46 protein-coding genes, 1 tRNA gene and 1 pseudogene (2 of these 48 only partly in view) are annotated in these 57,671 nt (G+C 42.1%); 27 read left to right on the forward strand and 21 right to left on the reverse strand.

The window, feature by feature from the left end; genetic code table 11:
* From DMZ48_RS02970 to DMZ48_RS02980, 3 genes are all read right to left on the reverse strand, one after another.
* Positions 1 to 4,347, reverse strand: partial view of a S8 family serine peptidase gene (locus DMZ48_RS02970; protein WP_143953599.1) — the 5' portion only. Its footprint begins 3,243 nt before the window's first position; the window shows 4,347 of its 7,590 coding nt (coding positions 1–4,347); it begins with the start codon at positions 4,345 to 4,347; its stop codon lies off the left edge, out of view.
* A gap of 3 nt (positions 4,348 to 4,350) precedes the next feature.
* Positions 4,351 to 5,412 carry a type IX secretion system outer membrane channel protein PorV gene (porV, locus tag DMZ48_RS02975; RefSeq protein WP_143953600.1) on the reverse strand — a complete coding sequence of 354 codons (1,062 nt, stop codon included), beginning with the start codon at positions 5,410 to 5,412 and terminating at the stop codon, positions 4,351 to 4,353.
* A 174-nt stretch (positions 5,413 to 5,586) separates the two neighbouring features.
* Positions 5,587 to 7,176 (reverse strand): tetratricopeptide repeat protein, encoded by a 1,590-nt coding sequence (locus DMZ48_RS02980; RefSeq protein ID WP_143953601.1) that lies wholly within the window; start codon positions 7,174 to 7,176, stop codon positions 5,587 to 5,589.
* A gap of 492 nt (positions 7,177 to 7,668) precedes the next feature.
* On the opposite strand from DMZ48_RS02980, the gene DMZ48_RS02985 reads away from it, so the two are divergent.
* Complete coding sequence (locus tag DMZ48_RS02985) at positions 7,669 to 8,463, forward strand: HipA family kinase (RefSeq protein WP_143953602.1); 795 nt, start codon at positions 7,669 to 7,671, stop codon at positions 8,461 to 8,463.
* The gene (locus DMZ48_RS02990) at positions 8,441 to 8,824 is read left to right on the forward strand and encodes a DUF3037 domain-containing protein (protein WP_143953603.1); all 384 of its coding nucleotides are present in this window, start codon (positions 8,441 to 8,443) and stop codon (positions 8,822 to 8,824) included. Before DMZ48_RS02985 ends, DMZ48_RS02990 begins: the two co-directional genes overlap by 23 nt.
* A gap of 18 nt (positions 8,825 to 8,842) precedes the next feature.
* On the opposite strand, the gene DMZ48_RS02995 is transcribed toward DMZ48_RS02990, so the two are convergent.
* From DMZ48_RS02995 to DMZ48_RS03005, 3 genes are all read right to left on the reverse strand, one after another.
* Positions 8,843 to 9,460, reverse strand: a complete 618-nt coding sequence (locus DMZ48_RS02995; RefSeq protein WP_143953604.1) for a hypothetical protein — start codon at positions 9,458 to 9,460, stop codon at positions 8,843 to 8,845.
* A 31-nt stretch (positions 9,461 to 9,491) separates the two neighbouring features.
* Entirely contained in the window at positions 9,492 to 9,689 is a 198-nt protein-coding gene (locus DMZ48_RS03000; RefSeq protein ID WP_143953605.1) for a hypothetical protein, read from the reverse strand.
* Positions 9,690 to 9,773: 84 nt separating this feature from the next.
* Positions 9,774 to 10,091 carry a hypothetical protein gene (locus DMZ48_RS03005; RefSeq protein WP_143953606.1) on the reverse strand — a complete coding sequence of 106 codons (318 nt, stop codon included), beginning with the start codon at positions 10,089 to 10,091 and terminating at the stop codon, positions 9,774 to 9,776.
* Positions 10,092 to 10,270: 179 nt separating this feature from the next.
* Here DMZ48_RS03005 and DMZ48_RS03010 point away from each other — a divergent pair, with 179 nt between their 5' ends.
* Both DMZ48_RS03010 and DMZ48_RS03015 read left to right on the forward strand, forming a co-directional pair.
* Positions 10,271 to 12,046, forward strand: coding sequence for a tetratricopeptide repeat-containing sensor histidine kinase (locus DMZ48_RS03010; protein WP_143953607.1), 1,776 nt, complete (start codon positions 10,271 to 10,273; stop codon positions 12,044 to 12,046).
* 1 nt (position 12,047) lies between these two features.
* Positions 12,048 to 12,797: a LytR/AlgR family response regulator transcription factor gene (locus DMZ48_RS03015; protein ID WP_143953608.1), complete on the forward strand. Its 750-nt coding sequence runs from the start codon at positions 12,048 to 12,050 to the stop codon at positions 12,795 to 12,797.
* Between the two features lie 71 nt (positions 12,798 to 12,868).
* Here DMZ48_RS03015 and DMZ48_RS03020 read toward each other — a convergent pair whose 3' ends face one another.
* Positions 12,869 to 13,216 (reverse strand): hypothetical protein, encoded by a 348-nt coding sequence (locus DMZ48_RS03020; protein ID WP_143953609.1) that lies wholly within the window; start codon positions 13,214 to 13,216, stop codon positions 12,869 to 12,871.
* A 209-nt stretch (positions 13,217 to 13,425) separates the two neighbouring features.
* Here DMZ48_RS03020 and DMZ48_RS03025 point away from each other — a divergent pair, with 209 nt between their 5' ends.
* Entirely contained in the window at positions 13,426 to 14,232 is an 807-nt protein-coding gene (locus tag DMZ48_RS03025) for a hypothetical protein (protein ID WP_143953610.1), read from the forward strand.
* A 174-nt stretch (positions 14,233 to 14,406) separates the two neighbouring features.
* Here DMZ48_RS03025 and DMZ48_RS03030 read toward each other — a convergent pair whose 3' ends face one another.
* Both DMZ48_RS03030 and DMZ48_RS03035 read right to left on the reverse strand, forming a co-directional pair.
* The gene (locus tag DMZ48_RS03030; RefSeq protein WP_143953611.1) at positions 14,407 to 15,786 is read right to left on the reverse strand and encodes a DUF418 domain-containing protein; all 1,380 of its coding nucleotides are present in this window, start codon (positions 15,784 to 15,786) and stop codon (positions 14,407 to 14,409) included.
* A 233-nt stretch (positions 15,787 to 16,019) separates the two neighbouring features.
* Positions 16,020 to 17,597: an amidohydrolase family protein gene (locus DMZ48_RS03035; protein ID WP_143953612.1), complete on the reverse strand. Its 1,578-nt coding sequence runs from the start codon at positions 17,595 to 17,597 to the stop codon at positions 16,020 to 16,022.
* 535 nt (positions 17,598 to 18,132) lie between these two features.
* On the opposite strand from DMZ48_RS03035, the gene DMZ48_RS03040 reads away from it, so the two are divergent.
* Positions 18,133 to 20,220, forward strand: coding sequence for a M3 family metallopeptidase (locus DMZ48_RS03040; RefSeq protein WP_143953613.1), 2,088 nt, complete (start codon positions 18,133 to 18,135; stop codon positions 20,218 to 20,220).
* Between the two features lie 403 nt (positions 20,221 to 20,623).
* On the opposite strand, the gene DMZ48_RS03045 is transcribed toward DMZ48_RS03040, so the two are convergent.
* Both DMZ48_RS03045 and DMZ48_RS03050 read right to left on the reverse strand, forming a co-directional pair.
* Complete coding sequence (locus tag DMZ48_RS03045) at positions 20,624 to 22,081, reverse strand: M24 family metallopeptidase (protein ID WP_143953614.1); 1,458 nt, start codon at positions 22,079 to 22,081, stop codon at positions 20,624 to 20,626.
* Positions 22,082 to 22,098: 17 nt separating this feature from the next.
* Positions 22,099 to 22,632: a DUF6705 family protein gene (locus tag DMZ48_RS03050; RefSeq protein WP_143953615.1), complete on the reverse strand. Its 534-nt coding sequence runs from the start codon at positions 22,630 to 22,632 to the stop codon at positions 22,099 to 22,101.
* A 402-nt stretch (positions 22,633 to 23,034) separates the two neighbouring features.
* Between DMZ48_RS03050 and rseP the strand changes: the two genes are divergently transcribed.
* The 10 genes from rseP to DMZ48_RS03100 all read left to right on the forward strand — a co-directional run bounded on the left by rseP (position 23,035) and on the right by DMZ48_RS03100 (position 31,662).
* Complete coding sequence (gene rseP / locus DMZ48_RS03055) at positions 23,035 to 24,357, forward strand: RIP metalloprotease RseP (RefSeq protein WP_143953616.1); 1,323 nt, start codon at positions 23,035 to 23,037, stop codon at positions 24,355 to 24,357.
* A 130-nt stretch (positions 24,358 to 24,487) separates the two neighbouring features.
* Positions 24,488 to 24,561, forward strand: a tRNA-Asn gene (locus DMZ48_RS03060).
* 246 nt (positions 24,562 to 24,807) lie between these two features.
* The gene (locus DMZ48_RS03065; RefSeq protein WP_143953617.1) at positions 24,808 to 25,482 is read left to right on the forward strand and encodes an SCO family protein; all 675 of its coding nucleotides are present in this window, start codon (positions 24,808 to 24,810) and stop codon (positions 25,480 to 25,482) included.
* Between the two features lie 188 nt (positions 25,483 to 25,670).
* Positions 25,671 to 25,910 carry a FeoA family protein gene (locus DMZ48_RS03070; RefSeq protein WP_143953618.1) on the forward strand — a complete coding sequence of 80 codons (240 nt, stop codon included), beginning with the start codon at positions 25,671 to 25,673 and terminating at the stop codon, positions 25,908 to 25,910.
* Entirely contained in the window at positions 25,907 to 28,006 is a 2,100-nt protein-coding gene (feoB, locus tag DMZ48_RS03075; RefSeq protein ID WP_143953619.1) for a ferrous iron transport protein B, read from the forward strand. The genes DMZ48_RS03070 and feoB overlap by 4 nt, the downstream gene beginning before the upstream one ends.
* A 166-nt stretch (positions 28,007 to 28,172) precedes the next feature.
* On the forward strand, positions 28,173 to 28,757 hold the full coding sequence (locus DMZ48_RS03080) for a DUF6155 family protein (protein WP_338420292.1): 585 nt from the start codon (positions 28,173 to 28,175) through the stop codon (positions 28,755 to 28,757).
* A 44-nt stretch (positions 28,758 to 28,801) separates the two neighbouring features.
* Complete coding sequence (locus DMZ48_RS03085) at positions 28,802 to 29,251, forward strand: YybH family protein (RefSeq protein ID WP_143953621.1); 450 nt, start codon at positions 28,802 to 28,804, stop codon at positions 29,249 to 29,251.
* Positions 29,252 to 29,353: 102 nt separating this feature from the next.
* Complete coding sequence (locus tag DMZ48_RS03090; RefSeq protein ID WP_162558655.1) at positions 29,354 to 30,394, forward strand: c-type cytochrome; 1,041 nt, start codon at positions 29,354 to 29,356, stop codon at positions 30,392 to 30,394.
* A gap of 150 nt (positions 30,395 to 30,544) precedes the next feature.
* On the forward strand, positions 30,545 to 31,234 hold the full coding sequence (locus DMZ48_RS03095) for a Tat (twin-arginine translocation) pathway signal sequence containing protein (RefSeq protein WP_242009091.1): 690 nt from the start codon (positions 30,545 to 30,547) through the stop codon (positions 31,232 to 31,234).
* 11 nt (positions 31,235 to 31,245) lie between these two features.
* Positions 31,246 to 31,662: a DsrE family protein gene (locus DMZ48_RS03100; RefSeq protein ID WP_143953623.1), complete on the forward strand. Its 417-nt coding sequence runs from the start codon at positions 31,246 to 31,248 to the stop codon at positions 31,660 to 31,662.
* Positions 31,663 to 31,797: 135 nt separating this feature from the next.
* Here DMZ48_RS03100 and DMZ48_RS03105 read toward each other — a convergent pair whose 3' ends face one another.
* Both DMZ48_RS03105 and DMZ48_RS03110 read right to left on the reverse strand, forming a co-directional pair.
* Positions 31,798 to 32,622, reverse strand: a complete 825-nt coding sequence (locus DMZ48_RS03105) for a ZIP family metal transporter (protein WP_143953624.1) — start codon at positions 32,620 to 32,622, stop codon at positions 31,798 to 31,800.
* A 1-nt stretch (position 32,623) separates the two neighbouring features.
* Positions 32,624 to 33,275, reverse strand: a pseudogene (locus tag DMZ48_RS03110) (metal-dependent transcriptional regulator).
* A gap of 100 nt (positions 33,276 to 33,375) precedes the next feature.
* Between DMZ48_RS03110 and DMZ48_RS03115 the strand changes: the two are divergent.
* Complete coding sequence (locus DMZ48_RS03115; RefSeq protein ID WP_242009100.1) at positions 33,376 to 35,622, forward strand: TonB-dependent receptor; 2,247 nt, start codon at positions 33,376 to 33,378, stop codon at positions 35,620 to 35,622.
* Here DMZ48_RS03115 and DMZ48_RS03120 read toward each other — a convergent pair.
* Positions 35,619 to 36,593, reverse strand: a complete 975-nt coding sequence (locus tag DMZ48_RS03120) for a polyprenyl synthetase family protein (protein ID WP_143953626.1) — start codon at positions 36,591 to 36,593, stop codon at positions 35,619 to 35,621. The genes DMZ48_RS03115 and DMZ48_RS03120 overlap by 4 nt on opposite strands.
* A gap of 126 nt (positions 36,594 to 36,719) precedes the next feature.
* Between DMZ48_RS03120 and DMZ48_RS03125 the strand changes: the two genes are divergently transcribed.
* From DMZ48_RS03125 to DMZ48_RS03140, 4 genes are read left to right on the forward strand one after another with little or no spacing between them, the layout of a single operon-like run.
* A complete protein-coding gene (locus DMZ48_RS03125; protein ID WP_143953627.1) occupies positions 36,720 to 37,334 on the forward strand; it encodes a TetR/AcrR family transcriptional regulator in 615 nt (204 codons plus the stop codon).
* Entirely contained in the window at positions 37,331 to 38,689 is a 1,359-nt protein-coding gene (locus DMZ48_RS03130; protein ID WP_143953628.1) for a TolC family protein, read from the forward strand. Before DMZ48_RS03125 ends, DMZ48_RS03130 begins: the two co-directional genes overlap by 4 nt.
* Before the next feature lie 30 nt (positions 38,690 to 38,719).
* Positions 38,720 to 39,886, forward strand: coding sequence for an efflux RND transporter periplasmic adaptor subunit (locus tag DMZ48_RS03135; protein WP_143953629.1), 1,167 nt, complete (start codon positions 38,720 to 38,722; stop codon positions 39,884 to 39,886).
* A gap of 6 nt (positions 39,887 to 39,892) precedes the next feature.
* Positions 39,893 to 43,426: an efflux RND transporter permease subunit gene (locus DMZ48_RS03140; protein WP_143953630.1), complete on the forward strand. Its 3,534-nt coding sequence runs from the start codon at positions 39,893 to 39,895 to the stop codon at positions 43,424 to 43,426.
* Between the two features lie 30 nt (positions 43,427 to 43,456).
* Here the strand turns inward: DMZ48_RS03140 and DMZ48_RS03145 are convergent, their stop codons facing one another.
* Positions 43,457 to 44,548 carry a PA0069 family radical SAM protein gene (locus DMZ48_RS03145; RefSeq protein WP_143953631.1) on the reverse strand — a complete coding sequence of 364 codons (1,092 nt, stop codon included), beginning with the start codon at positions 44,546 to 44,548 and terminating at the stop codon, positions 43,457 to 43,459.
* 107 nt (positions 44,549 to 44,655) lie between these two features.
* Between DMZ48_RS03145 and DMZ48_RS03150 the strand changes: the two genes are divergently transcribed.
* Positions 44,656 to 46,071 (forward strand): Gfo/Idh/MocA family protein, encoded by a 1,416-nt coding sequence (locus DMZ48_RS03150; RefSeq protein WP_143953632.1) that lies wholly within the window; start codon positions 44,656 to 44,658, stop codon positions 46,069 to 46,071.
* Between the two features lie 1,282 nt (positions 46,072 to 47,353).
* Here the strand turns inward: DMZ48_RS03150 and DMZ48_RS18500 are convergent.
* The 5 genes from DMZ48_RS18500 to purN all read right to left on the reverse strand — a co-directional run bounded on the left by DMZ48_RS18500 (position 47,354) and on the right by purN (position 52,333).
* Positions 47,354 to 47,491, reverse strand: a complete 138-nt coding sequence (locus DMZ48_RS18500) for a hypothetical protein (protein ID WP_162558656.1) — start codon at positions 47,489 to 47,491, stop codon at positions 47,354 to 47,356.
* A gap of 737 nt (positions 47,492 to 48,228) precedes the next feature.
* Positions 48,229 to 50,127, reverse strand: a complete 1,899-nt coding sequence (locus tag DMZ48_RS03155; RefSeq protein WP_143953633.1) for an amidophosphoribosyltransferase — start codon at positions 50,125 to 50,127, stop codon at positions 48,229 to 48,231.
* A gap of 28 nt (positions 50,128 to 50,155) precedes the next feature.
* Positions 50,156 to 51,082 (reverse strand): PfkB family carbohydrate kinase, encoded by a 927-nt coding sequence (locus DMZ48_RS03160; RefSeq protein WP_143953634.1) that lies wholly within the window; start codon positions 51,080 to 51,082, stop codon positions 50,156 to 50,158.
* A 227-nt stretch (positions 51,083 to 51,309) separates the two neighbouring features.
* Positions 51,310 to 51,777 (reverse strand): ribonuclease HI, encoded by a 468-nt coding sequence (gene rnhA, locus DMZ48_RS03165; RefSeq protein WP_143953635.1) that lies wholly within the window; start codon positions 51,775 to 51,777, stop codon positions 51,310 to 51,312.
* Positions 51,767 to 52,333 (reverse strand): phosphoribosylglycinamide formyltransferase, encoded by a 567-nt coding sequence (gene purN / locus DMZ48_RS03170; protein WP_143953636.1) that lies wholly within the window; start codon positions 52,331 to 52,333, stop codon positions 51,767 to 51,769. The genes rnhA and purN overlap by 11 nt, the downstream gene beginning before the upstream one ends.
* Positions 52,334 to 52,512: 179 nt before the next feature.
* On the opposite strand from purN, the gene DMZ48_RS03175 reads away from it, so the two are divergent.
* The 5 genes from DMZ48_RS03175 to pyk all read left to right on the forward strand — a co-directional run bounded on the left by DMZ48_RS03175 (position 52,513) and on the right by pyk (position 56,860).
* Positions 52,513 to 52,746, forward strand: a complete 234-nt coding sequence (locus tag DMZ48_RS03175) for an acyl carrier protein (protein WP_143953637.1) — start codon at positions 52,513 to 52,515, stop codon at positions 52,744 to 52,746.
* A 101-nt stretch (positions 52,747 to 52,847) separates the two neighbouring features.
* A complete protein-coding gene (fabF, locus tag DMZ48_RS03180; protein ID WP_143953638.1) occupies positions 52,848 to 54,098 on the forward strand; it encodes a beta-ketoacyl-ACP synthase II in 1,251 nt (416 codons plus the stop codon).
* 15 nt (positions 54,099 to 54,113) lie between these two features.
* Entirely contained in the window at positions 54,114 to 54,854 is a 741-nt protein-coding gene (gene rnc / locus DMZ48_RS03185; protein WP_143953639.1) for a ribonuclease III, read from the forward strand.
* A gap of 103 nt (positions 54,855 to 54,957) precedes the next feature.
* Entirely contained in the window at positions 54,958 to 55,443 is a 486-nt protein-coding gene (locus DMZ48_RS03190) for an IPExxxVDY family protein (protein WP_143953640.1), read from the forward strand.
* Positions 55,433 to 56,860, forward strand: a complete 1,428-nt coding sequence (gene pyk / locus DMZ48_RS03195; RefSeq protein ID WP_143953641.1) for a pyruvate kinase — start codon at positions 55,433 to 55,435, stop codon at positions 56,858 to 56,860. Before DMZ48_RS03190 ends, pyk begins: the two co-directional genes overlap by 11 nt.
* Positions 56,861 to 56,945: 85 nt before the next feature.
* Here pyk and DMZ48_RS03200 read toward each other — a convergent pair whose 3' ends face one another.
* Positions 56,946 to 57,671: the 3' portion of a 3-keto-disaccharide hydrolase gene (locus DMZ48_RS03200; RefSeq protein ID WP_242009092.1), read on the reverse strand. The gene runs 105 nt beyond the window's last position; 726 of the gene's 831 nt are visible here — the last part of the coding sequence; the start codon falls outside the window, past its right edge — the gene reads right to left on this strand; the stop codon is at positions 56,946 to 56,948.

The following is a 57,671-nucleotide window of genomic DNA, read 5'->3' on the forward strand; positions in this document are numbered from 1 at the left end:
GCTAACATCGCTAAGATCGATCTGTTTTGAACCATTATTCTTAAGACCTACGATTCCTTTTACAGTTGCCATTTGGAATACTTCACCCAGGTCTACTGCTTTTTCACTTAAAACCAGTTCAGAAACTCCACCTCCTACAACATCGATATTAATCTCTATGGGCAGTGAGCTGTTGAATGGATCATTGGAAAGTACGGAAAGGTATTCCTTGTGGGTACCTTCAATTAACTTTTCACCATCCAGGCTGATCATGATATCTTTTGATTCTCCTGGCTGGATCATTCCTTTGGCATCCACTACTTCTTTGATCAGTCCAAGACCCGGACTGTGAATATGTACGATCTGTTTAGCAGCCATTGGAAGATACACCTTATCATAGTTCGAATTTACAAGTACGCCGTCATTCTTCGCTTCATTTTCAATGGCGCTGTAAATAGAATTCAATTGATATGCATACATTCCATCGAACTTATCATAGATGAATTTGATATCTCCATTGCTATAGATCTCGATCTGGAAGGTCATACTTACACTTTGGTTGTCATTGGCATGGCGAACTCCGGTGTACTGAACGATCAGTTTACCCAATTCTCTTTTGAAATGAACACTTCCACCCAGTGAAAATGCAAATTCCTTGATCATGGCTGCGATATAACCATCCGGCATATGACTTCCATGGTAGGTGGAAGTTGAATTAAAGCTGCCATCCTCTCCTAAGGTCAGTAATCCTCTTTTGGTAATATTGATAGCGTTAACGGATTTCCCATAAAACGGGAAATCAAAACCAAGATCCACATTATAGAATTCGTTCAATGTAGAGGATTTGAAGAATTCGGTAATATCAGTACCATCGGCGGTGATATCCTGGAATACATAGGTATCATAAGGCATTGATTCCATGGTATACGGGAAACGCTGCACATTGGCTGGCAAGTTTTCTATATGACTAACGTCATTCGTATACGCAGGGAAACCATATTGTAATGGGTATTGCCCGTTATTGGTGATAGTAACACTGGCTTCTGCATTATCTCCAACCATTATGTTTTCAAAGTTTACCACGGTTGGGGCAACTGCGATCTCCGCAGCTTCAGTACCTACACCAAATACATTAAATTTATGAACATCTCCGTTATAGCTGGTCATGGTGATCACCGCATTTTTATTTCCGGTTCCGTCAGGGGTGAAGGTCAGGGAAATCGCAGATTCCGATTTAGCTGCCACGTTCAGGGAGTAAACGGAAGTGTTCACTGTGAATTGAGGATCTGAAGAGACGATCGTTTTGGTACGGAATCTTCCGTAACCAGTATTATAGATCGTCATTTCCTTAGTCGAGGTTAATCCGTTGAATACGCTTCCGAAATCCAGAATACTATTAGTGGTGATCTCTGGTTTATGTCCGGAAACGGTTACCGTAGCCGGAACCCTGTATAACGGTGTATCCGCATCATTCGAACTGATTACGATATTTGATTTATAGGTTCCGTTGATGAGTTCACTTCCGTCAACTGCGATGTCAACGTCTGTTTCACCCAATCCGTAGATACTTCCTTCTGAAGGAGAAAGTGTCATATACTCGTGCATCGGACTCACCTTACTGGCTACTTTAACATTCCATGCAAAGTTTTCATTTTCTACAGCACCGGCAAGTGGCACCCAGGTCTTACCCAGGTCAAAGCTCATCATACAATAATCTGATCCTTCCGGACTGTTCTCATAAGACATCCCCAGTGGATATAAGTTTCCGGCAGGGGTGTGGAATACTACCCAGAAAGATTCACCTTTTTTGAAGAACAGGTGTTCCAGTAAGTTAACCGAATAGTTTCTGGTGTCATTCTCAGAATAGGCATTGAATCTATTATCGGTATAGATCAGGTTCTCTTTGGTGATCTTTTCACCCTTGTAGATCTCAAGAACGGCAGGACCGTCTTCCTGATCCAGATTCATAAACGCATTAACATAAGTAAGATTAAATCCTTCCGGATCATCCACTACAAATTTGGTTGCAGAGGAATTGGTCATGGTGGTATCCACCTCACCGATGACATAGGTCGTTCCTACGTAATAATGACTTTTTTCGGAAGCTTCCCATGCATTGGGTGCTGCACCAGAAGTGGCGAATTTTTCAGCCAGTTCAATATTTTGCTTTTCAACTTTTAGCTGAGATACAGATTTGATGGTTCCAGCAGCAGGAAGTGCTATACTGGTGGCAGAAGCAGAAGCAGACACTTCTCTGGTCTCTGTTTTCCAATTAAGAATACCGGTATCCTGGTTGATGATCTTTAGTGATTCCATAGCTTCAGTGGAAGTTGCCACATCCATTGAAACAGAAATACTGTTCTTATCGGCGGTGATGTCCGGACCACTGTTAGTTGTTGCTTCCACAATATTCGACACTGCGGATTCATTTCCCCATCGGTCAACAGCAATAATCGTGAAGAAATAGGTCGTTTCAAATTCCAGTCCCTCAATGGTGATTTCTTCGTGCTCTCCGGCAGCCATGAAACCATTCTTAAAGGACATAGATTGTGGAGCAGACAGATCTGCATTCACTGACCATGATAATTTGTATTCATAAGGAGTATCATCCCCGCTATCCGCCGGAACACTAAAACTAAGGGTTGCAAAATCCTGTGATGCACCCAACAGTGCCAGGTCGTTAATGGTGTTCGGAGCGGTATTATCATTGGGTTTTAATGCAAGATAGGCATCCATAAAACCAACTCCCATCTTACCTTCATAAGTTGGATTGTGTATATCGATATTTCTTACTCCGGAAAGGATTCTTCTTTTCAGGTCTTCATTGGTAAAAGTAGAAGAACCGTATTTGGAAACGATCAATGCTGCTACACCAGATGCATGTGGAGTTGCCATAGAGGTACCCTGCATATATCCATAACGGTTACCCGGCATAGTACTCAATACCTGATTTTTTGATCCTTCTGCGGCATTACCTCCGGTTGTACTAAGATCAACCCAGGTACCATAATTCGAATAAACCGCTTTTTTATATGCAGCTCCCGTGGAGGCAATGGTGATAGGTGCCTCATAATATCCTGGATAATGCATACTGTCATTACCGTTGTTTCCGGCTGCGAAGAATACCACCCCACCTTTCATCGGGCTTCCGGGATAATTACCTGCTTCTGCGATAAAGTAATCGATCGCGTCAAGTACTGATTGCTCATAATAACCTGCTGATTGATATCCCCAGGAGTTTTGGGAGATCACCGCACCGTTATCTGCACCGTATACGATAGCAGCTGCAAAATTACCTGATCCGTTATTACTGAAAACCTGGGCAGATAACAAGCGTGCTCCGTCACCGTTTCCGGTACCACCGGCAACTCCGGCAACTCCTTTTCCATTATTATTGGCGGCTGCAACAGTTCCGGCAACGTGAGTACCGTGATCATGTGCGGTGATTTCTCCTTTTTGTTCTGCGAAATTATAGCCATGGATGTCATCGATATATCCGTTGAAATCATCATCCACTCCGGGTTCACCGTTCAATTCCGCATCATTTACCCATAGTGAAGGGATAAGATCTTCGTGTTTGGTATCGATACCACCGTCTACAATTGCCACGACAACGTTTGGTGTACCTGCAGTAATATCCCATGCCGGAAAAACGTTGATATCTGAACCTGCTACCGAGTTTGGCAGTGTTCCGTCATTTTTCAGGTGCCACTGATCGGCAAGATACGGGTCATTCGTAGTCATCGGAAGTGCACTTGCAGCAGGCAATTTAGCTTCTTCAACTCCGTCATAGTCTAATATCTTGGTTCGTATGGGTTCCGACATATCGATGTATTCGTTATTGTGATATTCACGCGCAACAGCCTGAACATCGGCTTCACTGGTTACGTCGATCTCATACCAAAGATGGAGTCCGTATTGCATATGTTTAGCTTCATTCCTTCCGGCATGTGGGAATACACGATGCATTTCCGTAGCGGAGAATTTAGCATTCACCAGGTCTAAGCTGGTAAGGCTGGTCTTCAACTGACCTCCCTTTTTCGATTTTTTTAAGCCGTTGGCTACTAATTCGACGGAATTCGGTTTAACCTTAACCCGAATCTTGCCGGGAACGAATTCCTGAGCCATTATATTTAAAGAACCGGCCAACCACAGAAGTAGGGTCAGGACGCCCAGTTTTTTAAATAGCTGAGTAATTTTCGTCATAAATTTATTTGTTTTTGTATTTCTGGTTTCATTATTCAATTCGGTAGTTTCTGGTGGTGTTTCATTTTGCTGAAGTGATTTTAGCATCGACTTCAGTGCCTTACGCTGAGAAGCGTTCTTCTCCAGCCAATTATCAACATTGTCCTTTCTCACCTTTCCCATTGTTTATTTTGAAGCAGTAGTGCTTTCTATGACAGGAGTGTTGGGGGTGTTTCCGAACTCGAAGGTCAGTGAAAAGCGCAGGGTGTTTTCCAGTGGACTATTCACATTCGAGGTATTGATCAGGTAAGACAGATCGAGATTTGCGTTCCTGAAAGAGATTCCTCCACCAACAGTTGCATATTGCCTGTTACCATAATCTTCATCTTCATGAAAATAACCGGTACGCAGAGCGAAAACATTTCTGTATTTGTATTCAGCACCTACCGCATAGATAAGGCTTCCAAAATCATTGTTGGAAACGAGTATGGAACTGATCTCTGCATTAGCGGTAACAGAATTATCTGCATTGAGCAGGAATTCATATCCGGTTCCCAGTTTAAGGTTGGTAGGCATCTGTATTTTTTCAGAACCTTCTACGATCTCAACATTGGAACCGATATTGCTAAGCGATATACCGGCACGCCAGATTCCCATCATGTCACCAATTACCTGCGTATCCGATTGATAGAATGCTCCCACATCCACTACAAAAGTGTTGATGGTTTTGATGTTTGAATTTTCCTGGCTGATCGCATAGTCGGAACGAACATATCTTCCGGAAACTGCCATAGCGAAATGTTCGCTGAGTTTAAGCGAATAGGATCCGTCTAAAGCAAGTTCATATGGGTTTTCACTTCCCATGCTGTTCCCTCCGGCATCGTAAAGATTGATCGATCCCATAGAGAAATATCGCAAACCAACTCCCCAGGTACTTCTGTGGTTGATCCTTTTAGCGAAAGATAAACTCCCCATAAATACGTCCTTGGACAGACTTCTCATCCAGGGAGTGTAATTAAGTCCGATCGACATATCTCCTTCCATGAATGCATATTTTGCTGCATTGTAGAATTGCGAATTCGCATCGGTAGAGGTGGCAACTCCCAGATCACCCATCCCCGCACTACGCGCATCCGGAATGATCAGAAGAAAAGGGGCAGCTGTGGTTTGCACCCCGGATTCTTCCTGAGCATGACCGATGGAAATAGCCAACGGCAGCAGGAAGAACATTAGTAATAGTTTTTTCATTGGATTACAGTTTTTGGCCCCCAACAACGAAGACCTGTTATTAGTGTTGCCAAAAAAAGATCTTATTGTTGCTTTATCATTAAATATGAGGTCACAAAAACTATACATCGGCTTTTGAGGCCGTTACTATATCTATACAATTAAGATTAAAATGCTAAAAAACAGTTACTTGGTTTAAAAGCTGTTTAAGAAGGTGGTGAGGTTGATCTCGGAGTTGGTGATGTTGAGTTTCTTACGTAAACGATACCTTCCTACGTCAATAGTACGAACACTTTGACCGGTCAGTGAGGAGATCTCCTTGGAGGATAGATTCAATTTTGTAAAGGCCGCTAATTTCAGTTCATTGGGGGTAAGCTGATAGTCTGCCGCGAGCTTGGAGTAGAATTCAGAATGGACTTCCTGAAAGTACAGATCGAACTCTTCCCAGGTCTGATGATTCAGGTGATGGTTGAGATTGCTCAGGGTGTCGGCGATCAGCTTATCGCTTTGCACCTTAGTCATCGTTCTTGTTTTGCGAAGACTTTTGGTGAGGCTGGAAATGAGTTCGTTCTTTTCCAGAAGGAACATCAGATTCGACATCAGTTTCTTATTCTTATAATCGAGTTCCTTGTGCAGAAGTTTCTTCTCTTTTTGAATGTTCTCGTTAAGAAGTTGAGTTTGGCGCGTCTTACTTTTTTGAAGCAGGAACAAGGTAAATGCGATAATCAGCAATAGTGCAAGAGAAGCAAAGGCAAACTGGTAAACGGTTTCCCTGAATTTCTGATCTTCTTCCTCGATCTTCTTTTCCAGTTCATATTCATAGTTCGCTTTTAGTCGTTCCTGGTTCTTGACACTTTCTTCGTTCAAAAGTTCATTTCGTGCAGCCATTTCTTTTTCCTGCATTTCGAAGGCTTCCCTGAATGCTTCGTTTTCCTGATAGATCCCTTTCAATGCGATGGATGCATCCAGGGTTTGTTTGGCAGAACCCAGCTCTTCTGATAAATGCAGGGCCTTAACCAGATATTCTTCAGCTTTGGCGGTATTATTTAACGCGAGATAGGTGGTTCCGATATGAGAAAGAGATTGACAGATCCCGGAAGCCAGATTAGCCTTTTCACGAAGTTCCAGCGCCTTCTCATGCCATATCAATGCCTGATCGTAGTCGCCCATCTTCATTCTCAGTGACCCCATATTGCTGATGGCGTTGGCCATCAGGTATTGTTCTGAGACCTTGTTAGACAGCGCAATACTTTCACGATAGAACTTTTCCGCTTCTTCATAATTTCCCAGGTTTTCATTGGCGATCCCCACGTTATTGTATATCACACAAAATGGGCGCAATGTTTGGTCGGTGGAATCGAGGATCGGATGTCCTTCCTGAATCGTTTGGTATTGATCCAGGGCTTTCTGATAATCCTTACTTTCCAGATAAATCCCTGCAATGCTGATCTCTGCATAGAGTTTATAAAGAAGATCATCTGCTTTTTCCGCTTCTTCCAGAATCTTCAGATAGGTGTCCATAGCGCGGTCGATGAGACCTTTGTTGATATAGAGGTTCCCGATTTCCAGCAGGATACGATAACGCCGTTGATTGTATTTTTTATCCGTTAGGAATTTGTTCAGTTCATTGTAGTAATAGAGCGAAGAGTCGAGATTGCTTTCCTGAAAACTCAGTGCTTTATGATATAACTCTGTATAGTATATACTATCGGCAGGGGAAGCTTTTTTAGTTTGCCCCATTCCCGAAAATCCGACCAACACTATTAATATCAGTAATTTCTTCATCGCTTTGTATCAGGATGTATACGAGATCTTAAAACCATAAGAAAACCCGTATAACCGATGTATGAAAGATACAACCCTGAATTTAACTTGCTTTTTTTGAACCGGGCAAAAGTAACAAAATTGTATTTGATAGCGGTGTCATGAGTGTATTTTAATGAAAACATGATACTTAGGGCTATCTCTATTTGTGGCGCAAGCATCAACAAAATAATGCGAAGCGAGCCCGAACCTAAATAGGTTGAGCCAGGCGATAGCGAGCAATAAGGACACTCAAGGGAGTTTTGCACCCGCAAAACAATCCACGATACTGGAGAACTGTTCGCGATAGCGATCAGAATCGACACTAAGCACCGCCAGGTGCACGTCACTTTCAAGTGGGCCAGCAGACGTGATCTCTGTAGAATGAATAAACTGGTTCAATACTTAAACCCCAACTCACAACTTATAACTCAACACTGAATTCTCTATCTTTGTTCCTATTGAAAATATTCGATGAGAAGTATACCTGAATTACGAACCGTGAATGTGATGCGTTACATTTTGCCTTTGCGGGAGGGAGGTTCGCTGCCGGCTTTGGCAGAGGCTGATGATGATTTTAAATATGTGGTGAAATTCCGGGGAGCCGGTCACGGGGTGAAAGCATTGATCTCAGAATTACTGGGAGGAGAGATCGCCCGTGTACTCGGATTTAAATTGCCTGAACTGGTATTTGTGCATTTAGATGAAGCCTTTGGGAGAACAGAAGGCGATGAAGAGATACAGGACCTGTTGAAATTCAGTGAGGGACTCAACCTTGGGTTGCATTTTTTGTCTGGTGCGGTTAATTATGACCCGCTGGTCATGGAGGTGGATGCGGACCTGGCTTCGGATATTGTATGGCTGGATGCTTTGATCACCAATGTAGATCGTTCCTTTCGAAATACGAATATGCTGATGTGGCACAAGGAACTCTGGCTCATCGATCATGGCGCTTCCTTTTATTTTCATCATAATTTCGGGAATTGGGAAAAACAGGCAACAACCCCGTTTCCCATCATCAAAGATCATGTTTTATTGCCAAAAGCATCGAAGTTGGCAGATTCAGATCAAAAATTTAAGGAGATACTCACCGATGAGGTATTGCGCGAACTCACGGCATTGATTCCTGATGATTGGTTGCAATGGCAGGAGACTGAACTGGAACCTCAGGAGATCAGGGAAGTCTATTTTCAGTTTTTAAAGATCAGACTTGCACATACAGAATTATTCATAAACGAAGCCCAAAATGCACGGAAAGCACTTATATGATTATGCCGTCATTCGGCTGGTACCCAAAGTGGAAAGAGAGGAATTCATCAACCTCGGTATTCTGATGTACTGTAAACAGCAGAAATATCTGAAGGTAAAGTATTTTATTGATCCGGAAAAGATCAGGGTCTTTACCACGGAACTCGAGCTGGAGGAACTGGAAAAAAATTTACAGTCATTTCAATCTATTGCCGAAGGGAAGAAAGAGGGAGGCCGGGTAGGAACGATGGACCTTGCCGAACGATTCCGATGGCTGACGGCAGTTCGCAGTTCCTGTATTCAGACGTCCCGCCCTCATTCGGGGTTCAGTGATGATCTGGACGCTACTCTGGAACGACTTTTCGAAGACCTGGTATTGTAAAGGGTTTTTTAAGCTTCATTAGAAAGAGGAATATACCTGCTTCAGGATTTCTGTTATTTCGTTGAGAGAGGGCGGTTCAATATGGTTCTGTTTGAAATACAGATACACTGAAAGAAGCGAAGAGAGTGTGTAATAAAGAATAGTGGTCGGAATTACAAGGAAGATCGAGTACCGTAACGCAAGAGTGAACTTTATTCTGATTATTTTATGCAGGATCAAAGCCATCAGGAGGACAGTGCCTGTTATGCCCAGGATCATGAAAATTAGTGGCGGTATTAATGCAGGAGTTTCCTTTGCCTCTGGATCTATAAATAGTTTGAGGCAAAGGATGAAAGTAATGGTCACACCCAGGTTGAAAGTTAGTGTGGAAAAGAAGGTCCCTAAATAGGTCTCTGTAAATTTCAGACAGAATTTATTTTTAAGTACTAAAAAGATGATCAATGCAGGAATCAGCGAAATAATGGCGTAAGGAACCAGTGAAACAATAATAAAGATTGCGATCAACAGGAATGCGGGTCCTCCGGAACCATTCGGTTTTTCAGTGATATTCCTGCCATTTATATATTCGATCGCACTTTGGTTCGGGTCTCTGGGAAGGCCCATCATTCCACGTCTAAAATTGCTTATTTCGTTCATGGTAATAAATTTTAGTCGGTTATTAGAGCGATTAGGAACAGCCTGCGCAGGAGAGGAAGGTTCCAAAGACCGCAAAAGTTAATCCGGCAAAGATCGAAGCATATTTGAGCCACATCTTGATGGGAGCGGTTGGCTCCAGATCTTTCATTTTTGTTCCGGCGGGAAAGGGTTTGTATTTAAAACCAAATGCCATCAAAGCAATTCCCATAATTAATAGAATGAATCCCATAACTTTTTATTTTAATTGATTACTATTTTAAATCGCCAGTGTCACCCGTATCACCAGTGTCACCAGGGTCACCTAAAAAGGTTTCTACTCTTTTATATAATCTTTACACGGAGCAAGGATTCCGGAAAAATGCAAGCCGGAACCATCGATCGAAAGGCGGGAAATATTGCCCATCATTTCAACGACCAGTACTCCGTCATCATTTACTTCACCGGAAAAGGCCACATCCTTTCCAAAATCAAGCTCATAAGTGTTTTTGCCAATATTGGTTATTTTCATAACCTCATGGGTGTCTTCAGTACATTTCCAGGTGCCTTCAAAACTGGAATCTTTTATTCCGGCAAAGCAACCGGTTAACAGTAGCAAGAGGGAAGCGATAGCGAGATTCTGAAATGTTTTCATGATCAGGTATGTTATTTGATTTATACCTAAAATTAACAAGTGTTTGGAAGGTGTGGAAGGTGAAACCAGTAACTGCTGGAGTTGATTTATTCTCTGTGTCAAGGTCTTTGAAAAGTGTGGTAAATAAATTACCTTGATCTGGTCGCAAATACCTGCTTTTGCCTTTTAACGATTCTGATATGAAAGCGGTTTTAGCATTTATGTTTTATTGGTATTGTACGTGCAACTTTGCGCAAACGCAAAACACTGATTCTCTGCGCCGTATTCTGAATAATGGACAGATCATCGATACCGTTCGAATCAATACATTACTGTTGTTATCGGAGGATCTTGCCTACAAAGATCTGGATAATTCCTTAAGTCTGGCTATGGAAGCTATTGAGCGATCGGAGGCACTGAACTGGAATGAAGGTTTGGCCAGGTCTTACCGGCAGGCTGGAATCATCGAATACTATAAGCCAAACTATGATAAAGCGCTGAATCACTTGCACCTGGCACTTACGTATAGCGAACGTTCAAAGAATGCGTTGCTGAAAGCCAGTATCTACAATAACATAGCAAATATTTATGCAGATCTAAAGGAATTTGACAAAGCACTTGTGTATTATGATCGATTGTTGAAAGTGGCAAGGGAGGCTAATTCGGAAAAGGATGAACTTATAGCATTATTCAATATCGCCACGATCTATACCGAGCTGGGTGATTATGATCGATCGCTACAAAACTTCTTTTCAAGCCTTGATCTTGCGGAGAAAGCCAGCATAACGCAACATCTTCCAGCTATCTATAACAATATCGCGCGAACCTATCAGTATATGCATGAGGATGAACAAGCTTTACAGTATTTGGATCAGGGGATCGCTGTTGCGGAAGAAAGCGATAATCGTTATATTCTCAGTACACTTTTACGAAATAAAGGTGAACTTTTACGAGATGCAAATCAGTTTGAGCAGGCAGAACTTTCCCTGATCAGAAGTATTGAACTTTCACAGGAAAATGGAAGTGTTGAATGGGAATCATTGGCTTGGGAGACCTTAAGTAGTGTTTATGAACAGCAGAACAAGGCCGAACTGGCTTTGGATGCATTTCGAAAGCACATTAGATTAAGGGATAGTATCATCAATGAGGAGAAAAAAGCGGAGCTGATCAAGAAGGATCTGATCTTTGAAAAAGAGAAGGATCAGGCATTATATAAGGCGGAAATAGAACGCCAAAAGACGATAAGGAATGCGTCCATACTCGGAGGGGGTAGTTTACTCTTTATGGCAGGCATGGCTATGTTTTTTTACAGACGCCGGCTTCATGCGATCTCTGAAAAGGAGAAGGCTGAATTTAAGGCAAAGGTTGCAGATACTGAATTGAAGGCGCTTCGGGCTCAGATGAATCCTCATTTTATATTCAACACCTTAAATTCTATTAATTCTTTTTTTATTAAAAATAATCGGGAGGCTGCCAGTGATTACCTGAAGAAGTTTGCCGGCCTTATCCGAAAGATCCTTGAAAATTCGGAAAAGAAACTGATTCCCCTGAAGGAGGATCTGGAGCTCCTGAACACTTATTTTGAGATCGAATCCAGGCGATTACCCGATAAATTCGACCACATTTTTATCATTGATGAATCGATCGATACGGAAAATACGCTGGTACCACCACTTATCTTACAACCATTCATCGAGAATAGTATCTGGCACGGGATTGCTAATAAAAAGGATAAAGGAGTTATCGCCATCGAGGTTCGGAAGAGAAAAGACACGTTGTTATATGTAGTTGATGATAATGGAGTGGGTAGAAAGCCTGAAAAGAGAAAGGAAATGAACCGATCGATGGGGATGCAGATCGCCACTAACAGGATAGCTATTATAAATGCTACCGAGTCTAATGGAGGGGTAAAGGTGATCGATAAAGAAGAAGGACTCCGCGTAGAGATCGAATTGCCACTAACTTTAGCGTTTTGAAATGATAAAAGCTTTGATCATTGATGATGAAATTCATTGTATAGAGGAACTTCAGTTATTATTGAAGTCTTTTGGTAATACGGTACAGGTGGCAGGGTTTGCACAAACCGTAGGGGAAGGGATTGATTTAATCGGAAAAGTTCAACCCGACCTGATCTTTCTGGATATTCAGATAGGTGACAGCACCGGATTCGAGCTGATTGAAAGGGTTTCTTTGGGATCCATGAATGTCATCTTTACGACGGCTTATGATACCTATGCATTACAGGCATTCAGGTTCAGTGCACTGGATTATCTGCTTAAGCCTATCGAAACTGAAAGTTTAAAAAGAGCACTGGATAAACACGAGAGGGAAATTTCTTCAAAATACCTCGAACAGAAGTTAGACATTCTCATGCACAATTTAACCCGGGTTAACTCAAATAAGAGAATAACGATACCTACTTCCGAGGGGTATGAATTTGTTGAAATCAGTGGGATCATCCGTTGTCAGGCAGATGTGAACTATACGGATATCTACCTCGACTCCGGAAAGAAGATCACGGTATCGAAGACTCTTAAGAGTTTTGAAGAAATGCTGGTGGATGAACAATTCTTCAGAGTCCATTATTCACATCTTATCAATTTGAAAAAGATCAAAAAGTATGTAAAAGGAAAGGGAGGTTATGTGATCATGGAAGACAAATCTATCATAGAAGTATCCACCAGGAGGAAGGAAGAGTTTTTGGCGCAATTAAAGGAACTGTATTAGCTGACTTTTGAACATGAAAAACCCCTGCTGGTATATACCAGCAGGGGTTTTTAAATTAAATGAACAGTAATTTATAGTGAAACCTTGATAGATCCGAACTTAAAGAATACCTCGGCATCTATATGGATAGGCTCATCATCTTTTTTAGCGTAATAAACATCGTCTTTATAGTAATAATCTTTAGTGTTGTGATAGAAAGCGACATTACAGGAATGGCATTTCTTTAAATGTTTAAGGTGTTCTTTGCGAAGTTCTCTGTGGAATTCGCGTTCCTCCTTAGCCAGGGCTCTGTGATGAGCAGCGGCTTTTTTGGATTGCTCCTTTTGTTGTCTCGCTTTCGGACTGTTGCCTTTTCCCTGTGCAAAAGCCTGTCCCGCTATCAGGAACATAAAGGCTGCGATGATCATTTTAATTTTCATAAGTGGTCTAAGTTTTAAACGATTTGTGGAATGTGAAAGTACAAAACCTGTGCCAATTTTGTAAGATTTTCTTTTCTTAACTGGAAACGAGGGAGTTGTAATTTTATTTTATGACTCCGAACAAAGTATTCAAAAATATACAGAAAATTCCTTCAAATAATCTCAATGAATTGCTATACTTGTCCTCTAAATTAATAACACTTTTATCTATGAAGAACCTGCTTTCAGCCAGATGGCTACTGCTTATTATGCTTGCTCCATTCGTATTTTCCTGTACCTCAGAAAGTATAGATAACGACGAGGAAACCGGAGAAACTCCTGAAACCCCTGAAACTACGAAGGGGTCTTTTTTAAAGAATTATTCGCATCTTTTTGAAGGAGAGGAAATCTATCGTTATGAGGTGGAATATGATGATGATAACAGAGCGATATTATTAAAGGAGTTATATCTGGATGATAATTCATCTTACGAAACGAGCATCAAATATGCTGATGGAAAAATTTCGGAAATGATTGATAAGGAATATGAAGGAACAGAATTGATGAACGAGGACAATATTCTGGTAAGCTATTCGGAAGGAATGATCGAATTGACAGGTGTAAGCCCGGTGAGTTCCTTAAAGATCTATTACGAAGGAATATATATTGATTCAATTCGCTATACGAATCAGGATGAGGAATATCCGGCAGATTGGTATCAGATTTATAAGCGCAATGAAGAAGATCAAATGATCTATTATGCCTGGGATGACGATTATATATGTACGATCACCGACCATGATACGTCAGAGAATCTGGATGCATTTGGTGGGGGTATGGAATTCGATTACAATCATTTCTTTTCTTTATTTGGTTTAAAAGTTAGCAAGAATAATCCCATTGAAGTTAGTACAAACTATGGTAATCATTTTAGGAATATCTATGAATATGATGAAAATGGAAATATACTTTCCTGGAATACCGATAATGATCCGGAGGGTGACACTGCGGTTTATGAATATATAACCATAGAATAATCAATAGTTTAATGGAATGAAAAAGAGAGGTGTCTGCAACCTCTCTTTTTATATAATGTTTTCTCTTGAGCACCTGCAAAACAGAGCGCTGGTCTATCGGAAAAAAACTTGAATCAACGACCTACAGGATTGTAGGATGGCAAGCTTCTGCATCAATACCTGGAAACGGGAACATCACTCAACGCTTATCTTTTCTGCAACCAGATTTTCTTCACCCGGAACATATCGTTTAAACGGCATTCGTTTTCGATAGGTGAGGGTCCGCCACAGCCATTCACAGGGACCGAACTTGTAATATTTTAGCCAGATCGGACTCCAGATCAACTGCAGGATCCAGATCGCAAAGACGACAAAATAGAGTTGATATAACTGTAATTCATTGAAGAAGTTCAGTCCGTATCCAAAGAAAAACAGTGTTACCATCACCGATTGCATAAGATAATTGGTAAGCGCCATTTGTCCGACCGCTTCAAACCTTCGAAAAAGCGAGGTAAAAGCACCCGCTTTATGTAGTAAAACGATCAGTGAAACGTGTCCCATGACCAGGAAAATCCGTTGGATCTGATCGCTTAAAAAGAAAAATACATAGGGATTGTTGTCGATATAATTGAGGATGGCATCGGCAGAGGACCATACGAAATAACGTTGATAGAATTCGTAGATCGCCATCGGGAATCCAATGGCATATCCAACGATCAGGGTATAGAGATACCATTTTTTCTTCCAGCGTCCGGTGAAGAAGCCCCATTGCAGGAGAGCCATTCCCAGCAGCATCAGTGGGATCTGATCTGCCAGGGCCAGGGGCAGGTATTCGAATTGGCCTTCTCTGGATTTTTTATAGGTAACGGAAGCCACGCTGCTGAAATCACCTTTCATTTTCTCGGTGTCCTCTTTCAGGTTCTCCCCGGAGAAGTCCATTTCCGCATAGAGCTTATCCCAGGCAGCAACCGATTCATTCTGTTCTTCGGAGAGTTCCGCGCCTTGTTCTTTAGCACTCATGGCCTCGAGATAAGCCAGGCGGGTGGCGCGGTCGCTTCCGTATTTGAGATTGTGAAAGACTACCCCTAAAAGAACGATGACCGGCAGGATCATCGTTTTATAGCGAGGCTTCATATTTCGTAGCAGAAATACGATCATCCCGGCAATAGCATAGAAGTACAGGATGTCATAATAGAATAAAAGGACATAAGCATTAAAGAATCCGAAAAGTAGTAACCAGAACATTCGGGAATAATAGAGTTTCCAGATCCCTTTCGGATTATCAGGACGTTTCTTTTGGATTAAGTAAAGCATGAGTCCGGCTCCGAACAGCATACAGAACAGCGCTCGCATTTTTCCCTCAAAGAAAATAGTAATGATAACGGCAGTGATGAAATTAGGACTCCCGGTATCGGCGATCAGAGCCTGGGTAAATTCCAGATCGTAATAATTCCCGCCGATATAGATGTTCATCAGCAGGATTCCGAGTAAGGCAATCCCGCGAATTGCATCAAGAACATGGATACGATCTTTGTCTTTGACCGGGGCAGGTGTTGGGTTGGTGTTAGCTTCCATATGTTTGATATTAATGGTTGGTATTCATCACATGAATGTTAAGAAGCAGATGTGGGGAATAACCGAATAATGGAAGTAAAGATGGGCAGTGATTCCTTCCGGGGGGATTGAACCTCACTAAGATAGCGAAATAATGGTTTCGGTTGGGGGTAATAGTTGCCACAGGGTGATTTAGGGGGAAATCACCCTGTGGTGGAATGAAAAGTAAGACTATGAGTTATTTTAAATAATAATCACTCTCCTTTTTTAACCCCCGGCTGAATAATTTCAAATCCTTCGGCTTCTTTGGCTTTGGCAACCATTTCCCGAACATCAGCCAGTAGTTTTCCGGCATCGTATACCACACCATCTTTGATCGTATATTTAACACCTCCAACACGTACGACTTCATTGTCTTCAGTGAGTTTGATGGCTCCGGTACCGTAAAGGACTTTTAGGTTCTGCAATGGGTTCTCTTCTACGATCACGAGGTCTGCGAGTTTTCCGATACTGACCGATCCGATCTTGTCATCCATTTTTAAAGCTTCAGCACCGCTTAAAGTTGCTGCTTTGATAATCTCCAGTGGGTGGAAGCCGGCTTCCCGCATCAATTCCAATTCCCGGATATAGGCGAAACCGTATAGTTGAAAAATAAATCCGGAGTCGGAACCTACGGTCACTCTTCCGCCTCTGTTCTTATATTCGTTGATAAAAGTCATCCATAAGGTATAGTTCTTTTTCCAGGCTACCTCTTGCTCGGTACCCCAGTAGTGCCAGTAAGATCCGTGGGATACTTTGCTGGGTTGATAGAATTTCCAAAGGGAAGGTAGCGTATATTCCTCATGCCATTCTGCTCTTCTGGCCCTTTGCAGATCACGACTGGCTTCATAGATGTTAAAAGTTGGATCCAGGGTAAAGTCCAGTTCCAGTAGTTCGTTCATCACCGCATTCCAATGATCGGAATAGGGCGGTGCAGCCTGTTGCCATAACTTTCCAGCTTCCTCAAAACGGTGTTGCTCATTCTGATAATTATAATCTAAAGGGTAGTTCTGTACCGTTCTATCGGTAAACAAGGCTTCGGGGAGGCCGTACCAGTGTTCCATACTGGTGAGTCCGGCACGGGCAGAATGTAAAACATTCCATCCGGCCACATTCAACTGGGCGTGATGACACGCAGACCCGAGCCCTAACGCTTTATTTTCCTGGAGAGCAGCTTCCATAATATCGGGTTCAGCCCCGAAGAACTTCACGCCGTCCGCACCTTTTTTGGCATTATCCCGTACCCATTCCCGTGCCATTTCCGGAGTGTTGATGGGAGATTTACTGCCTTGTCCGAAAAAAGTATAGGCAAATATTCTGGGGGCAATGATACTGTTCTTTTCACTTTTCTTTTTAAGATCAAGCGTCCAGTCGAGTCCTCTACCTCCGGGTTCCCTTACCGTGGTCACCCCATGAGCCATCCAAAGTTTAAACACATATTCCCAGTCGGCACCCTGAGCTTCCCCACCGATATGTCCGTGCATATCGATAAATCCAGGCATTAGATACATGCCTTCACAATCGAGTTCCTTACCTCCCGCTTTGAGTTTGGGACGTCTCTCATCATCAATGGCTACGCCCGGATATCCCACATTATGAATACCGGTGATGGTATTTTTTTCGATGACGATATCTACGGGTCCCATAGGCGGAGCACCATTCCCATTGATCAGGGTTACACCGCGTATAATGAGTTGATCGAACTGGCCCTGATCATGCAGGGATTCGTTCGATTGAGCATTCGCGATAAAGGATAAAAGGCAACTGAGGAATAGTAGTAAATGACGCGCCATAGAGATATTATTACTTTAGGTTTAATTATTTCTCAATATAGTATAAAAAGTTGTATTTCAACATATAGCGTACAGTAATACAGAAAACAGGGATTAGTCGATTAATGGTAGGTTATATTTCAACGATTCTCTCTTGATTAGAAATCTACAGACGTACCCTCGGGGGTTTAGTAATGGGAGTTAAACCCGGGGAAATGGTGGAAAGTAGTACGTTTTCAAATGTAAGTGTTAGCTTATAATTTTAAAAAACACTTGATCACTTTCACCATAGGTCAGTTAAGTCGCATCGTCACTTTGAAGTGTGTCTACAGATCTCCATATTTTGCACATGGTATAAAATTTCCCTCCAATTAGCTGTGGATTAATACATTATTTAATTATCTTGGGATCGATCCGGAGAATCAGGGACGATAAATTTTTTCTTTCCTCCAATATCGCCAATCCCGGAACTTGCCTTCCAAATCATCTTAGTAATTCGTAAGAAGCGCATATATAAACCTGTACGGGATCTTCCCGTATTAAAACCACCAACATAATGAGAAGAATACTAACTGCGATCTCCCTTTTTGTCTTTTTGATCCTTCTGGGATGCGCTGATCAAACAGCGGAACCCGTTTCTGAAATGTCACCAGACAATCCCTTTCATGTAGAATTAAATGAACCCATACAATACAGTGCTTTAACACCCGCCGATATCGATGAATATGTCACTGTTACCATAGATCAGACGAACAGCAAACTCGATGGGATTAAAGCTGAAGAACAACTGACTTTTGACAATACCTTCGGCATTATGGATGTAATTATGGATGACATGGTTATATGCTATACCAATGCCAGTATGATGTATGATGTTTCGACCGATTCCCTGACACGAATAAAGGCTAGTAAAGGATATCAACGAATAGATTCCATGTTTACGAGTATTACTTCTGATAAAGAACTTTTTGAAAAGCTGAATGCTTTTGCGACTTCAGAAAGCGGGAAGGAATTGCAAGGGGCTGAGGAAAGGTTAATCAGTCAAATTATTAAAGAGTTGAAACGGTCAGGCGTTGATCTGAGTCCGCAGGATCAGAAAACTTATAAAAAGCTTAATAGTGAAATTACTGCTTTAAGTACAGCGTTCAGTACCAACATGAGTGCGTATGATGATTTTATTGAACTTGATGAAGAGCAGGCTGATGGTTTGCCTGAAAATTTTAAAATACAATATAAACTTGAGGAAGGGGGCTATAAGATTCCGGTTAACAACGCTACCAGTGATCCGGTGTTAAGCAATGCGAGTTCCAGTGATATTCGAAAAGCATATGCGATGAAATTTTACAATATCGGAGCTGATGGGAATCTGGCCCTACTCGACTCCCTTTTAAAGAAGCGCTATCAATTAGGAAGGTTAATGGGATATGAATCGTTTGCCGGATATAACCTGGAACGCAGAATGGCGAAGACCCCAAAACGGGTTTGGGAATTTCTGAATGGATTAACGGAAGCGTCGAAGGAAAAAGCACTTAAGGATGCTGCCGGATTGATAAGCATACGAAATACTGAATTGAACTTGCCTGCCGATAACAATGGGGGCAAGGACCCGATCGATCCGTGGGATATATCGTATTACCAAACCCGCTTATTGAAAGCAAAATTTAATGTAGACAACGAAAAGATTCGGGAGTATCTTCCTATGGAATCATGTATGCAAGGTATGTTTACCATCTATCAGCAACTTTTGGGCTTTACCTTTAAAAAAGTGGAAGAGGCTTCGGTTTGGGCGGATGATGTTGAGATGTATGAGGTCTATGATGGAGATGAGCTCCGAGGAAGATTCTATCTCGATCTGTATCCCAGAGCGAATAAAAATACCTGGTTTCATGCACAACCCCTGGTTATGGGCAGGCAAACGGAGGCAGGTTATGAAATTCCACAAGGCATGCTGTTGGGAAATTTCACCAAACCTACCGATCAATTACCGTCATTGCTTAGTTTACGAGAGTTAAATACCCTGTTTCATGAATTCGGACATATTATGAACCTAATGTCTTATGAAGGGAAGTATTTTACACTTGCAGAAACCAAAGCTGATTTTGTAGAGTCGATGTCTCAGATCTTTGAAAACTGGATAGAAGATTATGATGTTCTCAGTTCCTTTGCCCATCATTATGAAACAGGGGAGGTTTTTCCAAGAGAACTGTTCGATAATATAAAACGAGCAAAAGAGGCTGCTTCAGGACTGAGTCTTTATGGAATGCTTCGCATTGCCTTATACGATATTAATCTCTATGATAAATATGATCCGGAACATCCTTTGAATACCGATCAATTGTGGAAGGACATCGAAACGGATATGGGTATAATGCCTTACTATATGGAAGGTACGCACCGTCAGGCCAGCATTATCCATTTCAATACCCATCCGGTATATGTCTATGGCTATCTATGGTCTAACGTTTATGCCGAAGATATGTTTACCGAATTTGAGAAGAACGGATTGTTGGATGCTGAAACCGGAATGCGGTACAGAAAGCTCATTCTGAGCAATGGCTCTCAACGAGACGTTGATGAGGTTGTGGAGGAGTTTTTAGGGAGACCGACAAACAATGAGGCGTATATTAAAAGTCTTGGGTTATAAGGTTGATTATTTGCACTTAAGGAAAACATATAGAAGTAACTACTCGGATTTCTCCAAACAATAGGAATATGAGCTATTCGAAAAAGCTGTGGCGATTTTGATTTTCAAATGGTCGGTTTCCTTTTATTGCCTTCTTCCGATATTAGGTGTCAAAAGCAACTTCCAGTAGTGCCGGTCCCCAATACTCCCTGGTAAAAAAATAAGTGCCTGGAATTAGAAAAGCATTAACCAAAAATAATCAAACGGTCCATTAAAGTTACTGGTATGCCCTAGTCTGTCCATGAATAAAATCCAAAAACCGTACTCCATTCGATAGAGCCAGGAACCTATCGGGAGTGGGATCGTCACTGTCCAATGCGCCAGCAGACCAGAAGATTATAAACGGACACTAATGATTGTCTGACTATGGTTTTTTGAGCGGTAATGTCTCGGCCGGGCGGAATTCGGTGAGTCCTTTTTCCTTGATCGTGCTCTGTACCTGTTCGATGGAGGAAGGAACAAAAGCACTGAGGTTTTCTACGCCGGTCTCCGTGATAACGGCAACATCTTCTATGCGGATATAAAGGCGTTCTTCAGGAATCCAGATCATAGGATCGATGGTGAAGACCATTCCGGGTTCAAGAGGAACCCTTCGTACCTGCCCGACATCATGAACAGCCATACCAACCGGATGCTGAAAGTGTCCTCGAAATTTGATGCCTTCCCGTACGGCTTTCAGGTGATTCGGATTTTTAAATTCTTTGCCTTCCAGGTATTTTTCCATATCGGCTGCTGCACTATCCAGTACTTCATCTGAGGTTACTCCGGGTTTGAGGTATCTGAAAAGGGCATCCCGGTAGGCAACGATAAAATTGTAGAGTGCGGTTTGTTCCTTATTGAATGTACCATTTACCGGCCAGATACGGGTTACATCGCTGGTATAATTATGATAATCCGGAGCATAATCCATAATGACCAGATCACCATTTTTTAGTGCATCGGTTTTTCTGAAATAATGTCCCATAAATGCATTCGCACCGCCACCGATGATGGCCGGATAACCGTCGCCCTGGGCACCGTGTTGATAGAAGATGAATTTCGCGGCTGCATCCAGCTGATATTCATAGATGCCGGGTTTGGTGGAACGCATAGCCTCGATGATCGCCAGACCTGCAATTTGGGTGGCCTTTCGAATGACTTCAATTTCTCTTTGGCTCTTGATCAGGCGCATGGAATCTAATAGCGGTGAGAGGTCTTTTATTTCAAATTCCGGAAAACGTTCATTCAGAAGTTGTTTGAATTGGGCCTCTCTGGTGATCTGAGAATCCCATGGATCGGCGGCGGCCCGTGCATGTCCGCCAAGAATCTCATCCCGACTATCATTTCCGGTTTCTGCAGGACTCAAAGGAGTGTATAATACAGGTGTGGAACCTTTGATGAGTCCGGTACCTACGAGATCATTTCCGAGATATTCCACGGGACGTAACCGGTCGATTCCCGTTAGTGTACTCACGAGTTCCGTATCTTCAGCTGAAAGGATCTTCCCCTGGCTGCGTTCTCGCCCTTCATCCCGATGAGGTAAGTAAAGGGTGGTGGTTCGGTTCTTCCCGTTTAGTAATAAATAGGCGTGTCCTTCTTCGATACCACACAGATAATAAAAGGTGTTGGATTGACGGAAGACCTTAAATCCGGCTACTGTGGGAGCGCTTTGAATCAGGGCGATTGCATTATCACCGATCTCGTCAAAAATGCGGTTTCTGCGCGCTTGAAATTCCTCCGGAGGAAAATCGGTTTGATAATAATGTTTTTCCTGAGCAATAACGGCAGTGAAGCACCCTAGACAAAGAAATACAAAAGAGTAGCAGGAATTTTTTAGGTTCATGGTTGGTTGGTATTAGTTTAAAGTATTTTAGTCAGTATCATATCGGTTGGCATCGAAAATCCTTTTACCTTTTGATTGATTTGCATACCATAATTTTGGATTTTGCATTTAGCCTTATCATTTGGGAGTATTTCCAGTGTTAATACTCCGAACTTTTTGTAATCGGAATCATAGATTCTGAAATATGCGTGATCGTCATTTAAAACTTTCAAGGTATTATTCAGTCCGTGAATATTTTTGGATGCATCATCAAAGTCACCTGCTTCCGGTTTACTAGTGCAATAATTACCCGACAATACATCTATATAGACATCAGAGCCTTCAACAAAGGTTTTTTTAGCCTCAATTTTAATTCTGAATATCGCATCGGCATCCTTGAATTCCCAGGTTCCGATAAATTTATTTAGGATCTTCGGAGGAAATCTGTAATAGGTTCCTTTTTCTGATTTCGATAATTTCTGTCCCGGTTTTAGAACAATCTCCTGAGCCTCTGATCGGGATACGCTTATCAATAACAGAAGTATCACAAAGATTGGATTCAGTATGTTCATTTCCAGTTCAGAATGTGTAATTTACATTTGAATGTTAAAATAGGGAAAAATATTTATTTGAATAGATTCATGAAATAGCAGTAAGTTATTGAACATAAATGATGAGGAATAGTTGTCTTAATTTAAAAGTAGGTGCGTAATGAACGAAAGAACATTACTCAGAAATACCGGCTACCTGTTATTTGAAAAATGAGAATGGAGAATCTTTTGTAGGAGTAAACAACCATAGGGAATAAGGTTGAACCTTTCATTTTTTATCGGCCTTTAATATATTATATTTAAATGCGCATAACGGTAGAGCCAAAAGTAAAAGAGAGGTTAAAATTCCGTGTTTCGGCAATTAGATTGTGTGAATCTGATTGAAACAGTTATTTTTGTGCGATTTCATTTGAAAAAAATACTATGAGCCCAATTTTGGTGAAGACCATACAACTCTTTATGAGTTTATCTATATTGATCATTTTACACGAACTCGGACACTTCATTCCAGCGAAGCTTTTTAAGACCCGTGTTGAGAAATTCTTTTTATTCTTCGATGTAAAATATGCCTTATTTAAGAAAAAGATCGGTGAGACCGTCTATGGTATCGGATGGCTTCCTTTAGGAGGTTATGTGAAGATCTCCGGGATGATCGATGAAAGTATGGACAAGGAGCAAATGGCCTTACCACCACAGCCTTGGGAGTTCCGTTCCAAGCCGGCCTGGCAACGACTGATCATTATGCTGGGTGGAGTGACAGTTAACCTTTTACTCGGTTATTTCATCTATATCATGATCCTGTTCGTTTGGGGTAAACAGGAAATCAAGGCAGATGCCTTTCCAAACGGATTCTCAGTAGCCACCGAACTACAGCAATACGGTTTCAGCGATGGTGACCAAATTTTAGAAGTTAACGGAACAGAACCGGATAATATTCTGGACGTAAATCGCCTGATGGTGGTACGCGGACTCGAAAGTATAACGGTACGTCATAACAACGGTCAAACTGAAATGATCAGTTTACCGGATAGCCTTGGTACCTATTTATACAAATCAGGCGCTACCCAGCCATTCGTTCCAAGAGTTTATTCGGTGGTAGATAGTCTGAATCCAGGATCTCCGGCAGTCGACGCAGGTCTTCAACCAGGAGATAAGATCCTTTCCCTGAACGGAACTTCAGCTTTATATTGGGATGAGTTTAAAAACACAGTGAAGTCAAGCGAAGGAGCTCCCATGGAAATGATCTATGAGCGTAACGGCGCTAATGATACCATCAGTATTGCTAGTAAAGATAATGCCCTGGGGATATACGTGGACTTTGATTTTGATAGAACCAAGATCATCGACAGACAGTACACTTTAGGAGAAGCGATTCCTGCCGGCATAAGTTATGGATACTGGACACTCAGAGATTATGTGTCTTCCTTGAAATTTCTGTTTACGAAAAAAGGAGCAACTGAAATAGGCGGTTTCGGAACCATCGCCAAACTTTTCCCATCAACCTGGGATTGGCAGGGATTCTGGATGAGTACGGCGCTTATTTCGATCATTCTGGCTTTTATGAACATCTTGCCTATTCCGGCACTGGATGGTGGTCACGTGATGTTTTTGTTATACGAGATCATCAGTGGTAGAAAGCCGAGTGAAAAGTTTTTAGAATATGCACAAATTATAGGATTCTTTATTTTAATTGCCTTACTTTTGTACGCAAATGGTAACGATATATACCGTGCCATTTTCGAATAACAGAAAAAATTATTTTTTTGTTTGGTGTAAATAAAAAAACGTATATATTTGCAACCGCAAAAAAGGGATAACACCTGTTACAGCGGGCCTCGCAAGAGGAAAAAAGTAACGAAAGTAATGAAAATTACACTCCTCCTTAGCTCAGTTGGTTAGAGCATCTGACTGTTAATCAGAGGGTCCTTGGTTCGAGCCCAAGAGGGGGAGCAAAGTAAAAGCCAGCCGTAAGGTTGGCTTTTTTATTTATGCAAAATTTCCTTCGAACTACATCAAGTTAATCCCTTCCAGTAAAGAATCGGCTTAAATTTTAACCTCCAATCCCGAACATCACAGTTCATTTCAACAATATCCATTATTAGGTAACGCATAACTGGTAATTCAAAACTCTTACCTGTCTCAAGCGTACTAACTAAAAAACGTTCCGTATTTTTGCAGCCTAAACACATCAGTACCATGCTCCGGTTCTTTAGCAAATACAAGATATTCTTCATCACTCTTTTTCTCGTTTCCGCCGTTATCATCTCACTTTTCTATGATGCGCTGAAGCCTAAAGAGGTGCTGCCTGTTTATCAGCCGAATATGGTGAATGCTACCCTCGTCGATGAGAGTATTCAGTATCAGCGAAAATATCATCACATCGCTCCATTTCAACTGATCAATCAGAATGGCGATACCATTACAGAAGCGGATTATAAAGGAAAGATCTATGTGGCGGACTTCTTCTTTACCACCTGTCCGACCATTTGTCCGATCATGACCGATAATATGGTGCGTATTCAGCGCAGGATCAAGAAAGATCCGGAGGTGATGTTGTTATCACACTCGGTGACACCAGAGATCGATTCGGTTCCGGTGCTGAAAAAATATGCACTGAAAAAAGGCGTGGACGATAGTAAATGGAATCTTGTCACCGGTGATAAGAAGCAGATCTACGAACTGGCGCGTAAAAGCTATCTCGCTGTGGAAACTACCGGCGATGGCGGGCCTTTCGATATGATCCATACCGAGAATTTCGTCCTGGTAGATAAACAAGGGCAAATACGCGGGTTCTATGACGGTACCTCTGAGGAGGGGATCGAAAAAGTGCTACACGATATCGAGGTGCTCCAACAGGAAGACCAACCTTAGGGTAAGTAGTATTATTGATACCAGAGATACTAGTGACACTAGGGGCACTAATATTTTTATTAAACCATTGTCACCATTGTAACTTGCGCAGCAAATATCCCTTTTGATACTAAGTAGTTAATAATTTCTTTAAACCCTTTTTTTGTTCTATTTTTGCTTACTTAAAATGAATCTAAATAAAGTTTACGTTGACGGTAGCAGAATTAAAGCGGGGCGAGCGCGGGATAATCAAGGAAGTAACTTCAAATCATATACCTATAAAATTACTGGAAATGGGATGTCTGCCGGGAAATACGGTAGAATTGATCCAGTTCGCGCCGTTTAGAGACCCACTCTATCTGAATATCAATGGGTCTTATCTCGCAATCCGCGAAGAGACCGCCCGTCATATCGAAATTGAATTACTGGAAGAAAAAGCAGTGCTATGAGCAGGCAGTTGAATGTAGCCCTGATCGGGAACCCTAATACCGGAAAGACTTCAGTTTTTAACCAGCTTACCGGGCTCAATCAAAAAGTTGGAAATTATCCCGGGATCACGGTGGAAAAGAAAGAGGGAGTATGTAAACTTCCCAGAGGTGTGAAAGCCCATATTCTCGACCTCCCCGGAACCTATAGTCTTAACGCAAACTCACTCGATGAGAACGTGGTGATCGAACTGCTTCTCAATAAAAATGATAAGGATTATCCGGATGTTGCCGTTGTGGTAACTGATGTGGAAAACCTCAAACGTAATCTCCTCCTCTTTACGCAGATCAAAGACCTGCGTATCCCGACCATCCTGGTGATCAACATGGCTGACCGTATGAGTCGGCGTGGAATCTCCCTGGATGTTCCCCTTCTGGAAGAGCGATTGAACACGAAGATCGCTGTAGTGAGTACCCGGAAAAAAACCGGGATCGAAGAATTGAAAAAACTGATACTCGAGTGCCGACAGATCTCTACCGAGCCCTGTGTCGATATTTCCTGTATCGATCCGGAATATTTTGCAGACCTGAGGGCTACCTTTCCAAAACAGGAGCTCTATAAACTTTGGCTGGTGATCACACAGGATGTCAACTTTGTGAATCTCGATCGGAATTTAGTTCCGGATACCGCTGGATTTACAACCCGTTCGAAATCTGACCTGAAACGATTACAACAAAAAGAGACAATATTACGATATCAGTTCATCAACGGGGTGTTGAAAGAAGGTTACCAGGTAGATGTGAATGCTGCCAAAGGTTTCCGTGCCACCCTTGACCGTGTTCTGACGCATAAAGTCTGGGGGTATTTGATCTTCTTTATGATCATGTTGCTCATTTTCCAGGCGATATACGACTGGAGTAGTTATCCGATGGATTTTATCGATGCGACCTTTGCCGACCTCGGTGAATGGGTTGGGCAAAATCTTCCACCGGGATCACTGACCGATCTGCTTTCCGAAGGGATTATTCCCGGATTAGGTGGGATTGTCATCTTTATTCCGCAGATCGCATTCCTTTTCCTTTTCATCTCAATTTTAGAGGAAACAGGTTATATGAGTCGGGTAGTATTCCTGATGGATCGTGTGATGAGACGCTTCGGACTCAGTGGAAAAAGTGTGGTGCCTTTGATTTCCGGAACGGCCTGTGCCATTCCTGCCATCATGGCCACGAGAAATATTGAAAACTGGAAAGAGCGTTTGATCACCATACTGGTAACACCCTTTACCACCTGTTCTGCGCGTTTACCGGTATACCTGATCATTATTGCACTGGTGATACCGAATACCCGTTTTATGGGAATGAATGTGCAAGGACTCACCCTGATGGGCTTATATTTATTAGGATTTGGGGTGGCGGTGTTTTCAGCCTGGGTACTGAATAAAGTATTACAGATCAAAAGCAAGACCTTCTTTGTGGTGGAGATGCCGAACTATAAATTACCGCTTGTTAAGAATGTGCTGATCACAGTGGTTGAAAAGACAAAAAGCTTTGTTTTCGGAGCCGGTAAGATTATTCTTGCCATTTCGATCGTACTTTGGTTCCTGGCCTCTAACGGACCAGGGGATGATTTCGATCGTGCCTCTGAAATAGTAACGGCTGAGGCTTCAAACACACAAGAACTTCCGGAACATCTTGCTGAAAAGATAGCTTCTTATAAATTACAGCATTCCTATATCGGAATTATGGGAAGAGCTATTGAGCCTGTTATTGCACCGCTTGGGTATGATTGGAAGATCGGAATCGCGATCATTAGTTCGTTCGCTGCAAGGGAAGTATTCGTGGGAACGTTGGCGACCATTTATAGCGTAGGAAGTGATAAAGAAGAGACGATCAAGAATCGTATGGAGAGTGAGATCAATGCCTCTACTGGAGAAAAATTGTTCACCTTGCCTTCAGGAGTATCCTTGTTGCTATTCTATGCCTTTGCCATGCAATGTATGAGTACAATTGCTATTGTAAAGCGGGAAACGAATTCCTGGAAATGGCCGATCGGACAGTTGGTTACTATGACCATCTTTGCCTATGTGGTAGCCCTGATCGCTTATCAGGTTTTAAAATAACAACACGTCAATTAACCTTTTCATAGGAATTGTTCTTTGATTAATTGATTAACTTTGAAAAAGGATTGGAATATAATGGTACAGGAAATAATAACATATCTGATTTTGATCGTCGCAGTGGGTTATCTCGTAAATAAATTTTTGATTCCTGCTTCCGTATTTTCTTTTGGAAAATCTAAAAAATCTGCTTCAGGAGCCTGCGGTAAATCCGGTTGCGATTGCAGGTAATTCCCTTTCTATGTCGAAAAGAGCGCTGAAAAAATACCTGGATTCCCTTAATGAAGAACAGTTAAAAGAGCAGTTATTGCACTTATATACTTCCTTCAGGGATGTCAAGGTATATTATGATTTCGCTTTTAATCCGAATGAAGATAAACTCATCGCAGAATGCAAGGAGAAGATCGCCAATGAATACTTTCCGGTAAAACGGAAAAAGGCGAGAGCCAGACGTTCTGTGGCACAGAAATATATCAAACATTTCTTAAGTCTTGGTGTAGAGCCGATGTTGATCGCTGATGTAATGTGGTTTAATATCGAGATCACTCAAACCTATAACCGGGAAAAAAAACTGAATCAGGAAGCTTTCTACAAGAGTGTAGTGCGTTCCTTTGATGAGGCGGTCAAGTATGTATTGGTGCATGGACTCCTCGATCAGTTTAAGAAACGTATCCTCGATGTCTATGAAGAAGCAAAAGAGCAACAATGGATGTTCATGTATAGTATGGAGCGTACCCTCGATTTACTTGATTAATCTTATATTTACTTCACTAACCAATTGATCAAATACTTTAGTTTATGAAAAGTAAGCTCTTTTCCCTTGTATTGCTGTTCCTAACTATCGGTCTTTCCGCCCAGCAAACCCTTGTGGAATCTGATAAGAATGCGGTGCTCGAAGTTCTCCAACTTCAGGAAGATGCCTGGAATAAAGGGGATATCACCGAATTTATGGAGGGTTACTGGAAATCCGACAGCCTCGCCTTTGTAGGTTCCGGCGGACCTGTTTTCGGGTGGAAGGCGACCAAGGATCGTTATTTTAAGTCGTATCCGAATACCACCGCGATGGGCAAACTTTCCTTTACGGTCAATCGAATTCAACAAGTGAGTCCGGTAGTTATTCAACTGATCGGTGAATTCCATTTGACACGAACAATAGGAGATCTTAGCGGTTATTTCACACTGATCTGGAGAAAGTTCGGCGACCAATGGGTGATCATTAGCGATCATACCTCTTCCGCTGATAAATAAGATTTTTAATTCTCTTAAATATTTGTATTTTAGATAAATAGTGCGGCACTTCAACTGGCACTAATGTTTCCCTCTTGCCCCGAAAATAATAGCGCGCAGCATATGGGAAAAAAGAAATTACGAAAACAATTCAGGGATCTCAGAGGTCTTATCAAACGGTATTGCTGCTTTCTGGCAATAGCGGTGGTAATCCTGCTGGTCATTTATTATGAGTTGTTTCCAAGGTTTGGAATGGGTATAGCCTCGGAGTATTCTGATCCGTTGAATATATACCGGGATATTGCAATGCTCGACAGTACGGCGGAAAATGAGATGATCTTATATGGGTATGACCTTTTTCAAAAGACCCCTGCCTATATCGGTAAGAGGAGTAGAGATACCCTAATGCATTTCGCCGGGAATACCTTGTCTTGTGGAAATTGTCATTTGTTTGCTGGTACCAAACCTTACGCTGCACCCATGATCGGTGTTTTGGATCGCTATCCTCAGTATCGTGGTCGTGAAGATCAGATCGGAACGATAGAAGATCGTATCAATGGATGTATGGAACGAAGTATGAATGGCAGGCTCATGGAGAAGGGGTCAAGGGAAATGCTGGCTTTTGTTGCCTATTTTCGCTGGCTGGATAAATATAAGATCGATGGTGAGCCTCCCGAAGGAACCGGATACCTGAATGTGCAATTGCCGGAAAGAGCCGTTGATACCGTTAAAGGAAAGGAGCTTTTTGACAGGCATTGTTCTGTATGTCATCAGCCTGATGGCAGTGGGGTCGTTAAAAAAGATAGTACCGGATTTCTGTATCCACCCTTGTGGGGTGTGGATACGTATAATAATGGGGCCGGGATGACCCGGGTGATCACTGCTGCCGAATTCATCAAAGCGAATATGCCCTTTGGGACATCCTATAATGCTCCTTATCTGACAGATGAAGAATGCTATGATGTGGCCGGGTATATAAATGTGCAACTACGTCCCGTTAAAACGAATCTTGAAGCAGACTTTCCTGATTTGAAGAAGAAGCCTGTATCAACACCTTATCCACCGTTTGCAGATCCATTTGATGTGACCCAGCATCAATTAGGACCCTTTCAACCCATCATGGAATATTATCAGAAGGAATATGGAATGAAAAAATCTAAATGACTATTTAAAGCACTGAAAAACAGGAAAATATAATTGATTATTTTGTTTTTTATTCTTACATTTATCTACTTTTCCCTTTGTACTACCCCCTACTTTTCGGAGTCCCCATACCTATTATCAGTTAGTAACAACCTTAACTAAATATAGATTATGATGAATTCCGATCAAAACAATTCAAGAAGAAATTTTATGAGTGCCCTGGTGATGGGAGCAGCAGCAGGAAGTTTAAGTATGTTGTCTAATCCGGTGTATGCGTCGAACTTTGCAAAGTTAGACTCAGATGTTTCTATGTCTGATGTCGATGAATGGTTCAAACAGGTTAAAGGAACGCATCGCGCAGTGTTCGATGGTTCCATGCCGCATAAAGGTTTTCCTGTGCTTTGGACCTTTGCGTTCTATGCAACCAATAACGCAAATGGTACACCTGATGAAGATATGACGGCTGTATGTGTGTTACGTCATAATGCGATTCCATTTGCCATGGACGACGGACTCTGGTCTCAGTATAAGCTGGGTGAGGCCTTTGAGATTAATGATATGTCTACCGGTAAGCCTGCTATGCGCAATGTGGTGTATGAGCCAACGGATAGCGATTTTCCGGTGCCTGGGGTAGATGGTATCAAAAAACTTCAGGAGCGTGGAGCTATGTTCTGTGTATGCGATCTGGCTTTAAAAGTTTATAGTGGTTTTACAGCTGCTAAACTTGGCATGGATGCCGCTAAGGTATACGATGAATGGAAAAGTGGGATTCTTCCCGGAATCCAGATAGTACCTTCGGGAGTACTGGCATTGGGAAGAGCTCAGGAGCATAATTGCGGATATATTTTCGCAGGAGAATAAATGTAGAAAAGATGAAAAAGTATATCAGCCTGTTATTGGGGTTGCTGCTGAGTATCGCGGTCTTTGCACAGGAGAAACCTGTGAAGATCGTGTTTGATGTGACCAGCAATAATCCGAAGACTCAGGAATCGGCTATTCGTCATGTAAAGATGATGTCTCAGGCCTATCCTGATTCTCAGTTCGAAGTAGTGATGTATGGGGGGTCAATCGATATGGCTCTTGCAGATAAATCAACGGTTTCCAAAGATATTCAGGAGCTGTCAAAATCCAAGAACGTAGCTTTTAAAGTCTGTGAAGGCACGATGAAGCGTCACAATATTGATGCTACGGCATTGGTGCCTGGAATTTTGACCGTACCAGATGGCATACTGGAATTGGTACAGCGTCAAAGCGAAGGCTGGGGCTATATCAAGGAAGGGGGGAACTAAGTTCTTTTAAAATCAGAATTGCCGCAATAAGATTTCTGTTCTTATGGTTTTATATTCCCGTTTCAGGGGTATTTTTAATTAATTTGATTTAGCGATCTCTAATTAACCACATGGAAATCTGTTGGGGCAATTTTTTTATCCTAATGCCACATCCAATGACATCATTACAATAAATCCACCCATAAATCCCAGTGTGGCAATATCGGTATATTTATCCTGCTGTGTTTCCGGAATCACCTCTTCAACGACTACAAATATCATTGCGCCTGCTGCAAAGGCAAGAGCATAGGGTAATACCGGAGTGAAGAAGGTTACGGCAAGGGCACCGATGACTCCTGCAACGGGTTCAACGATCGCTGAAAGCTGTCCATACCAGAAACTCTTTCTACGGCTCACTCCTTGTCTTCTTAGAGGCATAGATACGGCGATACCCTCCGGGAAGTTCTGAATTCCGATCCCTATCGCCAGAATTACAGCTCCCGCAATAGATGCTTCCGGAATGCCGGCAGCAACCCCTCCGAACAATACTCCTACGGCAAGTCCTTCAGGAATATTGTGCAGTGTAATCGCTAGTACCAGTAAGGTTGTTCGGTGAAGTTTGGTGTCCACACCTTCGCTTTCACTGGGTTTAAAGTTGATATGTAAATGCGGCAGATATTTGTCGAGTCCGAACAGGAATAAAGCGCCCAGCCCGAACCCGACCGCAGCCGGTAATACCTTGGCAAATCCTTCTCCCGAACTCATTTCAATAGCTGGTGCAAGTAAACTCCAGAAACTGGCAGCTACCATTACCCCTCCGGTAAATCCGAGCATTCCGTCCAGGACACTTCTTTTCATATTCTTAAAAAAGAAAACTACAGAAGCTCCGAGTGCGGTGAGAAACCAGGTGAAGGTAGTAGCGATTAGAGCACCCCATACCGGGTCGATACTTTCAAAAAATTGAAGTATATATTCAAACATATCAGTTTATTTTAATGTAAATGTTGTTGGCGGTTAATGAGGAAATATGAGTCTCAATGCCATTGACCGTAATCAGCATGGAGTTGTCAAAAGGTTCCTTATGCAATACCTTTACTTTATCTCCTAAAGAGATATTCAGTTTATCGAGATATTGCAGAAATTCTGAAGTTGAGTTTTTTCACTCCTACTACAATACCCATACTTTCTTTGACTGCAGATGCGATCAAAACTTTATCCATCGAATGAATATTTCCATCCTTATCCGGTATAGGGTCACCATGCGGATCAAAACGGGGATGGTCAAGAAACGTATCCAGTTTTTCGATGAGCGACAGACTTTTGATATGTTCCAGTTCTTCGGCGATGTCATGAACCTGATCCCAGGAAAAATGCAGTTTTTCCACAAGGAATACCTCCCATAGACGATGTTTACGAACGATCATGGCCGCCTGTTTTCTTCCGGTTTCAGTCAATCGTACTCCCTGATACTTCTTATAATTTACCAGATCCTTTTCCGAAAGTTTTTTTAGCATGTCGGTAACAGAGGATGCTTTGGTGTCCATTTTACCGGCTATAGCATTGGTCGAAACCTGTTTCTGATCCCGTGATAGATGATAGATGGCTTTGAGGTAGTCTTCTTCAGATAAGGTCATGTTCTCAGTTTTGACAAAAATACATTTTTATTTGCAAAAACAAATTTTTAGCTTTGTCTAAAAATATATTTTAATGTTTCAAAATCGAATACTTCTCTTGATGATTATATTTTTGTTGGTCCTCTGCCAGCTTCAGGCACAGCGTATCAAAGGAGAGGTGCATGCCGATGGAAGTGTATTGCCATTTGCCAATATTGCAGTGCGAGGGACTGCTTATGGGGCAGTTGCGAATGACGAAGGGATCTTTGAGATCAGGGATCTTTTACCGGGGAAGTATCAACTAGAGATCTCCTATACCGGATTTGTCACAGTTTATCGTAAGGTAGTCTTGAGTGAAAAGGATGTTTTTATTAAGGTGGAACTGCTGCCGGATGATGAGCTTGATGAGGTAGTGGTTTCCGGAACTCTGAAACCCGTCAGTCGAATGGAAACTCCCGTACCCGTTGAAGTTTATAAACCGGCATTCTTTCAGAAGAACCCTTCTTCAAATGTCTTTGAAGCCTTGCAACAGGTGAATGGGGTGCGACCGCAGATAAATTGTAATGTCTGTAATACCGGGGATATTCATATCAACGGGCTCGAAGGTCCGTATACCATGGTTCTGATTGACGGAATGCCGATCGTTAGCGGACTTTCCACGGTGTATGGTCTGTCTGGAATTCCGAACTCTTTGATCGAAAGAGTTGAGATCGTGAAAGGTCCGGCATCTTCCCTGTATGGAAGTGAAGCCGTAGGGGGACTCATCAATATTATTACCAAGGATCCTGAATTGTCGGGTACCTTCACTGCCGATTCTTATCTGACAGGGTATGGAGCGTATAATCTGGATCTGGGTTTTAAGATGTCAGTAGGTGAAATTGCAACCACGCTGCTGGGAGTAAATTACTTTAACTATGACCATCCTGTAGATAATAATCAAGATAATTTTACTGATGTTACCCTGCAACACAGGATTTCTGTATTTGATAAATTCTCCTTTCGCCGACCGGAAAATCGTGTCTTCCGACTTGCTGGAAGATTCTTTTATGAAGATCGTTGGGGTGGAGAGATGCAATGGACTTCCGAATATCGGGGAGGTGATGAGGTCTATGGAGAGAGTATCTATACCAAGCGTTGGGAGGTCCTCGGGGAATACCAGCTTCCGGTGGATCCGGATTTGATGTTCACCTTTTCCTATACCGATCACGATCAGAATTCCTGGTATGGAAATACGCCCTTTATGGCAGTGCAACGTATCGGGTTTGCCCGGTTAACCTGGGATCAGGAGTTGGGTTCTCATAGTCTGCTCTCAGGTATTTCCGGACGTTATAATTTTTATGATGATAATACGCCCGCTACCGAGAATGCTCATGGAAATTTGCCGGATGAAGTAATGATACCTGGGGTATTTGTGCAGGATGAATGGAGATTCGATGAAAAACGTAGTTTGCTTACTGGCTTTCGGTATGATTATGATAAACGCCATGGAAATATCTTTACACCAAGACTTGCTTTTAAATGGAAGCTGACCGATACTGATATTTTACGGTTGAATGCCGGTACAGGCTTCCGGGTCGTGAATCTGTTTACGGAAGACCATGCAGCGCTTACCGGAGCCAGGGAAGTGGTAATTGAAGAATCGTTAAAACCGGAACGATCCTGGAACATAAATCTTAATTACCTTAAAAAGGTTTATTCCGGCAGTGGTAATTATCTGGAGATGGAAATGTCGGCCTGGTATACATATTTTAATAACATCATATTACCAGACTATGATACCGATCCGGATCAGATCCTGTATCGAAATCTCGATGGATACGCCACCACCACAGGTTTTAGTGTTAATCTGGATTATCATTTGGCGAACGGATTGAAATTTTCCTTTGGTGGTACCCTGATGGATGTAAAAAAGAATGACGGAGGAGAAACGATAAGGCCGGTTTTAACCGAACGTTTCAGTAGTACCTGGGGCATTTCCTATACCATAATACCCTGGAATCTGAAGATCGATTACACCGGAAACCTGTACGGTCCGATGCGTTTACCGCTGGCTGGAGATCTCGATCCGAGGAATCCCGATTCACCAGTTTGGAGTATACAAAACATCCAGTTTACCTATATAAGATCTAAGAAGTTTGAATTCTACGGAGGCGTCAAGAATCTGCTGGACTGGACGCCGGATAAAGGAAATCCCTTTTTGATCGCCAGGGCAGAAGATCCGTTCGATAAGAATGTCGAATATGATAACGACGGGAACGTTATGTCAACGCCTGATAATCCCTATGCACTGACCTTCGATCCTTCCTATGTGTACGCCCCGAATCAGGGTGTCAGAGTTTTCGCAGGGCTGCGATGTTTTATCGATTAGACCTTACGACGCATGAGTCCGGAAGCGAGTTTTCTCAGCATATCTTTCCCCTCTTCAGGGACTTCTAGTCTGTCAAGCAGATCCATCGCTTTTTGGGTGTATTCCGAAATAGCATTCACTGTTTCGTCAACTGCACCACTTTCTTGCATCAGCTCCTTGACCATCACAATTTTGCTTTCCGGGTCTTCCGGAGAAACCGAGTATAAATGTCTCAATTGTGCAGCATCCCCGGTGTCAAGATTGTCAAGGGTTTTAAGATAAAGAAAGGTCTTTTTATTCTCGATGATATCTCCTCCGGTCTTTTTACCAAAGGTTTTCTCATCTCCGAAGGCATCGAGATAGTCATCCATCAATTGAAAAGCGATTCCGAGATTGATCCCGATATCGTAGATCTGATGTTGTTGTTCCTCCGTAGCATTCCCGATAATTGCGCCCATCTGTAGCGCAGCTCCAAGTAGAACGGCGGTCTTGTAGGTGATCATCGTAAGGTATTCAGAAATACTGACATCGTCACGATTTTCGAAATCGACATCGTATTGCTGACCCTCACAGACCTTTACAGCGGTATGGCTGAATAAAGTGGCGAGATCACGGAAAGTTTTCGGTTCGTAATTCTCGAATAACTGATAGGCGATGATCAGCATCACATCTCCGGATAAAATTCCGGTATTCACATCCCAGAGTTCATGTACCGTAGGTTTGCCGCGTCTGATAGGGGCATCATCCATGATGTCATCGTGAACCAGTGAAAAATTATGGAAGATCTCCACAGCCAAAGCCGCATCTAGAGCCAGCTTGTGGTCTCCGCCAAAGAGATCCGTAGCCAGTAAAGTGAGAACCGGTCTCAGTCGTTTTCCTCCCAGGTTGAGTATATAAACCATGGGTTCATAGAGATTTTTAGGTTCCTCTGTCTTTATTTTCTCCTGTAAATGTGCGGTAAGCAGATCACGATAGGCTTCAGTGCTGAACATCAAAAAAAATTTTTGCTAAAATACCATATTTCAAACGATCGCAAAGCTGGAAATAACGTTAATAAATTGTAAACCTGTGGAAACTTTTTTGGTTTTTAAAGTTTCCCGCTATAAATTTGCGCTCTTATGAAAGAAAAGATTTTAGATAAGAGTGCTGAAATGTTTCTGCATCTTGGTTTCAAGAGTGTTACACTGGATGATATAGCCAACTCCATTGGAATTTCAAAGAAGACCATTTATCAGCATTTCAGTAATAAAAATGAATTGGTGGAAGCCTGCGTATTTCACCTTTTCGATCGTATTACTTGTAGTCTTGAGTCGATAAAGGAAGAATCTGAGAATCCTATCGAAGAATTATTTCGTATTAAATGGGTGATCAGGCAACAACTTAAGAATGAAGCCAATTCTCCTTATTTCCAATTAAAGAAATATTATCCCAAAACCTTTAAATGCTTTCGAAACCGGCAGAAAGGCTATATGCTGGAATGCGTGGTGGAGAATATCACTAAAGGTATTGAGATGGGATTATTTCGAAAAGAACTCGATGTTGACTTTACAGGAAGGATGTACTTCGCCGGTATGATCTCTACCAAAGATGAAGAGGTTTTTCCGCTGGATATCTATCCTAAGGATCACTTAGCAGATCTTTTTCTCGATTATCATTTACGGGCGATCGTAACGCCTAAAGGATTAGAGACCCTCGACCAATTTAATAATATAGATAAACAAAAAAAGCAATGAAGAGACTAGTATTAGTCGTATCGCTGTTATTGGCATTATCTGCCGAGGCCCAACAAGCAAAGCAATATAGTTTTAGCCTGGATGAAGCCATACAGTTCGCACTGGACAGCAGTTATACCGCGATCAATTCGCGGCGAGAAATAGCCAAAGCGCTTAAAAAGAAATGGGAGACCACCGCGAGTGGTTTACCGCAGATCGACGGAGCCGTTGATTATCAGAATCAGTTAAAACAACCTGTTACTCCCCTTCCCGGTGAACTTGTCGGACAAGATCCCGGAACCTTTGTTCCTGTAATTTTTGGAGTGAAACAGCAAATGTCGCTTACCGCAACCCTGCGCCAGTTGATCTTTGATGGTTCTTATCTGGTTGGATTACAAGCCGCAAAGGTCTTCGTGGAATATAACGATAATGCCAACGAAAAGACCTTACTGGAGGTTAGAAAAGGAGTGATCAATGCCTATGGAGGTGTGCTTCTTGCTGAGGAAGGTATCGATATACTCGAGAAGAACCGCCAGACGCTCAGTGAGAATCTGAGAGAGACTCGGGCTACCTTTGAAAGTGGTTTTGCAGAAGAAGAAGACGTGGAACAACTTCAGATTACATTACTGCAGATCGAAAATGATTTGAGAAATGCCATTCGTATGAATGAGATCTCACGTCAGATGCTGAATCTGGCTTTGGGTATTTCTGTAGATGCCGCAGTAAACCTCGAAGATAACCTCAGTACACTTACCATGAAGGAGATCGGATCAGGTATCGCCGAGGAAGCATTTATTATGGATGAGAATGTTGATTTTAAGATCGCTAATAATCTGACCTCTCAGAGAGAGTTGGAGTTAAAGCTCGAAAAGAGTAAGGCATTACCATCGCTTAACGGTTTTGTGAATTATGGTACCACAGCATTCAATCAGGATTTCGTGTTCTTTAAAAGTGAAACACCCTGGTATCAGAGTTCGATTCTAGGAGTGAGCATGAACATTCCAATCTTTAGTTCGCTTTTGAGAAGTGCCAGAACACAGCAGGCTAAAATCGCTCTGGATCAGTCACAAACCCAATTGCAGGAAACCATACAGCAGATCGAACTGGAATACCATCGTTCGATGAGCAATTTTGAATATGCCGTAGCAAAATATGATGCAGCTACGCAGAACCTTCGGCTTTCCGAAAGGGTGGAAGGAAAGAATCAGGTCAAGTTTCGTGAAGGGATCGCCAGTAGTTTTGACTTAAGGCAGGCACAAACGCAGCTTTACAACGCTCAACAGGCTTATATTCAATCCATGGTAGATGTGATCAATGCGAAAGCAGCTCTCGAAACGGTATTGAATACACCGGATCTCGGATTGAATAAAGAATAATAACACACACCAGCATATAAACAAGCAAAAATGAAAAGGTTTTTAGGAATTTTAATTATACCCATGTTGATCGCTTCCTGTGGTGGCGAATCAAAAAAATCAGTAGATAGCGTTATCGAATCCGGTGATCTCACAACGATCAGAGCTAAGAAGGAAAGCCTTACCGAAGAATTCGACGTGATCGCTGCTGAACTGGCTAAACTCGATGAGGCGATATCCAAACTCGATACAGTAAAGAAACTCGCTTTGGTATCTTCACTGAAGATCAGTGATACCCTGTTCCAGCATTATGTGCAGCTCCAGGGAAATGTTAGTACCAAACAAAATATCGTCATGAATTCTGAATATTCAGGAATCCTTAAAGAGGTTTTAGTGAAGGAAGGTCAACAGGTGAAAAAAGGTCAGCTTCTCGCTCGTATCGATGACGGAGGACTTTCTGCTCAGCTGGCACAGTTACAGGTTCAAACGGAACTGGCCAAGACCACTTTTGAACGTCAAAAACGTCTTTGGGAACAGAATATCGGTTCTGAAATGCAGTACCTGCAGGCTAAGACTCAATTCGAAGCGAATCAGAACGCTGTTGCCCAACTCGAAAGTCAGCTTGGAAAAACCAGAGTTACAGCACCCTTCACCGGTTCCATCGATGAAATTATTGCAGATCCCGGATCCAATCTCGCTCCAGGTTCCCCTGTGCTTCGTATCGTAAGCCTCGGTGATATGTATATCGAGATCGAGGTTCCTGAGATCTATATACCCAGTATTTCCAAAGGAACCGAAGTGAAAGCCTATTTCCCGGTTCTCGGCAAAGAATATACCACTAAAGTTCGCCAGGTAAGTAACTTCATCAACCCTGCCAATCGTACTTTCCGTGTGGAATTCGCAGTACCTAATGATAACGGACTTATAAAACCTAACCTGACCGCAAGAGTGAAGATCAATGATTATACCAGTGAGAAAGCCATGCTGATCCCACAAAGTATCATTACTGAAAATGCTGACGGTGATCAGTATGTGTATACGACTGTAAAAGCCGAAGGAGGAATTGAGACTGAGGTTCAGCAAACGATCATCACGACCGGCAAAACTCAGGGAGATCTGGTTGAAGTACTTGAGGGTATCGAACCCGGAGATGAGATCATCAGTGAAGGAGCCAGAAGTTTACTTCCTGGACAAAAGGTACAAATCAAAAACAACTAGCCTTAAATGAGTAAGATTCAAAAAAATACAGAAAAGGAATTCGGTCTTTCTTCCTGGGCAATCGAAAATAGCACCACGATATTCGTGCTTATCGGTCTGTTTCTGGTGATGGGTATTTCCGCCTATTATGGAATGCCAAGAGAAAGTTTTCCTGAGGTAAGTGAAACCAAAATCTATGTGAGTACTCCCTATCCCGGGAATACCTCAGAAGATATTGAACGACTTATTACAGATCCGCTTGAGGATGAACTCAAAAACCTGAGTAATGTGGTAGAGATCACTTCTACTTCTCAGGAGGATTATTCAATTATAACGGTGGAATTCGATGAGAATATTACCGTGGAAGCAGCGAAACAATTGGTCAAGGATGAGGTGGACTCTAAAAAAGCCAGTGAAGACTGGCCTTTGTTCAACAATGCTAAAGTGGAACCCAACGTATTTGATCTGGTACTCTCTGAAGAGATCCCGATTCTTAATGTTAATATCAGCGGAAATTATCCCGTAGATAAACTGAAGGAATATGCGGAATACCTCGAAGATCGTATCGAAGATCTGGATGCGATCAAACAGGCAGATATCCGTGGTGCTCAGGATAAAGAAGTGGAGGTTGCTGTGGATGTCTATAAGATGATGGCAGCCAAAGTGAGCTTTGACGATATCCTGAATGCGATCAGAAACGGAAATGTGACCATGTCTGCCGGAAATATGATCACCAGCGGACAAAGAAGAACGATCCGAATTCTCGGAGAGATCGAACGGCCGGTGGAATTGAATAATTTCGTCGTTAAGTCTCATGACGGAGCCGTATATCTGCGTGATGTTGCCAAAGTGACTTTCAGAGATAAAGATAAAACCACCTATGCCCGTGAATTTGGAGAAAACGTGGTGATGCTCGATGTTAAGAAACGTGGCGGTAAAAATATGATCGAGGCGGCAGATGAGATCCGTGAGATCATAAAAGAGGCGGAAACAGACTATTTTCCAAAAGATCTGTATGTCTCCATGGCTAATGATCAGTCGACCAAAACGCTGAATCAGGTGAATGACCTGGTGAACAATATCATTTTCGGGGTGATCCTCGTGGTGTGGATCCTGATGTTCTTCCTTGGGTTCCGTAATGCACTCTTTGTAGGGTTTGCGATCCCGATGTCGATGTTTATGTCGCTGATGATCCTGCAGGCACTGGGCTATACCTTGAATACCATGATCCTGTTCGGACTCATCATGGGGCTGGGGATGCTCGTGGATAATGGTATCGTGGTTGTTGAGAACGTTTACCGACTCATGGATGAGGAAGGGATGAGTAGAATGGAAGCAGCCAAGAAAGGTATTGGTGAGATCGCGGTGCCGATCATCATATCTACCGCCACTACGGTTGCCGCATTTGTGCCGCTTGGAATGTGGCCCGGGATCATGGGTGAATTTATGATCTTCTTCCCGATCACGCTTTCCGTTGTATTGGGTTCTTCCCTCTTTGTGGCAATATTTATGAATTCCATGCTGGTTTCAAGATATATGGACACGGGCGAAAAGAAATTGACCCGTAAGCAATTGATCCGTCTAAGCCTGTTCCTTTGTACCCCGGGTGTTCTTATCCTGATCTTCGGAGGGGAAATGAGAGGTTTTGGATCATTGATGATCGTTACTGCTGCGATGTTCTGGATCTATCGATACTGGCTGAAAGGTTCAGCGGAATGGTTTCAGAATAAGGTGTTGGTTTCCCTGGAGAATGGATATAAGAAAACGGTTGGATTTGCACTTAAAGGGTTCCGTCCCTATCTTTTTTCAGGAGGGATATTTCTTCTTCTGATCATCACGTTCGTGTTATTTGCAGGTTCGTTACAAAGCCACCGAACCAAAGTTGAGTTCTTTCCCGATAACAAACCAAATCAGATCAATGTCTACATCGAGTATCCTCAGGGAACCGATATTGAAAAGACCAATGCGATCACCAAAGATATCGAAGGCCGGGTATACAATGTCATCAATGACAGTGAATACATGGATGGCGACTATAATTTCATGACCGAATCTGCGGTTTCTCAGGTTGGGGAAGGTTCCGGTAACCCGATGACCAGTATGGGGTCTTCTGCAGAAATGCCACACCGTGCCAAAATTACGGCAACCCTCAGAGAGTTTAAATTCCGAAGAGGTAAAGACAGCGAAATATTGCGTCAGAAAGTTCAGGAGACCTTAAAAGGCGTTTATCCCGGACTCGCAATTTCTGTGGAAAAGGATGCCGTTGGTCCTCCGGTAGGATACCCGATCAATATCGAACTTACAGGGGAGAACTATGACGAACTAATTCTTACAGCAGAGAATATGCTTGATTTCATCAACCGTAAGAATATTGCCGGTATTGAAGAATTGAAGGTAGATGTGAACAAAGGTAAACCCTCGATGATCGTGGAGGTTGACCGTGAAAAGGCAGGAGAACTCGGAGTTGCCGTCGGACAGGTAGGAAATCAGTTAAGACGTTCTATTTTTGGCGAGAAGGCCGGAGTTTATAAGGAGAGCGGAGATGATTATGATATCTATGTACGCTTCAATGAAGAACAACGTTATAATAAGAATGCCATTTTTGAACAGAATATAATCTTCAGGGATCAGGCCAGTGGTCAGATCAAGGAGATACCGGTTTCAGCGGTGGCAAGACAAAGAAATACCTCTGCCTTTAGTGCGATCAAGCATAAAGAGACCAAAAGGGTAGTTACTGTGTATTCTGGATTACAGCCCGGATTTACCGATGCAAACGCTATTGTAGAGCAAATACAAAAGGAAATGGTAGATTTCGAAATGCCCTCGGGTGTTGAAATCGATTTCACCGGACAGTTGGAGGAGCAGCAAAAACAAATGAAGTTCCTGATGGGGGCCTTCTTTGCCGGACTCGGTCTGATCATGTTCCTGCTGGTATTCCAGTTCAGTTCGATCTCCAAACCAACGATCATTATGATCGCGATCTTCCTGAGTTTTATCGGCGTGTTTGGTGGATTGATGATCACCGGTTGGCCGTTCGTGATCATGATGACCATGATGGGTATTATTTCCCTGGCGGGTATCGTGGTGAATAATGGAGTGGTATTACTGGATTATACGCAGATCCTGATCGATCGTAAACTCATCAAACTCGGCCTGCCGGATGGCGCTTATCTTGATGATAAGGATGTTAAGGATGCGATCATTGAAGGTGGACGTGCTCGTTTACGTCCGGTATTACTGACTGCGATCACGACTATTCTCGGACTGATTCCGTTAGCGATCGGATTGAATATCGATTTCTTTGGATTATTTACAAACTTTAATCCGGATGTTTATGTAGGGGGTGATAATAAAATTTTCTGGGGACCACTTGCTTGGACAGTGATCTTCGGACTCTTTATTGCGACCTTCCTGACCTTGATCATTGTGCCGACACTCTTCCTGATCACTTATAAAATGAAGCGGTTTTTCTATGGAAAAAGCGTGGAACGTGAAGAGAAGAAAGAACGCAAACGTAAAGCAAAGGAACAGAATGAACCTGAAGAAGTGTTCAGTAAATAAAATTAAGGCCGGATTCAAGTCCGGCCTTTTTTATTGGAAAAGTCGCAATTGGTCTGGATTCTTATTCAAAGTTTTGAACTCTGTGTATAATTCATGGTTGAGGGGTTTAAATTTTTGGTTCCTGAAGTATTTTCTTTTTGCCAAAGCGATGAGTTGATGCAGTTGTCTGGCCACTTCTCCTTCTCCTTTGGATCTCACGCCGAATCTACTATCGTTCAGTTGTCCGCCATGACACGCTTTAATCTGATTCAGGACTCGTTCTGCCCGATCCGGAATGGTTGTGTGTGCCCATTCGGTAAATATCCTTCCAATGGCCCCATTTAGCCTGACTACCGTAAACCCAATGGAGCTAGCCCCATGATCTGCTGCTGCTTCTGCTAGCGGCAGGATCTCCTGGCTGTTAAGTGCCGGAATTATCGGAGCGATCATCACATTTACTGGGATTCCTGCATCCGTTAGTATTTTTACGGTTTGCAAGCGTTTTGCTATGCTTGCGGTTCGCGGCTCTAACATTCGTCTTAGGTTCTCATCCAGTGTTGTAATAGAAATATTAATTCCGATCAACCGATGGTGATTCAACTCGGTAAGGAGATCCAGGTCTCGTAAGAGAAAGGCATTTTTGGTGATGATACCGGTGCAATGCCGGTATTTTAAAAAGACCTTCAGGCATTCCCGCGTAAGTCTGTATTTCTGTTCGGCAGGTTGATAGCAATCGGTGTTTCCCGAGAGTACAATGGTATTCCCTTTCCAGGAACGGCTTTTGAGTTTTTCTTCCAGAAGTAGGGCCGCATTCTTTTTTATTAATATGTTCTTCTCGAAATCCAATCCTGGATTGTATCCCCAGTATTCATGTGTATTCCGGGCGTAGCAGTATACACAACCGTGTTCACATCCCTGATAGGGGTTCATGGAATACTCCATACCTACATCCGGACTATCAACCTTGTTTACGATCGATTTGGGGAAGACTTCGAGGAATTTTGTTTTTCCGGTTTCCGCTTCTTCGCCTTCCAGCCTGCAGAATTCCAGGAATTCAGGGTCAGATTCATGGGTAAACCTGTCAAATCTGTTGCTGATATGGGTCTGAGCACCTCTTCCTTTTATGATCGATCTATTGGACATAGTCCAAATTTAAGGAAATAATCCATTTAAAAGAAAGAAAATTGATCTGATTATTTTTTGTAACTTTTTCAATGATAAACCATTAAACTTTTAATAGCAAACAAACTATGAAACGCAGAAAGTTCATTAAGCGTGCCGCGATGGCCGGTAGCGCATTTTACATTGTGCCTTCCCATGTTTTGGGTGGCAAACATGTTCCTCCGAGTGATACACTCTATATGGCCGGTTTCGGTGTCGGTGGACGTGGTGGAGGTGTGGTTGGAGAACTGCATCAAACCGGAAAAGTGAAGTTCGTCGCATTTTGTGATGTCGATGACAGAAGCGCTGCCGGGACTTATAAGAAATTCGATAAAACCGCCAAATATAAAGACTTCAGAAAGGTTTATGATGCCCATCTGAAAGAGATCGATGCGGTGATGGTAGCAACACCCGATCATAATCATGCTACGATTGCGATACCTTTTATGCGTGCTAAAAAGCATGCTTATGTTGAAAAACCGTTAACCCATAACATCATGGAAGCGCGATTGATGTCAAAAGTTGCCGCTGAAAATGGTATCGTAACCCAAATGGGAAATCAGGGGAGTTCATCAGACGGTATCCGTACCGCTCAGGAATGGATCGATGCCGGTGTTATTGGGAAAGTAAATCGTGTGGATTGCTGGACGAACAGGCCAGTATGGCCACAGGGTATGAAAAGTGAGTTGCCGGGGCAACCGGTTCCCGCAGAACTCGATTGGGATCAGTGGCTCGGACCCGCAGCCATGAGACCGTACAATGATGCCTATCTGCCGTTCAAATGGCGGGGTTGGTGGGATTTTGGCACCGGGGCACTCGGAGATATGGGTTGCCATATCATGGAAACTCCTTTTAAAGCCTTAGGTCTAGGATATCCGTATGAAGCCGAAGCGAGTTGTACTACGGTTTGGTCGGGAGATTTTGTAGAGGCGAATTATGCGAGTGCTTGTCCGCCTTCATCTGTCGTGCGATTGAAATTTAAAAATGATACACATGGCGATGTTTCTCTGAACTGGTACGATGGTGGAATTATGCCGGATATACCGGAGCAACTTCAAAAGGGGGAAACCATCGGTGATACCGGTGGAGGAAGTATTTTCTATGGGGAGAGAGGAATCCTGGTTACCGATACTTATTCTGCTAACCCTCGTATCCTGAAACATTATAAGGATAGCGTAGGAGATTTTCCGAAAGAAACCTTGCAAAGGGTTAAGAAAGGACATGCTGATAATTTCGTTAACGGATGTTTAAACGGGACAGAGACTTCTTCACCTTTCTCTTACGCCGGTAAACTTACTGAAGCTGTATTGATGGGTAATCTCGCGATAAGAGCTTATCAGATGAAAGAATTAAAGAACGGGAAATCCCCAGGTGACTGGGAACCGTATAATTATCCGGGTAGAAAAAAACTTCTATGGGATGGTGAACGTATGGAGGTGACCAACTTTAAAGAAGCCAATGATTGGGTTAAGGGAGAATACCGTGATGGCTGGAAGCTGAGTTAATGTTGGAAACTATCGGTCTGATGGCACATTGAATAGTGACGATTTCCTTTGCCTCGCATTCGTCAAGTGTCGATTCACTGCTTGCGCTGCGTGAAGTGTCGTCGCTATTTGTGGGCCTTTAGCCCAAAATGCTATACTGACCTGTGGTGAAAGTGTTCTTCGCTGGCTCAGTTGATTGGATGTGGAATTTAGATGCTCAGCGTCTGTTTGGGATAGTATAAAAATGAAAAGGGTGGACTAACGTCCACCCTTTTCTTGCCCCAAATCTTACCATGAACTTAACCTACTTATGCTATGGTGATGTAAAGATATATTTGGGTTTGAATACTGTTAAATAAATCTGATTAACGTATGCTTTTTTAGATGAAATACCTGAGACGGGCTATAAAAAACTGATGGGTATAAAAAACAGTAAATCAGTAAGTTAGAAGTGTGATTTAAACAGATACAAAACGTGTAGGACTTTATTTATACAAAATAAAAAAGGTGGAAATTAATCCACCTTTTTTGCCCCAAATCTTACCATGAACTTAACCTACTTATGCTATGGTGAAGTAAAAGTATACGGATGTGCTTCAATCTCAAAAAGAATAAGTTTAAAGTCTTTTCTTTTAGATTAATGGAATGAAATCCGATGAACTACAACGTTATTTCTGATGAACTACCTAATTCTTATATACTAATACTTATTACGTATTTCATAGGGATGATTATGGTTTTATGAATTTTTAGGTTTTTAATCTATAATCCGTTCTAAATCGGTGACCATCCTTTTCCTGATGACTCGGGCCAACTTCGGTGAAGTCGAGGTGTGATCCTGTATGCGACAGGCAGCCTTCCTCTATTTGTTTAAGATTTCATCGAGTGGCGTTGCTATCGTAGTGCTTTCAAATGAGGCTGCTATAATGACTTGTGGCAATATTTACGAAGTGATTTCACGGACACAGTTTAGAGTGGTTATTGAAGGTTCCTTTGTGGGAGGTCTGTGGTTCGGTATATAAATAAAAAGGGCAGACGTTAGTCTGCCCTTTTTGCCCCAAATCTTACCATGAACTTAACCTACTTATGCTATGGTGAAGTAAAAGTATACGGATGTACTTCAATCTCAAAAAGAATAAGTTTAAAGTCCTTTCTTTTAGATAAATGGAATGAAATCCGACAAACTACAACGTTATTTCTGACGAAATGCTTCATTCTTATAGACTAATACTTTATACGTATTACCTAACGTCGATAAAAGTTTTGAGATTTTTGGAGAGGACTGCCTGTTGGGTGGGTTCTTTTAATAGTACCAGATCATAGTTCCGTGACGATCTTGTTTGCCGGAGGCAGGCAAGACATCGGACGGACCTTTGGTGAAGCTGTTACGTCTTCTCACAGAATTTGGAAGGCCTGTTTGCGCTTCCTGAATTGTTGTCATTATTTAGGTCCATGAGGCCTAAAGTCTAAATCGACTTGACGTGGAAGTTATTGGGTAAGTTTAATTCTTCTTAGCGCTCTTCAGAAGGTCAGGTTTAATGGTGGTTAATGGCGTTAGCTGTACAGAAGGTTTGTTGGTTTGGTATATAAATAAAAAGGGCAGACGTTAGTCTGCCCTTTTTGCCCCAAATCTTACCATGAACTTAACCTACTTATGCTATGGTGATCTAAAAGTATGCGGATGGATTTCTATGTCAAAAAGAATAGGTTTAAAAGCCTTTCTTTTAGATTAAAGGAACGTTTTTCGATTAATGGCATGTTTCTTAAGTGTTGAAAATCAGTATACCAAATGGTTTTTTTATTGTTAATAAATCGATATTTGAGGTGTTGGTGTTAACAATGAGCTGCTCTGATTTTTTCTAAGGTATCGTATTATGAAAAATCCTTTTGAAAGATTTGCGTATCCAAGCCAGGAAGTTTTCACTTCTGATTTAATGAATATAAAAGGCTGAAAATGAGAAAATATTAAAAAGATGTGGGGTGAAATGAAGATTGTGTAAAATAAAAAAGGTGGAAATTAATCCACCTTTTTTGCCCCAAATCTTACCATGAACTTAACCTACTTATGCTATGGTGACATAAAGATAAGCGGTAAGTTTTTGTTTAATGTTAATTATCGGTTAAAATGCACAAAATACCGATGAAATGCACATTATCTTCGATAAAATCCAAATATTATTAATAAGCTCTCTCCTTTATTCCTTCGTAAAAATTGATGAAAGCTCTGTTAACCACACGGTTACCACCCGGAGTTGGGTAATCTCCGGTGAAATACCAGTCACCTAGATTTTTAGGACAAGCGATATGTAGATTATCAACCGTTTGGTAAATGATACTTACTTCCGCATTGATGCCCTCCGGACTCAGAATTTCTGAGATCTTAGCAGATATCTCTTCATCTGTAAAAGGTTCATAGATGCGTTGTACCGCATTGACTACCTCCTTGTCGTCAAGATCAACCTGAGACTTACAGCTATCGTATACTTCTTCTACTATATAATAGGTGTCGCGTTCTTCGTGAAGCGCCAATGCAGCTCGGAAAGCAACAAGGTCTTCCAGGCGCGCCATGTCGATACCATAACAATCTGGATATCGAATTTGTGGTGCCGAGGATACCACAACGATCTTCTTAGGATTCAGGCGGTCCAGTATTCGAAGGATACTTTTCTTTAGAGTAGTTCCACGTACGATACTGTCATCGATAATAACAAGGTTGTCAGTTTTTTTAACCGAACCATAAGTGATATCATAGACATGTGCAACAAGATCATCACGGCTGCTGTCTTCTGTGATAAATGTTCTCAGTTTAGCATCCTTGATCGCGATCTTTTCGATCCTTGGTCTGAGCGATAGTATCTTATGTAGCTTTTCTCTGCTCAGGTCTTTGCCTGCTTCCAGGATCAGCTGCTCCTTTCTTAAATTCAGATAATTCTGTGCTTCTTTGACGAGTCCGAAGAAGGAAGTTTCCGCCGTGTTTGGAATATAGGAGAAAACGGAATTCTGCAGATCTCCGTCAACCTCTTCTATGATCTTGGGAAGTAAAAGACTGCCGAGTTTCTTACGTTCCTTGTAGATCTCTGCATCGGATCCTCTTGAGAAATAGATACGTTCGAAGGAACATGCCTTGCGTTCAAGAGGTTCCAGTATTTTTTTCAGTTTGGTTTCTCCACTTTTCTTAATGATGATAGCTTTTCCCGGTGGCAGTTCTTCGATGTCTTCGAATTCAACATCGAATACGGTTTGTATCACCGGACGTTCAGATGCCACTACAACCACTTCATCATCCTGATAAAAGTAAGCCGGGCGAATACCTGCCGGATCACGAAGTACGAAAGCATCACCATGTCCGATAAGTCCGGCCATGGCATAACCACCATCCCAGTTTTTGGCAGCTTTTCTAAGGATCTTGGCAACATTGAGTCTGTCGGCAATGATCGGTGAAGCTTCCATTTTATTGAAACCTTCTTTTTTGACCTCTTTGTAGAGTTTGGCTACTGCATCATCCAGGAAATGACCGATCTTTTCCATTACGGTAATGGTATCTGCTTTTTCCTTTGGATGTTGCCCGAGTCTGATCAGGTTGCTGAAGAGCTCGTTTACATTGGTCATATTAAAGTTACCGGCTACGATCAGGTTACGATGCATCCAGTTGTTTTGTCTAAGGAATGGGTGAACACTCTCGATACTGTTCTTTCCGAAAGTACCATATCTAACATGTCCGAGCATCAACTCCCCAACATAAGGAACCTCTTTTTTCATCAGGTTCATGTCATTCTGATACTCAGGATTCGCGATAAGCTCTTCATTGATTCTGCTGTTGATCTGATTGAAGATATCCTGAATAGGCTGACTCTGATTGGAGCGAACTCGGCTCATATATCTTTCGCCGGGTTTCATATTCATTTTAATGCTCGCAAATCCTGCTCCATCCTGCCCTCTGTTATGCTGCTTTTCCATCATAAGGTACATCTTATTGATGCCGTAAAAAGCAGTGCCATATTTTTCTTTGTAATACTCCAAAGGTTTACGGAGCCTTACGAGGGCGATCCCACATTCGTGTTTAATAGCGTCACTCATTGTAAATATTTAAAAACCGCAACGGTTGTTATGCTAAGTTGATATCAAATTGTGTCAGGTTTCTGAACTGCTCCAGGCGTTCAAAAACTTCTTTTTTATCTAAGCCCTGCATTCTTTCGGTTCCAAACTTCTCCACACAGAAAGAGGCGAGGTTGGATCCGTAGATCACGGCATTCTTCATATTTTCAAAAGAATAATCTTCGGTAAGGGCGAGGTATCCTGCAAATCCTCCGGCAAAGGTGTCGCCGGCACCCGTGGGGTCGAACACATCGCGTAACGGTAAGGCAGGTGCAAAGAATACATTTTCACCATTAAATAGTAAAGCACCGTGTTCTCCTTTTTTGATCACTACATATTTCGGACCCATTTCATGGATCTTTTCAGCTGCAGTTACCAACGAGTATTCTCCGGAGAGCTGTCTTGCCTCTTCATCATTGATCGTAATAACATCTACTTTGGCGATCACCTCTTCTAATTCTTTTGGAGTATGATTCATCCAGAAGTTCATAGTGTCCAGTACCGTCATTTTAGGTTTTGTTTCCATCTGATCGATTACGCTCATTTGGACGGAGGGATGTAGATTTCCTAACATCAGTACTTCCGAATTTTTAAATCCTTCAGGAACGACCGGCTGAAAATCAGCGAGAACATTAAGCTGGGTGTCCAGGGTTTCTCTCACATTGAGGTCGTTCATGTATTTTCCTTTCCAGAAAAAAGTTTTTCCTCCAGGTACGATCTCAATACCGTCAGTATTGATACCATGTGTTTTTAATAATTCGAAATATTGGCTCGGAAAGTCTTCACCGACAACAGATACGATCGCAGCATCTATTCTGAACTGAGAAGCGGCAAGTCCGATAAAAGTACCGGCACCGCCCAGAATCTTGTCAGTTTTACCAAAAGGGGTCTCTATAGCATCAAAGGCTACCGTACCTACAATTAGTAATTTACTCATGCAGTTATTTTTTTTGCAAATATAAGCTAACTTTTCAGTATACCTTTTCTGTTTGGCAAAAGATTGAGGATCAGTGACGATACTCATGAGAATTTGATCGCTCGTTCTTGGCTTTCAGCAGGTTGTGACACACATATAACTAATATACTAAATCTTTTCATCTGAAAACTATTACGACTGAGTATCCGTGTCTGAAGATTGTAAGGTGCCTGGCGGCAGGATCGTCACTATTCCTCAAATCCTGTGTCAATAAGTAATTTTGAATTCTTGGAAGCTTCCACTGCCAGGAAATCACAGCGTTCGTTCTGTGGGTGATTGTTGTGGCCTTTAACCCAGATAAAGTCGACTTTATGTTTGCGGTATTCTCTTAAAAATGCCATCCAGAGATCAGCATTTTTCTTACCGCTGTAGTTTTTCTTTTCCCAACCGAATACCCAGCCTTTTGTAACTGAATCGATCACGTATTTGGAATCGGAGAATACCAGGACGGTTGTATTGGGTTTTTTTAGTTTGCGGAGTGCTTCGATCACGGCCAGTAGTTCCATCCGGTTATTGGTGGTTTTACGAAATCCTTGCGAAAACTCTTTACGGTAAGGTTTGCCTACCCACTCCATTATAATACCATAACCGCCGGGACCAGGGTTGCCACGGGAAGAACCATCTGTATATATATGTACTTCAGCTTTATTCTGCATGTAACAATTGATCTATGATTACCGGGAAATGTGCATATTCCAGTTCGTGAACCTTGGCGGCTACATCTTCGGCGGTATCGGTTTCAGCTACGGGGGTGCTTTGCTGAAAGATCACAGCACCTTCATCATAATGCTCATTCACATAGTGTATCGTTATGCCGGATTCCTTCTCCTTATTTTCGATAACTGCTTGATGTACGAACATGCCATACATTCCTTTTCCGCCGAATTTTGGGAGTAAAGCAGGGTGAATATTGACGATTTTACCAGGAAAAGCCTTTACCATATCCTCCGGAACCTTCCATAAAAAGCCTGCCAGAACAATAAGGTCCGGAGACAGGTTTTGAAGGAGTGAAGTGACGATTCCGGCCTCAAATGCCTTGCGGTTAAAACTCATGGCAGGCACCTTTAATCGATTGGCGCGATCGAGTACGGCGGCCTCCTTCTTGTTGGATAATAACAAGCTGACAGTTACTGAATTATGATCTTTGAAGTAGTTGATTATATTCTCTGCGTTGGAACCTGAGCCGGATGCGAAAATGACAATTCTTTTCATGAGAAAACACGACATTTATTGATCTGACAAAAAAAAGAATAAAAATTAACAATCAGAGGGTAAAATCTAAATAGTTGGTTTAAAATTGCTAACTTTAAAAGCACATTTTATCGTCAAAACGTTTTTTTAAAGCAAAGTTTTTTATTTTTGCCAACAATTAAATTTTAAAACAAAAAATTATGTCAGACATTGCATCAAGAGTAAAAGCGATTATCGTAGACAAATTAGGTGTAGATGAAAACGAAGTTGTGCCGGAAGCAAGCTTCACTAACGATTTAGGCGCAGACTCATTAGACACTGTAGAATTGATCATGGAGTTTGAAAAGGAATTTGATATCCAGATCCCTGATGATCAAGCCGAAAATATTGCTACTGTTGGTCAGGCGATCAAATACATAGAAGAAGCAAAATAAGATTTTCAATAAAGTTACTACCAAGGAATTTATTCATGCAATTTTGTGTGAATAAATTTTTTTGGTAGATTATCTTCTTTAAGAATTCAAAATTTATTCAGATGGAACTGAAGCGGGTTGTAGTTACAGGACTTGGTGCCTTAACGCCAATTGGTAATAACATAAAAGAATATTGGGAGAGTCTCAAGAACGGGGTTAGCGGTGCTGCACCGGTGACTCATTTTGATGCTTCAAAATTCAAAACTCAATTCGCTTGTGAGGTAAAGAATTTTAACCCTGCCGATTTTATCGACAGAAGAGAAGTTCGCAGAACCGATCGATTTGCTCAATATGCAATGGTTACAGCTGACGAAGCTCTTTTGGATTCCGGACTTGATCTGGAAGCGGTGAATAAATATCGTGTCGGAGTGATCTGGGGAGCCGGTATCGGAGGATTGGAGACCTTCCAGGAGGAAGTTACCAATTATGCTCTCGGTGACGGAACACCAAGATTCAATCCGTTCTTTATTCCTAAAATGATCGCTGATATCGCGCCGGGATTAATTTCTATTAAATATGGATTTATGGGACCTAACTATACTACGGTCTCAGCCTGTGCCTCGTCTGCGAATTCAATCATTGATGCGCTTAATTCAATCAGACTCGGTCACACTGATGTAGTGATAACCGGTGGGTCTGAGGCAGCTGTTACAGCTGCAGGAATGGGTGGGTTCAATGCCATGCATGCCATGAGTACCAGAAACGACGATCCAAAAACTGCGTCCAGACCGTTCGATGCAAACAGGGATGGATTCGTTCTTGGAGAAGGTTCCGGAGCCCTTGTTCTGGAAGAATACGAACACGCAGTGGCCAGGGGTGCCAAAATCTACGCTGAAGTTGTAGGTGGCGGACTCTCGTCAGATGCGTATCATATGACAGCTCCTCACCCGGAAGGGATCGGAGTGGTGGCAGTTATGAAAAACTGCCTTGAAAATGCCGGAATTAAACCGGAAGATATCGATGCGATCAATACGCACGGTACCTCGACTCCTCTTGGAGATGTTGCCGAACTGAAGGCTATCGGTAAGGTTTTCGGTGATCATGCTAAAAACATCAATATCAACTCTACGAAATCGATGACCGGTCACTTACTCGGAGCTGCCGGGGCTGTAGAGGCTATCGCTTCCATCCTTGCGATGGAACACAGCCTGGTGCCACCAACGATCAACCATGAGACAGTTGATGAGAACATTGATCCCGAATTGAACCTGACCCTCAATAAAGCTCAGGCACGCGATGTGAAATACGCGATGAGTAATACCTTCGGATTTGGTGGTCACAATGCTTGTGTGATCTTTAAAAAACTAAATTAGTCATAACCCATTTGAATGAAGTTCATTCGCAAAATATTAAATTCCCGATCCGACCAGGACGGGGATTTTTTTTTAGAATTGACAAAAATTCTCGGGTTTAAGCCCAAAGACCTCGAATTTTATCGGAAAGCGTTTACCCACCGTTCCGTTAATAAAAAGGACGATGAAGGAAATCCGATCAACTATGAACGGCTGGAATTTCTTGGTGATTCCATGCTGAGTGCCATTATTTCCCATTACCTTTTCAATGAGGTCCCCTCCGGAGATGAAGGATATCTTACCAAAATGCGTTCCAAGGTGGTTTCCAGAGAACACCTCAATGAACTCGGTAAGGATCTCGGGCTAATCAATTTCGTCCGTAGCAAGATTCCTAAAGATAATTTCGGAGAGAATATTCACGGAAATGTATTTGAGGCCCTCGTCGGAGCGATATATCTGGACAGAGGTTATCATTTTTGTGAACGTTTTATCCAGAAAAGAGTGATCGATCCCTATGTCGATATCGAACAACTCGAAGGCAAGATCATCAGTTATAAAAGTCTCATTATCGAGTACTGTCAGAAGGAGAAAAAGAAGTTCTTTTTCGATGTCTATGAAGATGATGGAAATGAAGATATTAAACATTTTGGAGTAAAACTCTATATCAATAATAAGCTGATCGCCAAAGGGCGTGCTACGTCAAAAAAGAAGGCAGAAGAGATTGCGGCAAAACGCACGTATTATGCACTTCAAGCCAAAATTGACGAGATAATTTGAAGATACTATAACGTTTTCGTTAAAATTTTGATACTAAGGACGTTTCAAAAGTTGCTAAGTCGGTGTCAGAATTATATCTTTACATTTCCTTGTAAAAGCACATATGGCTGTCTACAAACTATTGGATGATTTTTACGAACACGCTTTCTCCCTGATCGCCATTCACGGATCCCTGGAAGATTTCAGGTTAGCCTATTTCCTTAATGCTACCGCTGGTTTAAAGCTTCAACGGCTTAAAAATGACCTGCTTGTCAATGGGGATGAAAGGTATCCTGTGTTTGAATGGTATGATGAGATGAAAGAAGTTCATTGGAACCTCGTAAAAAATCGATCTAGAATGCAATATGAGCAAACGATAAAACAAACTAGTATGTTCGAAGGCAAAAGCGCCTATAAAACCACCTGTCTGATTCCGGAATATCCCAAAGTGGATTTTTTCCTTAAAATCGATAATGAAGGTAAATACCCTTATACAGCGGTGCTTACCCAACGAATTAAGGATATACCGCAGGTGATAACCGCCTATGAAATAGAACCCAAACAATTAAAATCAAAAAACAACTTAATTTTCCTGACTGATGCCTATTAATAAGAAAACAAAAATTGTAGCAACACTTGGTCCCGCAACTAGCACTAAGGAAGTTATAAAACAAATGATAGAAGCGGGAGTGAATGTTTTCCGCATCAATTTTTCTCATGCCGATTACGAAGATGTTAAAGAGCGCATCCAAATTATTCGCTCTTTAAACGACGAATACCACTATAACACCGCTATACTCGCCGACCTTCAGGGGCCTAAATTACGTGTAGGGGTTATGAAGGAAGACGTAGTGGTAAGTCCGGGTGATGAGATCACTTTTGAAACCGGAACCCCATTTGAAGGGAATGCTGAAAGAGTCTACATGAATTATAAGGAGTTTCCAAGGGATGTTAATCCTGGTGAACGTATCCTTCTCGATGATGGTAAGCTCATCTTTGAGGTTGTCGCTACCGATAAAAAAGCCAAAGTACAAGCTAAAGTTATTCAGGGTGGTCCGCTACGTTCCAAAAAAGGGGTGAACCTGCCAAATACAAATATTTCTCTTCCGGCCCTTACAAAGAAGGATATTAAAGATGCAATTTTTGCATGTGAACTGGAAGTTGACTGGATTGCTCTTTCATTTGTTCGTCATGGTTCCGACCTGATGGATCTTCAGAAGCTGATCGCAGAACATTCTGATTATAAAATTCCGATTGTTGCCAAGATCGAGAAGCCTGAAGCCGTTGAGAATATCGATAAGATCGTTGCTTATTGTGACGGGCTTATGGTTGCGCGTGGTGACCTCGGTGTGGAGATTCCTGCACATGAAGTGCCATTGGTACAGAAGCAGTTGGTACTTAGAGCTAAAAAGGCCAGAATACCAGTAATCATCGCTACACAGATGATGGAGACTATGATCAGTAGCCTTACACCTACCAGAGCTGAGGTAAATGATGTTGCTAACTCGGTTATGGACGGTGCAGATGCTGTGATGTTATCCGGTGAAACCTCCGTAGGAGCTTATCCTGTACAGGTGATCGAAAAGATGTCGAGTATCCTTACCAGTGTGGAACATTCTCCGCTGATCAAAGTGCCTCAGGAACCACCACATATCAAAACCAAACGTTACATTACGAAATCTGTTTGTTATCATGCTGCCTCTATGGCAAATGAGATCAATGCAAAAGTTATTTCTACACTTACCAATAGTGGGTATACTGCATTCCAGATCTCTGCATGGAGACCGAAATCTTATATTCTTGTATTTACTTCGAATAAGCGAATCCTTACCCAGCTTAGTATGCTTTGGGGAGTTAAGGCATTCTATTATGATAAGTTCGTAAGTACTGATCAAACCATAGAAGATGTAAACCAGATCGCTTGTGACAAAGGATTCCTTGAAAAAGGTGATATGATGATCAGTCTTGCAGCGATGCCGATCAAAGAAAAAGGTATGGTGAATACGCTTAGAGTTACCGAGATCTGATAAAGAATTAAAATATCATTATATAAAAAGAGGTTGTCAATTTTGACAACCTCTTTTGTTTATAGCGTATTTAAAAAAGTGTTCATTATAGTTTACGAACCCAGATATTTCTGAAGCTTACACCGCTATTATCATGATGATCCTGTAATTTTAACGGTCCGTCACCATGCTTTTCATCTTTTGGCCATCCGATGTATTCGGTGGTTCCATAAAGCACTGTATGGTCTTGTACAAGCACACCGTTCAGTAAAACCGTGATGGTGGCTGCTTTGGTCTTATTACCGTCCTTATCCCACTGCGGAGCATGATAGATAATATCATATTTCTGCCATTCGCCGGAAGGGTTGGCAGCATTTACCAGGGGAGGGTATTGTTTGTATAAAGAACCTGCTTGCCCGTTCACATAGGTTGGATTGTCGTAATTATCCAACACTTGTAGTTCGTATTTTCCCTGGAGGAAAATGCCGCTGTTGCCACGATGTTGACCTTCTCCGCGAGGTGTTTCAGGGTTTTTCCATTCTATGTGTAATTGTATATCGCCGAAACGCTCTTTGGTCTCGATATCACCAGCTCCATCTTTAACGGTCATACTTCCATCGGGATTGATGATCCATTTGGCTGCCTCTCCGTTGTCCACACTTTTCCATGCGTCCAGATTGGATCCGTCGAAAAGGATCTCTGCATCGCTCGGAACATTGTTTTCTGCACTCACAGGCGTAACCTTAGCCGGTACGGGTTCATAATATTCAGTGTCTTCCGGAGTAGTTGGAGACGGACCGGAATACTTTTCAGCCGTATAGGCGGAAACAAC

Origin of the sequence: Robertkochia solimangrovi (genome assembly GCF_007279655.1) — a bacterium.
GTDB classification, from domain to species: Bacteria; Bacteroidota; Bacteroidia; order Flavobacteriales; family Flavobacteriaceae; genus Robertkochia; species Robertkochia solimangrovi.

Excerpts from the sequence above, each read along its gene's own strand:
- DMZ48_RS03105 (WP_143953624.1), bottom strand. The coding sequence starts at position 32,622 with ATGTTTGAATATATACTTCAATTTTTTGAAAGTATCGACCCGGTATGG.
- DMZ48_RS03190 (WP_143953640.1), top strand. The coding sequence starts at position 54,958 with ATGGCTGTCTACAAACTATTGGATGATTTTTACGAACACGCTTTCTCC.
- DMZ48_RS03020 (WP_143953609.1), bottom strand. The coding sequence starts at position 13,216 with ATGAAAATTAAAATGATCATCGCAGCCTTTATGTTCCTGATAGCGGGA.
- pyk (WP_143953641.1), top strand. The coding sequence starts at position 55,433 with ATGCCTATTAATAAGAAAACAAAAATTGTAGCAACACTTGGTCCCGCA.
- fabF (WP_143953638.1), top strand. The coding sequence starts at position 52,848 with ATGGAACTGAAGCGGGTTGTAGTTACAGGACTTGGTGCCTTAACGCCA.
- DMZ48_RS03005 (WP_143953606.1), bottom strand. The coding sequence starts at position 10,091 with ATGAAAACATTTCAGAATCTCGCTATCGCTTCCCTCTTGCTACTGTTA.
- DMZ48_RS02995 (WP_143953604.1), bottom strand. The coding sequence starts at position 9,460 with ATGAACGAAATAAGCAATTTTAGACGTGGAATGATGGGCCTTCCCAGA.
- DMZ48_RS03175 (WP_143953637.1), top strand. The coding sequence starts at position 52,513 with ATGTCAGACATTGCATCAAGAGTAAAAGCGATTATCGTAGACAAATTA.
- DMZ48_RS03150 (WP_143953632.1), top strand. The coding sequence starts at position 44,656 with ATGAAACGCAGAAAGTTCATTAAGCGTGCCGCGATGGCCGGTAGCGCA.
- DMZ48_RS03155 (WP_143953633.1), bottom strand. The coding sequence starts at position 50,127 with ATGAGTGACGCTATTAAACACGAATGTGGGATCGCCCTCGTAAGGCTC.
- purN (WP_143953636.1), bottom strand. The coding sequence starts at position 52,333 with ATGAAAAGAATTGTCATTTTCGCATCCGGCTCAGGTTCCAACGCAGAG.
- DMZ48_RS03115 (WP_242009100.1), top strand. The coding sequence starts at position 33,376 with ATGATTATATTTTTGTTGGTCCTCTGCCAGCTTCAGGCACAGCGTATC.
- porV (WP_143953600.1), bottom strand. The coding sequence starts at position 5,412 with ATGAAAAAACTATTACTAATGTTCTTCCTGCTGCCGTTGGCTATTTCC.
- DMZ48_RS03095 (WP_242009091.1), top strand. The coding sequence starts at position 30,545 with ATGATGAATTCCGATCAAAACAATTCAAGAAGAAATTTTATGAGTGCC.
- DMZ48_RS03130 (WP_143953628.1), top strand. The coding sequence starts at position 37,331 with ATGAAGAGACTAGTATTAGTCGTATCGCTGTTATTGGCATTATCTGCC.
- rseP (WP_143953616.1), top strand. The coding sequence starts at position 23,035 with ATGAGCCCAATTTTGGTGAAGACCATACAACTCTTTATGAGTTTATCT.
- DMZ48_RS03015 (WP_143953608.1), top strand. The coding sequence starts at position 12,048 with ATGATAAAAGCTTTGATCATTGATGATGAAATTCATTGTATAGAGGAA.
- DMZ48_RS02990 (WP_143953603.1), top strand. The coding sequence starts at position 8,441 with ATGCACGGAAAGCACTTATATGATTATGCCGTCATTCGGCTGGTACCC.
- DMZ48_RS03125 (WP_143953627.1), top strand. The coding sequence starts at position 36,720 with ATGAAAGAAAAGATTTTAGATAAGAGTGCTGAAATGTTTCTGCATCTT.
- DMZ48_RS03030 (WP_143953611.1), bottom strand. The coding sequence starts at position 15,786 with ATGGAAGCTAACACCAACCCAACACCTGCCCCGGTCAAAGACAAAGAT.
- DMZ48_RS02980 (WP_143953601.1), bottom strand. The coding sequence starts at position 7,176 with ATGAAGAAATTACTGATATTAATAGTGTTGGTCGGATTTTCGGGAATG.
- DMZ48_RS03040 (WP_143953613.1), top strand. The coding sequence starts at position 18,133 with ATGAGAAGAATACTAACTGCGATCTCCCTTTTTGTCTTTTTGATCCTT.
- DMZ48_RS03025 (WP_143953610.1), top strand. The coding sequence starts at position 13,426 with ATGAAGAACCTGCTTTCAGCCAGATGGCTACTGCTTATTATGCTTGCT.
- DMZ48_RS03160 (WP_143953634.1), bottom strand. The coding sequence starts at position 51,082 with ATGAGTAAATTACTAATTGTAGGTACGGTAGCCTTTGATGCTATAGAG.
- DMZ48_RS03135 (WP_143953629.1), top strand. The coding sequence starts at position 38,720 with ATGAAAAGGTTTTTAGGAATTTTAATTATACCCATGTTGATCGCTTCC.
- feoB (WP_143953619.1), top strand. The coding sequence starts at position 25,907 with ATGAGCAGGCAGTTGAATGTAGCCCTGATCGGGAACCCTAATACCGGA.
- DMZ48_RS03000 (WP_143953605.1), bottom strand. The coding sequence starts at position 9,689 with ATGGGATTCATTCTATTAATTATGGGAATTGCTTTGATGGCATTTGGT.
- DMZ48_RS03050 (WP_143953615.1), bottom strand. The coding sequence starts at position 22,632 with ATGAACATACTGAATCCAATCTTTGTGATACTTCTGTTATTGATAAGC.
- DMZ48_RS03100 (WP_143953623.1), top strand. The coding sequence starts at position 31,246 with ATGAAAAAGTATATCAGCCTGTTATTGGGGTTGCTGCTGAGTATCGCG.
- rnhA (WP_143953635.1), bottom strand. The coding sequence starts at position 51,777 with ATGCAGAATAAAGCTGAAGTACATATATATACAGATGGTTCTTCCCGT.
- DMZ48_RS03010 (WP_143953607.1), top strand. The coding sequence starts at position 10,271 with ATGAAAGCGGTTTTAGCATTTATGTTTTATTGGTATTGTACGTGCAAC.
- DMZ48_RS03045 (WP_143953614.1), bottom strand. The coding sequence starts at position 22,081 with ATGAACCTAAAAAATTCCTGCTACTCTTTTGTATTTCTTTGTCTAGGG.
- DMZ48_RS03085 (WP_143953621.1), top strand. The coding sequence starts at position 28,802 with ATGAAAAGTAAGCTCTTTTCCCTTGTATTGCTGTTCCTAACTATCGGT.
- rnc (WP_143953639.1), top strand. The coding sequence starts at position 54,114 with ATGAAGTTCATTCGCAAAATATTAAATTCCCGATCCGACCAGGACGGG.
- DMZ48_RS02985 (WP_143953602.1), top strand. The coding sequence starts at position 7,669 with ATGAGAAGTATACCTGAATTACGAACCGTGAATGTGATGCGTTACATT.
- DMZ48_RS03140 (WP_143953630.1), top strand. The coding sequence starts at position 39,893 with ATGAGTAAGATTCAAAAAAATACAGAAAAGGAATTCGGTCTTTCTTCC.
- DMZ48_RS03035 (WP_143953612.1), bottom strand. The coding sequence starts at position 17,597 with ATGGCGCGTCATTTACTACTATTCCTCAGTTGCCTTTTATCCTTTATC.
- DMZ48_RS03065 (WP_143953617.1), top strand. The coding sequence starts at position 24,808 with ATGCTCCGGTTCTTTAGCAAATACAAGATATTCTTCATCACTCTTTTT.
- DMZ48_RS03145 (WP_143953631.1), bottom strand. The coding sequence starts at position 44,548 with ATGTCCAATAGATCGATCATAAAAGGAAGAGGTGCTCAGACCCATATC.
- DMZ48_RS03090 (WP_162558655.1), top strand. The coding sequence starts at position 29,354 with ATGGGAAAAAAGAAATTACGAAAACAATTCAGGGATCTCAGAGGTCTT.
- DMZ48_RS03120 (WP_143953626.1), bottom strand. The coding sequence starts at position 36,593 with ATGTTCAGCACTGAAGCCTATCGTGATCTGCTTACCGCACATTTACAG.
- DMZ48_RS18500 (WP_162558656.1), bottom strand. The coding sequence starts at position 47,491 with ATGACAACAATTCAGGAAGCGCAAACAGGCCTTCCAAATTCTGTGAGA.